Genomic DNA, 57,671 nt, shown 5'->3' on the forward strand with positions numbered 1-57,671 from the left:
TCAAAGGAGACCCGCATTGCTGAGCTAGATGAGCAAATGGCTGATCCGGAATTCTGGAATGATCAGCAGAAAGCTCAAACGGTCATCAATGAAGCAAATGGTTTAAAGGATTATGTCAATTCCTATAAAAAATTGAATGAATCCCATGAAGAACTGCAAATGACTCATGACCTTCTGAAAGAAGAGCCGGATCAAGATCTTCAGCTTGAGCTTGAAAAAGAGCTAAAGGCTTTAACGAAGGAGTTCAATGAGTTTGAGCTTCAGCTTCTTCTCAGTGAGCCGTATGATAAAAACAACGCAATTTTGGAGCTGCATCCGGGTGCGGGCGGCACTGAGTCACAGGATTGGGGCTCTATGCTTCTCAGAATGTACACCAGATGGGCTGAGCGCCGCGGCTTTAAAGTGGAAACGCTCGATTACCTTCCTGGTGATGAAGCCGGTATTAAGTCAGTCACATTACTGATTAAAGGGCACAACGCTTATGGATATATCAAGGCGGAAAAAGGCGTCCATCGTCTCGTGCGGATTTCTCCGTTTGATTCATCAGGCCGCCGCCACACTTCATTCGTATCTTGTGAAGTTATGCCTGAATTCAACGATGAGATCGATATTGATATCCGTACGGAGGATATTAAAGTTGATACGTACCGTGCAAGCGGAGCAGGCGGACAGCACGTCAACACGACAGACTCAGCTGTTCGGATTACCCACTTGCCGACAAACGTGGTTGTGACATGTCAAACAGAACGTTCACAAATTAAAAACCGTGAAAGAGCGATGAAAATGCTGAAGGCAAAGCTGTATCAGCGCAGAATTGAAGAACAGCAGGCCGAGCTGGACGAAATTCGCGGTGAGCAAAAAGAGATCGGCTGGGGAAGCCAAATCCGCTCTTACGTATTCCATCCGTATTCCATGGTAAAAGACCATCGGACCAATACAGAAATGGGTAATGTTCAAGCCGTAATGGACGGGGATATTGACGTATTTATTGACGCATACCTTCGTTCTAAACTTTCATAAGCAGGAAACACACCTGGTGTCTACAGGTGTGTTTTTTTATTGCCTGCATATCCTTGCTTTCACTGCTGCTTTAGCATATTACCACTGTGTTTGGGTGTTATTTACATCTTATCGGGGAAGGATTAAAATGCTATCGGAGAGCATAGGAAGAAACGGAGGAAGGTTGTAATGATGGATGTACGGAATAAAAGTTTTCGGGTTATAAGGGATTATGTATACATACTGATAGGGGCAGCAATTACAGCAGTGTCCTTTAATGTCTTTCTGCTTCCTAATAAAATAGCCGCAGGCGGTGTCAGCGGGATCAGTACCATTTTACAGTCATATGGTTTTGAAGCGGCCTATGTGCAGTGGATCATTAATATTCCCTTATTTATAGCCGGTATCATTTTGCTTGGCGGTAAATTTGGACTCAAGACACTCGCGGGTTCTGTCTTTTTGCCTCTTGTCGTGTTTTTGACGAGAGACATTCAGCCTGCTACACATCATGAGCTTCTGGCGGCGATTTTTGGCGGCGTCGGCATCGGGATTGGAATCGGCATTGTGTACTTAGGCAAAGGATCAACCGGGGGAACGGCATTAGCGGCTCAAATCATTCATAAGTACACAGGTCTCTCATTAGGGACCTGTCTCGCGATCATTGACGGTTTGATTGTTGTTACGGCGATGATCGTATTTAATATAGAGCAGGGACTGTATGCCATGCTTGGGGTGTATGTATCAAGCAAAACCATTGATGTCGTCCAAGTCGGCTTTAACCGCTCTAAAATGGCGCTTATCATTACAAAACAGGAACAGGCCGTGAAGGAAGCTGTTTTTAAAAAAATTGACAGAGGCGTTACGAAAATTTCTGCAGTCGGCGGATATACTGACGATGAACGGCCGATTTTAATGTGCGTGGTTGGCCAAACTGAATTCACGAAATTGAAACAAATCGTCAAACAGATTGATGAGACTGCTTTTGTGATTGTAGCAGATGCAAGCGAGGTGCTGGGCGAGGGTTTCAAACGCGCTTAAACGGGGTTATAATATGGAAGAGATCGTAAAGGAGTTGTGCTTCTCAACATGAAATCAAAACTATCGATACTAATGCTTGTATTTGCCATTTCTGCCCTGCTGGCTGCCTGCGGTTCTAACGATGCAAAAGAAGAGAAGACAGACAACGGCAGCAAAACAGAAGCCTCTGCGTCTGAAGGGGAAGAATTATATCAGCAGAGCTGTGTAGGCTGCCACGGCAAGGATTTAGAAGGTGTGTCAGGACCTAATCTCCAAGAGGTTGGGGGCAAATACGACGAAGAAAAAATTGAAAGCATTATTAAAAACGGACGGGGCAATATGCCGAAGGGGCTTGTAGATGATAAGGAAGCCGCTTCAATTGCCAAATGGCTGTCAGAGAAAAAGTAAGAGGAGAAAATCTTTGCCGCGATTCGGGCAAGGATTTTTTTATGCCGAAATCATGATGAATGAAAAGAAACTGTAATAGTATTATGTCTAAATTTGACGTATAATGAAGTGTGTTGAAAATCAAACTTTCAGATTTTTCATCTTTTTACAAATGAATGGGTCATAAACTGTCGAATGCTTTCGAAGAGTATGACCGTGCGACATAAAATGATATAAAAGATTAGGTGATTTCATGATAGAGATGAAAGAAGTATACAAAGCCTATCCGAACGGTGTAAAGGCGCTAAACGGGATTTCAGTTACCATTCATCCCGGAGAGTTTGTTTATGTTGTCGGACCGAGCGGAGCGGGTAAATCTACTTTTATTAAAATGATATACAGAGAAGAAAAGCCGACAAAAGGGCAAATTTTACTCAATCATAAAGATCTCGCATCGGTTAAAGAAAAAGAGATTCCTTTCGTGCGGCGTAAAATAGGTGTAGTCTTCCAGGACTTCAAGCTTCTCCCGAAACTTACTGTGTTTGAGAATGTGGCTTTTGCCCTTGAAGTAATTGGAGAACAGCCGTCTGTCATTAAAAAACGGGTGCTTGAAGTGCTTGATTTGGTGCAGCTGAAGCATAAAGCGAGACAATTCCCTGACCAGCTTTCAGGCGGGGAGCAGCAGCGTGTCTCTATAGCCAGATCAATTGTGAACAGCCCTGATGTTGTCATTGCAGATGAACCTACGGGAAACCTTGATCCGGATACGTCTTGGGAAGTCATGAAGACGCTGGAGGAGATTAATAACCGCGGAACAACAGTCGTAATGGCGACACATAATAAAGAAATCGTAAACACCATTAAGAAACGTGTCATTGCAATCGAAGATGGTATCATTGTGCGTGATGAGTCAAGAGGGGAGTATGGTTCTTATGATTAAAATTCTCGGGCGCCATTTGCGTGAGAGTTTTAAATCTCTCGGGAGAAACACATGGATGACGTTTGCATCCATTAGTGCAGTAACCGTTACGCTGATTTTAGTCGGCGTGTTTTTAGTGATTATGCTGAATTTGAATAACATGGCTACGAATGCTGAAAAAGAAGTCGAAATCAAGGTATTGGTTGATCTGACTGCAGATAAGAAGGCACAGGACAAGCTGCAGAACGAGATAAAAGACCTGAACGGCATTCAAAGCGTCACTTTTTCATCTAAAGAAAAAGAGCTTGACCAGTTAGTTGACAGTTTTGGAGACAGCGGAAAATCCCTGACGATGCAGGATCAGGAAAACCCGCTGAATGACGCGTTTGTCGTGAAAACGACCGATCCGCATGATACGCCAAATGTCGCGAAAAAGATAGAAAAAATGGATCATGTTTATAAAGTTACTTACGGAAAAGAAGAGGTCAGCCGTTTGTTTAAAGTGGTCGGCGTTTCCCGCAACATCGGAATCGCGTTAATTATCGGCTTATTGTTTACGGCGATGTTCTTAATTTCCAACACCATCAAAATTACGATTTTTGCAAGAAGAAAAGAAATTGAAATCATGAAGCTTGTTGGTGCGACGAACTGGTTTATCCGCTGGCCGTTTTTCCTTGAAGGATTGCTGCTCGGCGTATTCGGTTCAGTCATTCCGATCGCGCTTGTCTTGAGCACTTATCAATATGTTATCGGATGGGTCGTTCCGAAGGTTCAAGGATCATTTGTCTCTCTTCTTCCATATAATCCGTTTGTATTCCAAGTCTCGCTTGTATTAATTGCAATTGGCGCAGTGATTGGAGTATGGGGAAGCCTGACTTCCATCCGCAAGTTTTTGCGGGTATAAACATAAGAAAAGCCATCCCGATTGCGGGACGGCTTTTTTCTTTTGCCTTCTTTTTCTTCTATGATTACATGAAATCTCCATCCTTTACATATACTATCTCTAGGTTTTGCAAAGACAGTCTGGCATACAGGAGGAGTAAAGGATGAATCAAAAAATAATCGCTGTGATAGCGGCGGGGAGCATGCTGTTCGGAGGCGCCGGCGTATATGCGGGAATGAACCTGCTGGAAGCCGAAAAGCCGGAAGCCGCAGCTGTTGCCGCAACGGCTCAAGCTGACTCTGATCGGGCTGCAGCTATGGATAAAATTGAAAAAGCATATGAATTGATTTCGAATGAATATGTAGAAAAGGTTGATAGAGAAAAGCTGCTTGAAGGAGCCATTCAAGGGATGCTGTCTACATTAAACGATCCTTATTCCGTCTATATGGACAAGCAGACGGCAAAGCAATTTTCTGATTCTCTTGATTCCTCTTTCGAAGGCATCGGGGCTGAGGTTGGAGTGGAAGAAGGCAAAATCATTATTGTGTCGCCATTTAAACAATCTCCTGCGGAAAAAGCCGGGCTGAAGCCGAATGATGAAATCATCAGTATTGATGGAGAATCGATGGCGGGCAAGGATTTAAATGACGCTGTCTTAAAAATAAGAGGAAAGAAAGGTTCCAGCGTGTCAATAAAGATTCAGCGGCCCGGGACGAAGAAGCAATTGTCATTCCGCATTAAGAGAGCTGAAATTCCGCTTGAAACGGTGTTTGCTTCAGAGAAAAAAGTGCAGGGGCATTCTGTCGGGTATATCGCCATTTCTACTTTTTCTGAGCATACGGCGGAGGATTTTGCAAAAGCATTGGGCAAGCTTGAGAAAAAAGGAATTGAAGGCCTTGTGCTGGATGTTCGAGGAAACCCGGGAGGATATCTTCAAAGTGTTGAAGAGATTCTTAAGCATTTCATTACAAAGGATCAGCCGTACATTCAGATTGCTGAACGCAATGGAGATAGAAAACGTTATTTTTCAACATTGACCCATAAAAAAACATACCCTGTCAATGTCATCACAGATAAGGGGAGCGCCTCTGCTTCTGAAATTCTTGCAGGCGCATTAAAAGAAGCGGGGCATTATGATGTTGTAGGTGACACGTCGTTCGGAAAGGGAACTGTTCAACAAGCTGTACCGATGGGAGACGGCAGCAATATTAAATTGACGCTTTACAAGTGGCTGACGCCAAACGGGAATTGGATTCATAAGAAGGGTGTTAAGCCGACCATTGCGATAAAGCAGCCTGATTATTTCTCCGCAGGTCCATTGCAGCTAAAAGAGCCTCTTAAAGCTGATATGAACAATGAAGATGTGAAACATGCACAGGTTTTGCTGAAAGGACTCAGTTTTGATCCGGGTCGGGAAGACGGCTATTTCAGTAAAGAAATGAAAAAAGCGGTTTTGGCCTTTCAGGATCAAAACAAGCTCGCAAAAACGGGTGTGATTGACAATCGCACCGCGGAGAAAATAAATCATTTAATTGAAATGAAAAAATCAGATGAAAAAAATGATTTGCAGCTTCAAACGGCGCTTAAATCATTATTTGTCAATTAAAGGAGATGGTGTTCCATCTCCTGTTTCTTTGTGCTTAATGAATAAATAATCCATAAGTCACATAAAAATTGAGTTTTTGACAAGATATTAAAAAATTTTTCACAAATAAACATTTATAAAGGACCGAGATTACCCGATATCAATATATGAGAGAGACTTTCTAACGAGAAAATATGCATTTAAAATGAAACTTTTGCAAGTTGCCTAGTCTTTGTTTACTTCATACAATATAAGAAGGTTCTAAAAAGAACAGTAATCAGGTTTATGGCAGCTGAACTACAGGTATTTAAAAGAGAAACGTTAGCGAGAATGCTTGTTAGCACTCCAGTACTGCTGCTTATACTGGCCCGTGCTTATCTGTACAAAGAAAATGGGGGTTCACAATTGAAGAGGGCAAGTATTGTGCGTGAAAAAAAATATTATGAATTAGTGGAACAATTAAAAGACAGAACACAAGACGTAACATTTTCAGCTACAAAAGCACTAAGTCTTCTTATGCTGTTTAGCAGGTACCTAGTGAATTACACAAATGTTGAATCGGTCAATGACATTAATGAAGAATGTGCCAAGCATTATTTTAATTACTTAATGAAAAACCATAAACGATTAGGAATCAATCTGACAGATATAAAGAGGTCGATGCACCTGATCAGCGGGTTATTGGACGTTGATGTAAACCATTATTTAAAGGATTTTTCACTATCGAATGTCACGCTGTGGATGACGCAAGAGAGATAAACCCTCCTGAGGATATCCAAGCCATTTAATATTTGATAGAATATGAGTAATATGTTTGGCTTGAGGCGGTGAAAGATAGTGTCTGTTCAATGGGGATTTGAACTGTTAAAAAGTGCGGGCCTGTTCTTTTTGCACCCGCTATTCTGGTTTTTTGTCATTGTAAGTCTGGCTTTCGGATATGTGAGGATCAAACGTGAGCGAAAAACCTTTCATACAAGAATAGCAGACATTTATGATGAACTGAAATTTACATATACAAAAGGGTTAATTCCCGGTATCCTTTTGTCTATTGTTTTAGGGGTACTCGGAATTTCTATTCCTCTCGGTATGCTTGCGATTATTGCCGTTATGACTGCAGCGGCAGCGCTCACTCTTCGCGCAAACTGGATGTCTGCTGCATATATCGTCAGTGTGAGTATGCTGATAGGTTTTGGACTGCAAGTGAATCAGGCTGAACCTTTTCTGGATCGGTTTCCGCAAGGCTTTGCGGTCATGTGGCCGGCCCTGGCGGTGTTTTTGGGTTTATTGGTTATCGCTGAAGGAGCGGTTGCATATCGTTCTGCCCATGTGAAAACATCACCGGGATTGGTCGTCAGCAGCCGCGGTTTGCCGATCGGTCAGCAGCTTGCAAACCGTATATGGCTTTTACCGCTGTTTATTCTTGTACCTGGCAATGGATTAGAATCACACCTCAGCTGGTGGCCTGTGTTTTCTGTTCCCGGAGGGTCATTCCATTTTCTGTGGATACCTTACTTTGTCGGATTCGGCCAAAGGGTGCAGGGTTCCCTTCCTGAAACGAGTATAAGAATCACAGCGAAGCGAGTCTGTATACTCGGGCTTATTGTCTCCGCTCTCGGTGCAGCGAGTTTGCTGTGGACGCCGCTTGCGGGTGCAGCTGTCTGTGCGGCTGTATTAGGACGTATTTTTCTGTCCGTGAAGCAAAGGGTAAACGACAATGCAGCACCGTTTTATTTCTCCAAGCGTGATCAAGGCTTAATGGTGCTTGGCATTATACCAAATACACCGGCTGAAGATTTGGAATTAAAAATCGGAGAAATTATTACGAAAGTCAACGGCGTGCCCGTTAAGCACGTATCAGATTTTTATGAAGCGCTCCAGCGCAACCGTGCGTATGTGAAACTTGAAATTATCGGTCTGAACGGGGAGATTCGCTTTGATCAGCGTGCGTCTTATGAGGGAGAACATCATGAATTGGGCATTCTGTTCGTAAAGGATGACCGTGAAGATGAAGCAGCCGCTTTGCCTGGATCATAAAAAACAGCCCGGCACCACATATTTTGTGTGGCGCCGGGCTGTTTTGTTTTACGCTGAATTTTGTTCCATGCGTGCCGTTTCGTCAGATTTGATGCCTAACGAAACAAAAACACCAATGATGGATACCGCGAAGAGAATAATAAATAACGTGTGATACCCAGAAATCAGGCCAATTAAGGCTGACGAAATAATGCTTCCGAAATAACGGAAGGTCGAGAAAATGCCGGAAGCCACTCCGGACATCGTGGGCTCTACTGTGGCAAGGGATGACACCTGCATGCTGGTCAGTCCGACTCCGGATGCAAGCCCTCCGAGAATAAGAGAGATCATCAGGAAGAAAACGGAATGGGAGCTGCTCAAGAGCAAAAATAACAAATTGGCTCCGGCCATCATCGCAAATGAGAGAAATATGATTTTTTTCGCACCCCATTTATGATGGAGCTGAGCGCCTGCCCAATTGCTCGCCGACATAAATATCGAAAAGACGGAAAGCGCCATGCCGCTGTTAGACGTATTAAGCCCAAACTGGTTTGTCATGAATAACGGCATAATCAATAAGACGGCATACATCATTAGATTGCTTAACAAGACGGATAGATTGGCATTTGTAAAGGTTGAGCTTTTAAACAGCGCAAAATCAATGATTGGATGCTGTGTGCGTTTTTCCCGTCTGAAAAAAAGCGGGACAAAAAGCAGTATCAATATGCTGTATAATGCATAGCCCCATGAAGACTCATTTTTCGTCAGCAGGATAATCGAAACGATGCTGCCTGCCAGCAAGAGAGAGCCGATAATATCCAGCGGCGCCTCTGATTTGTTTTCTTTATATTGAGGAAACATGGTCAATGCTGTAAATAAAGCAATGGCGAGAAACGGGATGTTGACCCAAAAAATCGAATGCCAGCTGAAGCTGTCAATCAAAAGAGAGCCGATAAACGGCCCGAGAGCGGCGCCCAGACCCGCGCCGAGCCCGAAATAGCCAAATACTTTCGGAAGGCGTTTCTCTGATACAACGTGCCGGATAATGGCAATGCTGTTTGGCGTGAGCAGTGCCCCGCCGACAGCCTGCAAAGCCCGAAATACAATTAACAAAAACAGGCTCGGCGATAGAGCGCAGCCTAATGAAGCAATCAGAAACAGGCCGACGCCCCATAAATACATGGTTTTATTGCCGTACATGTCACCGAGTTTTCCGGCTATTGGCTGTGTGACGGCCATGACGATTAAATAAACGGTAACCACCCAAGTGATGCTTGCGATGGATTCGTTATACGTATGTGATATAGATGAAAGCGCGACTGCGATCATCGTTGAGTTAATGGGAACCAGGATGGCCCCCAATAAAAGTGAGACGATCAGCGCCCATTCTTTTTTTGAGCTCATTGGGATCCTCCTTTTGTTTTGCCAAGGAGCTAACGGGCAGTAATTCCTTTGACGAATACAGCTGTACTATGCTCCAGCATTTTTTCCTGGGGCATTGTAATCACTCTGTCTCCTAAATGAAGACGGTGTACAAAGTAACCGAAAATCATCGAAATAAATACATCGGCATGTTCCGATTCATCTCCTGTCTGGATAGCCCCTTTCTCACCCATGCTTGTGAGATAATCAACTAAAAGCTGTTTCATAGATTGGGGATATTCAGTCACATGGTTGATGACATCCTGAAACATGGCCGGTTCACGAAAGCTGATTTTAATTATATCTTTTCTTTGTTCAAGCTCTTCCAGCAGACAGGTTCCGATATGCAGCAGGTCTTTATACAAATCTCCCTCTGTTTGCTCAAAGATGCGATTTCGATTTGCAGAATGCTGAGAAAGCAGAGCCTCGACAAGCCCCTGTTTGTTTTTAAAATTCCTGAAAATCGTCGCTTCACTTACATTTGCTTTTTCTGCAATTTCTTTTGTCGTCGTTGCACGATATCCTTTTTTGACGAGCAGCTGCATGGCAGCGTCTAGGATTCTGCGGTTTGTCGGTCTCAATACATTTCACCTCACGAATATACTGGCAGGACAAGTATACACCTGCCCCGCTTGTATAATAAAGAGGGTGGGCGCATCAGGACCGGCTGACAACTGTGATTTTGCCGCTGTTTCCGTCTACAGTGACGATGTCTCCATCTCGAAGCCTTTCTGTCGCTGCACGTGTGCCGAGAACAGCCGGAATGCCGTATTCCCGTGCGATAATCGCTGCGTGAGACAAGATTCCTCCGGTGTCTGTAATAATGGCTTTGGCATCTTGAAACAGGCTGGTCCATAGCGGTGTCGTCATTTTGCAAACCAGGATGTCTCCAGGCGCGAATCGAGAAAACTCACTGGCATCCCGAATCAATTTAACCGGCCCTGTTGCGATACCGCTTGATGCTGCAATTCCGAAAATATCATTCTCCGTGTTTTTTTCATCTTCTATGACAGCACCGACAATTTCTTCAGCCGCTTTCAGCTGCGCTTTTGTCGGTGTACCGAGATAAGCAGGCGCCTGTGCCAGCTCATACTCATGAAAGATTTGTCTCCGTTTTTCAGCCTTCTCTTGAAGGGATACGGGATGAAGGAGCGCGTTTTCCACCTCGTCATCATATAAGAACCAAAGGTCTTCTCGATCTCGGATCACACCGCTTTTTGCCAGCAATTCTCCTACCTTCAGCAAAAAGACTCTTGCCTTGGCATCCAGCATAGCATCAATGTAAAAATGATGATCATCTTTAATATTGGACGAATTCAGCGTCCATTGATAATAACGTTCAAATTCTTTCTGCAAAGCGGAATCCTCAATGCTTTGCAAGAATTCATTGTACAACTTCTCACGTTTTTCAATGGTCTTCTTAAATTCGTTGTCAAAATGATAGCCATTGCGGACGTAGTTTTGAATATGAGTCAATGCGTAATATGGATTCTCTGCCCAAGTCTGTTCAATCAGATCGTGGCTTTTTACAGATCTCCATCCGTATTCCTGTAAAAATTCATTGATTTTTTGCAGGAAACGTCTGCCCTCGTCGATTTGTTCTAATTTCTTCTGCAGCTGTTGCGGCTCGGTATGCTCAAAAATGGCTGTCAGACTCGGATTTTCTCGTACTTCAACGGAGAATTGCCATAGGCCGCGGTCTGTTTCCAGCGATTTGTTCATGACTCCTGTCAGCATTTCATAAAAATGTGAGTTTTCAGCTTCACCCTGAATGTTTTGATACATTGCTTGCAGTTTGTTCGTCAACAGAATTTGCGGGAAAACGATATTGAAGTGTTCCTCATAGGCCGTGAGATAAAAGGCCTTCAGTTTTTTAAAGGCCTCCAGCGCACTTTCCGGAGTGTGTTCCGTTTGTGTGAGTTGGTCCAATGTCCGGTAAAACGGAAGGTACGTGTTATGAATGATGTCGTACATGCGCTCGGCCAATATCGGAAAAAGCTCTTCGGCACTGTCCTCAGGAGGCTGTTGTTGTCCGCCTTGATTTTTTGAATAAATATGTCCCCGGTAAACTTTTACTTCATCGACGATGACACCGATCGGGAACTGCTGCATACTTTTCTTTAAGCCGTATTCAAGTGCGGGCACAATAAAAGATGAAAATAGCGGACTGACCGGGCCTTCGATGTTGGACTCCATATTGAGCCAAAAATCATCCATATCCTCGCCGGTGATCATGAAGTTCCGTTCTTCCTCAGCCGCTTTTTTATCCTGTTCAATGGTGGTAATTGGCCGTGCCTGCAGAAGGTACAGTTTATGATTGGCGATGCCGAATTCTAAATCAACAGGATATCCGTATAGGGCTTCGGTTTTTTTGGTGATTTCAGCCAGCTCAATTACCTGTTCATCTGTAAGGCAAAAACGGCTGCGCATGTCTTCGCTCGTTTCTTTTTCGGCAATACCTTCTGCTGCGGACTCCATGTAGATCTCTTTTAAACCCATTTCTTTCTGAATCTCAAATGAAGCTTTATGAACGATATACGTGTCAGGAGTGACGCTTCCTGATACGACCGCTTCTCCCAGGCCGTAGCTGGCGCTGATTAATAACTCTCTATCATCATGGGTAACGGGATTTTGGCTGAAAATCACACCCGATATTTCTGAATTAATCAGGCCCTGCACCACAACACCCATTAACGGCTCTGCGATTTGATTGTTCATTTTCTTCTTATAGCGGCTGACCCTGCCTGAGAAAAAGGAGGCCCAGCATTCTTTCACCTTAGCCAGAAATTCTTCTTCTGTTTTTATATTTAAATAGGTTTCATATTGACCGGCGAATGAAGCGCCCTCTAAATCTTCTGAGGCTGATGATGAGCGGACGGCCACGGAACGATATGATTCTCTCAGCTCGTAAAAGGAGCTCGTCAGCTCGTTCTTTAGCTCATCTGAAAATGCTCCGGCAATAATGGCATTTTCGATATTTTCGCTTGAATCATGAAGCTGATTATCCTCCATAAAACGGGCGAGAGCGTTCGTTTGAATGATAAACCCATCTGGAACAGGAAGTCCGTGTTTGGTCAGTTTAATCAGATTCATGCCTTTTGCTCCAGCCAGCTGACTGGATTCTTCAGCTTGGCGAAATAACACAGAGTACATGTTTAAAACCCCTCTTTCCTTAGTATTTTTCTCTCTATCTTTTATTTTTGGGAGCCAATGTTCAAAAAAATGATAGTGAACACTATCACTCAATTGTAGGTTTATAGGAAAATGTTGTCAAACGCAAAAAGCCCTAAATAAAATGAATATTTAAGTTAGTTAGATGATCATGAAAAATAAAACTGAGCGGGTCTGTTTGCTTATTTTTTCGTATTCGCAAATCGTTTCACTGAGCTTTCAGATCGCTGTTGGTCAAGCTTCCTTCACTTAAACGAGACTTAATACCTACCTTCCTGTTGATTTGACAATCAGTACAGTTTCAGCTCTCATTCAGCCGCACTAAAGTCAATTTTTCTTTATATTTGATACCGTCTATTTTGCCTGCCGGTAATCTATTATTTTATTATGAACATTTCTTCTGTCCGGGTTGAATAGCTGGATTTGGGTCTTGCCAAAAAATCGGATGAGGCATCTGTCTATCTATAAGAAGAGAGTTTTGCGGCAGGGCACGATGATTGAATTGAACTGAAAAAGGGTATGGTGTAGAAAGAGGGAACCATTGCACGATTGTCCGATTCTTCATTTTTTACTATAATCAAATCAGATGAAGAATCCCTGAGGAGGGTTTTTGTGATTACAAAAGCCGTTTTTGCATTATTTTTCCCTTTTATGCTTGTCGTCCTATTTACGAGAGTGACCTTTAACCATTACGTGGCGATCGCTCTTACAGCTGCACTGCTGTTTGCTTCTTATTTAAAAGGCTATACAGAAACGTATTTTATTGTGGGATTAGATGTTGTCTCCCTTGTGGCCGGCGGACTTTACATGGCCAAAAAAGCTGCTGAGAAAAAAGAAGAATAAACCGGACATAATGAATATAAAGATGAATTCCTGCTTTTACGTTTTAAAAGCAGGTTTTTTATACATGAAAATAGCTGGAAATAAAAAACCACCGAACTTTAGTTCGTATTTTTGGTGATTTTGCTTTCCATTGTGTTACTATATCTATAGGAAGATTTCGTTAAAGAAACGGAGGCTTATTTGTGAAAGATCGCTTTGAGTTAGTCTCAAAATACCAGCCCCAGGGAGATCAGCCGAAAGCCATTGAAAAGCTTGTCAAAGGCATTCAGGAGGGCAAGAAGCATCAGACTCTGCTGGGTGCAACAGGAACGGGCAAAACATTTACGGTGTCCAATTTGATTAAAGAAGTCAATAAGCCGACACTCGTCATTGCCCATAACAAAACCCTTGCCGGACAGCTTTACAGCGAGTTTAAGGAATTTTTTCCGAACAATGCTGTCGAGTATTTTGTCAGCTACTATGATTATTATCAGCCGGAGGCGTATGTGCCTCAAACGGATACATTTATAGAGAAAGATGCCAGCATTAATGATGAAATTGATAAACTCAGACACTCCGCTACATCGTCTCTGTTTGAACGGAGAGATGTGATTATCATTGCGAGTGTGTCTTGTATTTACGGTCTCGGTTCGCCTGAAGAATACCGTGAAATGGTTGTGTCATTGCGTCCTGAAATGGAAATTGAGCGCAACGAGCTGCTTAGAAAGCTTGTTGACATTCAATATGCCCGCAACGACATTGATTTTCAGCGCGGTACGTTTCGTGTGCGCGGAGATGTAGTGGAAATTTTCCCGGCATCCCGTGATGAACACTGTGTAAGAGTCGAGTTTTTCGGAGATGAAATTGAACGGATTAGGGAAGTGGACGCCCTGACCGGAGAAATTTTAGGCGACCGTGAACATATCGCGATTTTCCCGGCATCCCACTTCGTTACGCGGGCCGAAAAAATGGAAAAAGCGATTCAAAATATCGAGAAGGAGCTTGAGGAGCAGCTGAAGGTCATGCATGAAAACGGCAAGCTTCTGGAAGCGCAGCGCTTAGAGCAGCGGACGAGATATGATCTTGAAATGATGCGGGAAATGGGATTCTGCTCCGGCATTGAGAATTATTCAAGACATTTGACGCTTCGCCCGCCGGGTTCAACGCCGTATACGCTTCTCGATTATTTTCCTGACGATTTTATGATTGTGGTGGATGAGTCGCACGTGACGATTCCTCAGGTGCGCGGCATGTTTAACGGAGACCAGGCGAGAAAGCAGGTGCTGGTGGATCACGGATTCCGTCTTCCGTCAGCGCTTGATAACCGCCCGCTCCGGTTTGAAGAATTTGAAAAGCATATGCACAATATCGTCTATGTGTCAGCCACACCAGGGCCGTATGAAATTGAACATACAGATGAAATGATAGAGCAGATCATCCGTCCGACAGGGCTTCTTGACCCGCTTATTGACGTGCGGCCGATTGAAGGCCAGATTGATGATTTAATCGGTGAAATTCACGCGAGAGTTGAACGGAATGAACGGGTGCTTGTAACGACTTTGACGAAGAAGATGTCAGAGGACCTAACCGATTATTTAAAAGAAATCGGCATCAAGGTTAATTATCTGCATTCAGAAATTAAGACGCTTGAACGGATCGAAATTATTCGTGATTTGCGTCTCGGCAAGCATGATGTGCTCATTGGCATCAACCTCCTGAGAGAGGGGCTTGATATTCCGGAAGTATCCCTGGTTGCGATTTTAGATGCGGATAAGGAAGGCTTCCTGCGTTCGGAGCGTTCGCTTATTCAGACGATCGGACGGGCGGCGAGGAACGCGGAAGGCCGTGTCATCATGTACGCCGATAAAATGACGAAGTCTATGGAAATTGCAATTAATGAAACGAAACGCCGGCGCGAGCAGCAGGAGCGGTTTAACGAAGAACACGGCATTACGCCGCAAACGATTAATAAAGAAATTCGTGACGTGATTCGTGCGACTGTGGCTGCTGAGGACAAAGCGGAGTATAAAACAAAAGCTGCGCCGAAGTTGTCGAAAATGACGAAGAAAGAGCGTCAGAAAGTCGTCGAACAAATGGAGCACGAAATGAAGGAAGCCGCCAAGGCGCTTGATTTTGAAAGAGCCGCGGAGCTTCGCGATTTACTTTTAGAGTTAAAAGCGGAAGGATGATGAAAGAATGGCTATGGATCGGATTGAGGTGAAGGGAGCAAGGGCGCACAACCTGAAAAATATTGATGTGACCATTCCGAGAGATCAGCTTGTCGTTGTCACGGGCCTGTCTGGTTCAGGGAAATCCTCCCTTGCCTTTGATACCATATATGCAGAAGGGCAGAGACGATATGTTGAGTCGTTATCCGCCTATGCCCGCCAGTTTTTAGGGCAAATGGATAAGCCTGATGTCGATGCGATTGAAGGGCTTTCTCCTGCCATCAGCATTGACCAGAAAACAACGAGTCGAAACCCGAGATCTACTGTCGGTACGGTAACGGAAATTTATGATTATCTGCGTCTTTTGTATGCGAGAGTAGGAAAGCCGCATTGCCCGGAGCACGGAATCGAAATCACGTCACAGACCATTGAGCAGATGGTGGACAGGATTTTGGAATATCCGGAGCGGACGAAGCTTCAGGTGCTGGCGCCGATTGTGTCCGGCAGAAAAGGCGCTCAAGTAAAAGCGCTTGAGCAGATCAGAAAACAAGGCTATGTCAGAGTCAGAATTGACGGCGAGATGGCCGAGCTCTCTGATGAGATCGAATTAGAAAAGAATAAAAAACATTCAATCGAGGTTGTCATTGACCGGATTGTGGTAAAAGAAGGCGTAGCAGCCCGTCTGTCGGATTCATTGGAGACAGCGCTTCGATTAGGTGAAGGGCGTGTCATGATTGATGTGATCGGTGAGGAAGAGCTGATGTTCAGTGAGCATCATGCCTGTCCGCATTGCGGATTTTCAATCGGTGAACTTGAGCCGCGGCTTTTTTCATTCAACAGCCCATTCGGAGCGTGTCCAACGTGTGACGGTCTAGGTATGAAGCTCGAAGTTGATGCAGATCTTGTCATTCCCAATCAAGATTTGTCGTTGAAAGAGAATGCAATTGCCCCTTGGACGCCGATCAGCTCACAATATTATCCGCAGCTTCTTGAAGCGGTCTGCACCCATTACGGCATTGATATGGATGTACCGGTAAAGGATCTGCCGAAGCATCAGCTGGATAAAGTCCTTTATGGAAGCGGAGATGACCTGATTTATTTCCGTTACGAAAATGATTTCGGGCAAATACGCGAAGGTGAAATCCAATTTGAAGGCGTATTGCGCAACATTGAAAGACGTTACAAGGAGACAGGCTCGGATTTCATCCGTGAGCAGATGGAGCAATATATGTCCCAAAAGGCTTGTCCGACTTGTAAAGGTTATCGGCTAAAGAAAGAGGCGCTTGCGGTACTGGTCGACGGACGTCACATCGGAAAAATTACCGAGCTGTCTGTCGGAAATGCCCTTGATTTCTTCAAAGACCTTACGCTTTCTGAAAAGGATATGAAGATTGCCGATCTGATTTTGCGGGAAATTGTGGAGCGTTTAAGCTTTCTGGACAAAGTCGGACTTGATTATCTGACACTGAGCCGGGCAGCGGGAACATTGTCCGGGGGAGAGGCGCAGCGGATCAGGCTGGCAACTCAAATCGGTTCGCGGTTATCCGGTGTGCTTTATATTTTAGATGAGCCATCAATTGGTCTGCACCAGCGTGATAACGACCGTTTAATCAGCGCGCTGAAAAACATGAGAGACCTGGGGAACACACTGATCGTCGTAGAACATGATGAGGATACGATGATGGCAGCCGATTATTTAATTGATATCGGCCCGGGTGCCGGCATCCACGGAGGACAAGTTATTTCCGCGGGAACTCCGGAAGAAGTCATGGCAGATCAAGATTCGTTAACAGGCAGTTACTTATCAGGGAAGAAATTTATCCCGCTGCCTCCCGAAAGAAGAAAACCGGACGGCCGCTATATTGAGATTAAAGGCGCTTCAGAAAACAATCTGAAAAAGGCAAATGCCAAGTTTCCGCTAGGGACGTTTACAGCGGTTACGGGTGTATCAGGATCGGGAAAAAGCACCCTCGTCAATGAAATACTTCACAAGGCATTAGCGCAAAAGCTTCATAAAGCAAAAGCGAAGCCAGGCAGCCATAAAGAAATCAAAGGCCTCGAACATTTAGACAAAGTCATTGATATTGATCAGGCGCCGATCGGAAGAACGCCGCGGTCAAATCCTGCGACATACACCGGTGTTTTTGATGATATTCGCGATGTATTCGCACAGACAAATGAAGCGAAAGTCCGCGGCTATAAAAAAGGCCGTTTCAGTTTTAATGTGAAGGGCGGACGATGTGAAGCCTGCCGTGGAGACGGGATTATAAAAATTGAAATGCATTTCCTTCCTGACGTATACGTGCCATGTGAAGTGTGCCACGGCAAACGCTACAACCGGGAAACACTTGAAGTGACATACAAAGGAAAAAGCATTTCTGATGTGCTTGATATGACGGTCGAAGATGCTCTTTCTTTTTTTGAAAATATCCCGAAAATTAAGCGCAAGCTCCAAACCCTGTACGATGTTGGTCTTGGTTATATTACGCTCGGCCAGCCGGCGACTACCTTGTCAGGCGGTGAAGCGCAGCGGGTGAAACTTGCATCTGAACTGCATAAACGCTCAACCGGCCGCACGCTGTACATTTTAGATGAACCGACAACAGGTTTGCATGTCGACGATATCGCCAGACTTCTTGTCGTGCTTCAGCGTTTGGTTGATAATGGGGATACAGTGCTTGTCATTGAGCATAATCTTGATATCATCAAGACGTCTGATTATATTGTTGATCTGGGGCCCGAAGGCGGAGCCGGAGGCGGCACCATTGTCGCGTCGGGAACACCGGAGGAAATCACTGAAGTGGAAGAGTCGTATACAGGGCGTTATTTGAAGCCTGTTATGGATCGTGACAAGAAGCGCATGAAGTCACTCTTGGAAGCGAAAGAAACTGCAACATCTTAAAACCCTCTTTTCAGAGGGTTTTCACTTTTCTTTGCAGTATTTATTAAAACGTCTTCTTATACAGCTGCCGGCTCACATTCATTAAATCTTGAACAATATGAGTGCTGCTGCTGTCCAGGAGAACTTTTATATATTGAATGTCATGAGAGATGGGAAGAGGCCCGTGAATCTGTTCAAGCTCGGCTAACATTTCACGGTTCATTCTTTTTTGTTCATGAATCAGTTTTAAAACGGATTCTTGTGTTACTGTATAGTCACTGGGATCTTTCTCCATTGCTTGTCCAGCCTCCTTGATTGCCGTAAGCTTTTTACATATTGTAATCGGTACGGCTGAAAGATTCTACTTCTAAAACTTTTTAAAATCCAATTTCCGTAAATGGAAGCATGTCTAATGGATGATTTTGAAACCTCTGGAGGTTTTATACGTATATCTATCTAAGTAAAACGTCCTGACTTATTGTCACGGATGATTAACGATGGGAGTGGAATAAATTGAACCGTAACCAAGCCATAATTGCATCACTTTGTTATTTCAGCGTCTTTATCGCGCCGGTCATTGTGCCGATTGTCGCTTATTTTGTTGTTGATGAGAAAGAGACAAAACATCACGCGATACGTTCTCTGCTTTCTCACATTGTTCCTTTTGCCGGCTGGCTGGTTTTATTTATCGCTTTTCTTGGCGGGGCTATTGCCATAGATGGGGACAGTGTGATGCCTGTATTTGTGATGATTGGCGGTGCAATCGTATATTTCTTAGTTGTGATTGGCATTATGATTTGGAACGTCATTCAGGGCATTAAGGTGCTGCGTGCAGCATAAGTAGATCATAGGGAGGAGATCGAATGAAGCAGGAAAAGGAAAGAATCCTCAAGCTTGTGGAGGAAGGGAAGCTGACGGCACAGGAAGCATTAACGCTGATTGAAAAGCTCGACAGCGACTATAAGGAAAAAGAAGAAAAAATCACGGCTCTGTCAGTTAACGTTCATGAAGAGGATGAGCCATTTACAGCGGCCAAAAAAGAGGGCAGCAAGCCGTCTTTAGGGGCGAAGCTGTTCGATTGGATTGATTCTGCTGTGAAAAAGGTCAAAGAAGTTGATCTTGATTTGAACTTCGGTCACTCGTTTGACGTACAGCATATTTTTCAATTTAAGGATAATGATTTTTCCAGTGTAGAGCTTCAGATCGCAAACGGCAGCGTAAATATTGTTCCGTGGGAAGACGAGGATATCAGAGCGGAATGCCAGGCGAAGGTATATCGCACTGACAGCCAAGAAGCAGCAAGAGACGCTTTTCTTCAGCATATTGAATGTGAAATCAAAGGAAATAAGTTTTTTATCCGTACAGAAAAGAAAACGATGAAAACCAATGTCACATTGTATATTCCTCAGAAGGAGTATGATAAGATTCGGGTGAAGCTGTTTAACGGACCGATCAGAGGGGAACATTTACATGTAAAAGAGTTCTCGGCGAAAACGACAAATGGCGTGCTGTCGTTCTCGAATTTGACGGCTGAAAAAGCTTCGGCAGAAACGGCGAACGGCCAAATTAAGCTAGCCAATCACAATTGCGGCACGATAGAAGCGGAAACCATTAACGGGCTGATTGATCTGCGCGGAAAAAGCGAATCCATTGATGTTCAAAGCTTTAACGGAAATATCGCGATTACTGTAACAGAATCAGACTGCCGCTCGATTTACACAAAAACGACGACTGGAAATGTGGAGCTGTCGATTCCGGATGATCTTGCGGTGAAGGCTGAACTGAAAAGCAATCTCGGCTCGCTGTCCCACGAATTAATAGATGTTGACATGCTGAAAGAAAAAAATGATACCATTCAAAAAGAAATGATGTTCACTTCTAATCAAGCACATGATCAAAACATCGCCGTTTTCTCCGAATCATTAACTGGCGCCATCAAATTAAAGTATACACAGAGGTGATCGAATGAATAGATTATATCGTTCAGAAAAAAACAGGAAAATGGCCGGCGTCATCGGCGGCCTGGCGGAGTATTTCAACTGGGATGCGTCACTCCTCAGAGTGATAACCGTCATTTTAGCCGTTATGACAAGCGTTATTCCTGTTCTGCTCATATATATCATTTGGATTTTTATTGTTCCGTCAGAAAGGGATATGAAGTAACATGGTCAAATGGGCAGTCAGCATTTTAGTAAATGCTTTATTATTAATCGTCATTGACGGTTACATTGATTCCATTCATATCAGCAGCATCGGGGCAGCGATTATTGCCAGCCTCATTTTATCAATCTTAAACGTGCTGATTAAACCGCTCTTGATTATCTTTACGCTGCCTGTCACAGTTGTGACGCTGGGTCTCTTTTTGTTTGTGATTAATGCCATCACCTTGATGATGACAGCGTCCATTATGGGTGACAGTTTTCAAATTGACGGCTTCGGATCAGCCATCTTGGCATCTGTTGTCCTGTCGGTGTTCCATTTGCTGATTCAAAAAGGCATTTTAGAACCGCTTCGAAAAAAATAAAAGCTGCCATACAAATGGCAGCTTTTTTACATAAGATGTTTTTCTTGTTTGATGTCATGTTTCGCCTGATGCATATACGGCAGAAGGCAAAAGCTCAATATGGCAAATGCGATACCCAAAAGGCCAAAGGACATGACAGACGGCATCCGTGTCAACAGATAAGCTGATATCATCGGGCCGGCCGCCATACCTGTATATCTGACAAAGTTAAAGATTCCGATCGCGCTCCCCCTGTTGTGTTCAAACTCATTGGTGATCATCGTGGAATACAGGGGAGGAATAACCCCCATCGAGACACCGAACAGCGCCAATGTGAGAGCCATAAGAATGATCGAGACGGAATGGGTAAAAGCAAATAAAATGATGCTGACCGCTGCAATTGAATTGCTGTAGACAAACAATGTACTTAAAGGAACTTTTGCCTGTATGTTTTTAAACAGAAAGGTACCAGCGATTGTGCTTAACGCCAGAGGCAAATATAACAGTCCCGCTATCTGTACATCCATATGATAATGTTCCGTCAGCAATATCGGAAGATAGACAATAACCGCAAAATAAATGAAAAAGAGAAAAAAGCTTAAGGTCAGAATGACATTTCCAGCTCTGTTTGTGAAAATGGATTTATAATGAGCAAGCAAACTGCTTGATTTTGCATCTTGCTTTGATCCGCTATGAGAATCCTTAGGGAAGAAAATGCTGTTTGTTGCTAATAAAATAACAGAGATCACCGTCAGCATCCAAAAGATCCCTTCGTGTCCGTAAGCCCCGCCGAGAAATCCCCCGAGGACAGGAGCAATAGCCGGGGCGGCCGAAAGCTGCATTTGATACGTACCCATGGCATTTCCGCGATCATTGCCTGTAAATAGCTGGCCGATTGTGGTGGCTGCAATGAGAGGGAGTGCTGCGGAACCGGCTGCCTGTACGATTCTAAAAATAAGAAACAAAGTAAAATCAGTGGTGACGGCACACACGAAACTGGCTGCCGCCGTTGCCAGTATTCCGGCAAGCAAGACATAACGCGCGCCTTTAAAATCGATGATGGCGCCCAAAATAATTTGCATAATGGCTGTCACAATCATAAAAACTGAAATTGTCAGGTTTACGAGGGTTACAGAGACATGGAAAGATTCTTTAATAATCGGGATGATGGGTGAATACATATTTTGGCTTAAAGAAGCAAAAAATGCGCTGAAACAAACAATATACAAGATCAGCATTGCTTTTGATTTCGTTTGAGCCATAAAACAACCCCCTTTTTTACTTTACAGGTTTCTCTGAAGTATCATCTGTTTGCTCAGCTTCAAGTCTGGAGGTAAGCTGTTCTAAAAATTTCAATACAGCATTCTGTTCATCTTGTGAGAATGAATCAAGGAATTGGTAAAATGCCAGCTCCTTTTTTTTGTGCAGTTTTTCATGCAAATCAAAAATCTGTCTGCCTTTACGGGTTAATTTGAAATAGACTTCTTTTTTGTTATCAGTCAGCTGATAGCGATTGATAAATTCTTCTTTGATCAGTTTTGTGCTGATTTTCGTTACGTTCGCTTTTGATAAGTTCATTTTTTTGGCAATTCCCGTATTATTAATCGGTTCATGTTGGCCAATACAGTCAATGACATGGATGCTAGTCATGTTTTTGGGAACATCAATCACATCTTCTTCTGCGGCCTCCTTAAAGAACTGCTGAAGTGAAGTATTCGCTTTTTGTTCATTAAGATGCAGAAGCCGAACGTATATGTCGTATATCAGCTGTTTTGTCAGACCGGACATAGGCTACCTTCTTTCTTTGAATGAATGGTTTACCAGGAAATAATAAAAATTGTTTATCGGTGAACGATTTGATTTTATCTGTACTTGTTTTTGTTGTCAATTGCTGGTGCTTAAGGAAGCTGAAAAATGACCAGTAAAATAGTGTAAAAACCATGGCATTTACACTTATTTTCAATTTTTTAGGGCTGATGATATTGACACATGGCAGAATAAGGGATGGAATGACCGATGTTTACTGATAAACATTAATTATGATAATCGTCTATGAAACGAAAAAAGGTTATTGCTGAAAATGATCCGTTGAAGCTTTAAGTGCTGTCTATCAATAATCCATCTCATTTTAAGAGGTAAATGAGATGGAAGCTGTACCGTGCTTATCTCTTTTTAATGCGAACTCTTGTACCGCTTGAAATCATTCATTATGAATGCTGTTATTCATCAATCTGCCTCTCTGATTTTATCGTTAACCGGTTTAACTTCAAGAGGCCGATGTCTTTTTGTTCTTTTTGCACAAAAATTAACTCATAAGCTTCCCTGTTCAGACGCAAAATACGTAAAAGGGAGGTGTCGTGATGAGAAAATACACAGTCATCGCTTCTTTATTATTGTCTTTTCTGTTTGTTCAGTCTGGCGGCCATCATGAAGCGAGGGCTTTGCCCGTCATAAAGCAGGAACCGTTCCAAACGCCTCATTACATACCCTTGCTTGAAAACCCTCCTCAAATTGAAGTGAAGGCTGAAATGAAGGGCAATCTGATTATTCAGGCGCACGTGCGTGACAGTGAGTATCAATCGTTTTCTGCCTTTTTGTTTTATAAACAAAGCAATGAACTGGGCTATAAAATGGTGCCGATGGACCCAACCCCTGGAGCTATCCGCCAGTTTTTGGCGCAAATTCCGAAGAGGTCAATCTGGAATAGCGAGCTCGAGTATTACATTGTGTTCTCGAATGGAAAGCAGCAGGTGGAGTCAGAAACGAAGACACTGAAGCTGGATGGATTTCAGGCTGATCTCGCCCATATCCCGGAGCTGCTGATCACCGAGCTTGCGGTTGATACAAAAAATACCGGGCGTACAGACGGTTATGAATTTATTGAGGTATATAATACAACCGACAGAACAATTGATTTTAAAGATTATCACATCCGATATCGCTATCCGAAGGAAGGGCCGGACTCCGATTTGATTTGGAGACCTGATCAGCGGGTCGTCATTCCTTCTGGCGAAACCTGTGTATTTTGGCTCAAGCCTGCCGGACATCCTGAGTTGACAGCGGATGATTTTAACCGGCACTATCAGACACATTTGAGAGAAGGGGAAAATCTGTTGGTGCTGGAAGGAACAGAGGGCATGGCGAATACCCGGCCGCGTGCGGTTGCGATATCGACGAATACAGGGAAGGATATTTCAGTTGCGCACTACAGAAAGCATGCGCTGCGCCGCCTGTCGTCTGTGCTTTATAAATATCCTCTCGATGGAACAGCGGAACTGCTCAACATTTCAATAGCAGAAAAAAATCCGTCGCCAGGCTCGGTTTTACAGGCGCAGGTTCCAGAGCAAAAACGAAAAATGATGCTTGATAAAGAAAAGCCGGTTATAGAAGATTTAACAGACCGCAAGCCTGTCCGTCCGGCTGAAAGCATTGAACTGCGGGCTGACATACGTGACCGCAGTTTAGTTAAAACGGCCGCCTTTTATTATCGGACAGATGAAAACAAACCGTTCAAACGCATTTTCGCTGAAAAAGACCGCAACGATCATTTGTACCATTATATTGTCTACTCACCTGAGCTGATCGGGAAGGATCAGCTTGAGTATTACGTCGTAGCCGGTGACGGGATTAATGAAGCGAAGACGCCTGTCAAAATGATTGATATTAAGCAAACAAGCAAGTCGCACGGTTTGCGGATGAATATAGAAAACAGAGATACACTTTCGGGGACACAGTTTCTCAAAGCGACTACGGATGGGCGGACTGACAGCATTAAGTTGTGGATTGACGGAAAAAAACAACTGACAGAGCCCGCCATGGAAAAAGAAGTATATTTTGCGTTCGATACCCGAAAAACGAACCTTTACTTTAAAAATGCTGTAACGATGGACGGCAAGGTGCTAAAAGTCTTCGATGATACGACAAATAAATACCGCACCTATTCTGTCCCTCTGCCGGAGACGCTGCTTCAAAAAGGGAAGCAGCTGCAGCGTATCACGATACGATCGGGTTCAAAGGTATCTCCGTTTGATACGGCTGAAAACCGTGATGACTTTTTAGTCAAAAATGCCCGATTGATATTATCGGATGGAACGGTGATCAGGGATGAGCGTATTTCTCCCGAGAAGGAGCTTTTTATTGGGGATAATCAGCGCTCAAATAAAAGCTGGCCGTTTCAATTTCATTTGCCTGACGGACTGTTTACGTCACAGCTGCTGAAGTGGGATACAGAGAAGCTGACTGAAGGAGCCCATCATATTGCAGTAAGCGACGGGAATGAAAACCTGAGTTTTGTAGTGCGGGTTGATAATTCAGGGCCGCACATCGAACCGAATGTGACGGACGGACAGACGTATAAAGGAAATCTGGTTCTGCAGGCAGATATGTTTGATAAATGGAGCAAAATAGAGGAAACAGAGGCATTTTTAGATGGTGACAGCATTACGCTCCCATATCATACGTCAACTTCTGAGCTGTCTCCGGGCAAACACACGCTGAAAGTCTCAGCAACAGATTTGGCTGGCAATAAAACGGTTATTGAGCGGACATTTAAGACAGAGCGGGAGCATCCGGACCAGCCGGAAATCGTAAATAGCGATGCCGATACGCACAAAGCCAAGCTTTCGGTGCGGGTGAAGGATCCGACGAATGATGCGATGGATGTGTCTTTTTACAGAGGCTTTCAATATACCGCGCAAAACAGAAATAATGTGAAAATTTTTAAGCATGCGTCACTGACTGAACCTCCGAAGAGCTTTGTCCCGGAAAGCGAGACGCCGTTTACCAATGAAGAAATGAATCGGGTGTCAGGAGCTGACGGAAAAACAGTGTCAACTGAAGAGAAGGAGCTTTTTCCTTATCACCGTTTTGAAGTGACGGTTGACCCGTCCATTGATGAGAATGATTTAGCTGAAGCCGTTTGGAGAGGAAGCTCTCTGCCGGGGAGGAAAGTGACAATGTACGCTTGGAATTACCGGACAAGCCAGTGGCAGCCGATTGACAGCTTCGTTGCCAAAGATGACAAACAGTTCACGCTAAAGGCGTCTGTCATCGCTTCCGATTATGTACGGAAATCTAAGGTGAATATCATTGTTCAGGACGAAATTCCTCCTGCGAAGGATATGTATACCTTTGTCTGGATGTCAGACACGCAATATTATGCAAAAAGCTATCCGCATATTTTTGATAAGCAGACTGCATGGATCAAAAATACCCAAAGGAAGCTGAATACGAAATACGTGTTTCATACAGGGGATATTGTAGATGATTCCGCGGATATCAGACAGTGGAGAAACGCTGATCAATCAATGCGTGTCCTGGACAACAGCGGAATTCCTTACGGCGTGCTGGCCGGAAACCACGATGTCGGTCATAAGGACGGCTCCTACAGGGCATTTGGCAAATACTTTGGCAGCCACCGTTTCGATAAGAGACTGTATTATGGCGAATCGTACAAAAATAACCGCGGGCATTATGACCTCATATCAAGCAGCGGCAATGATTATATCATGCTGTACATGGGCTGGGGCATCACGGACGAAGACATCGCATGGATGAATCAAGTGCTGAAGAAGCACCCTGACAGGACAGCTGTCTTAGCTTTTCATGAATATTTACTCGTAAGCGGAAACAGAAGCCCGATCGGCGAGAAAATTTTCAAGAAAGTTGTCAAGCCGAACCCGAATGTCGTGATGGTGTTAAGCGGACATTATCACAGCGCGATGAGAAAAACAGATGAGCTGGATGATGACGGAGACGGAAAACCGGATCGTCTCGTACATCAAATGCTTGCTGATTATCAGGGCGGGCCCGAGGGCGGCCAGGGATATTTGCGTTTGATGCAGTTTGACCAGGCAAACAATGTGGTGCATGTATCCACATACTCTCCGTATTTGGATGATAAAAACTTTTATGATACAGATAGTTACGGCAACAAGGATGAGTTTACGCTGGAGCTTGATCTGAAGCCAAGAATGAAAAGAGTAGAAACCGATTATTTTGAATGCAATGTCTATACAAACGAACAGCTCGGAAAACGCGAGAAAGTGAAAAGCGGGGAAACCGCCGAATTCCTTTGGGAGAATCTAGAGCCGAGTTCTGTTTATTATTGGTACACCATTGTGGAAGACAGCTTTAACGGAAAAACGAAATCACCGATCTGGAAGTTCAAGACGAAAAAAGAAACCTATCGTCCAGCGCCAGACCAGTTTGATTTTCGCCGTGTCTCCAATCCTTAAAAAGGGGTTGGAGATTTTTTTATGACAGCCGATCCATGTAGTGAACAAAAGTATAACGGTCGCCCCTGTATACAGATTTTACATGCTCAAAAGCAGTCCCGTTCTGCAAATACGTTGTTCGTTTAATCAACAGGACTGGCGCCCCCTCTTGGATGCCGAGCATGCTTGCTTCATCCTGTGTTGCGGCGCTCGGTTCAAGCTCTTGTTTGGCGCGGGAAATCGGCGTGCTGTTGTACCTTTCGATATGCTCGTAAATCGACGACTTGAAATGAGACTGATTTAATTCACCTGCCAGCTCAAATGGGATGTGTGAGGCTTCGATCGCCATAGGAATATCATTCGCCAGCCGAACCCGTGTGATTTTGTGGATGCGGGACGGGTGCCCGCACCCTAGTATGGCGGCCAGCTCCTCAGTCGAATCGATAAGCTGATAATCGATGAGCCTGCTGCTCGGCCTCATACCGCGGCTTTTCATATCTTCGGTAAAGCTTGTAAGCCCTTGGAGCGCTTGCTCCATTTTTAACTTGCTGACAAAGGTGCCCCGGCCTTTCTGGCGATAGAGAAAACCTTCATTGACCAAATTAGAAAGCGCTTGGCGCACTGTCATCCGGCTGATCCCGAATTGCTCGGCATATTCCCGCTCGGAAGGAAGCGGCATATCCGGCTTCAGCTCTCCGCTCTTTATTTGGGCTTTTAATTGCTCCATAATCTGATAATAAATCGGGATAGGAGATTGTTTATCGATATTCATAGCGAAAATCCTTTCAATGCCTGAATCCCGCGGCTTCTTGATCAATCAAAACCGAAACGTTAGGATGCAGATGCAAAGCAGACGCAGGGAATTCCTCGTTGACTTGTCCGTCCAGCAGCCGTTTGGCAGCTTCGGCTTTGCTTGTGCCGGAGATAAGCAGAAGAATCTGCTTGCTTGAGAGAATCGTTTGAATCCCCATTGTAACGGCTTTTTTTGGCACACTGTCAATGGAGGGAAAATATCTGGCATTGGCCTGACGGGTTTGTTCATTTAATGCCACGACATGTGTGCGGGACTGGAATGATGTACCTGGTTCATTAAAGCCGATATGCCCGTTCCGGCCGATGCCGAGAAGCTGAATGTCCGCTCCGCCAAGTGATTCAATCAATTGTTCGTAGCGTTTGCACTCGGCTTCCAGGTCACCTGCGTTTCCATCAGGAATAAAATGCCGGCTCGGTTGACTGTCGATATGCTGAAAGAAACGGTCATTCATATAGCAGTGATAGCTGTTTGGGTCATCACCGGAAAGCCCGGCGTATTCATCTAAATTAATCGTGGTGATGTTTTGAAAAGAAAGATTCTCTGTTTGGTGCAGGCGGATCAGCTCGCGGTACGTGCCTTCCGGTGTCCCGCCTGTCGCTAAACCGAGAACGGCATCAGGCTTTTCCCTGACTGTTTCAGCCACAATGCCGGCAGCTTTTTGGCTTAATGCCTCATACGATTGACATTCGATTACTTTCATATATGATCAGCCTCCTTGGATTTAAATGCAATGTTTCCGCGGCAAACGGTGAGAAGCACCTCACATTCACTGCTGACAATTACAAGATCCGCATCTTTTCCCTCTGTTATACTGCCTTTTCGGTCAAAGATGCCAAGCTGTTTGGCCGCGTTTGCTGAAGTTATATTTGCTATATCCGTCCAAGAGCAATTCGTAAACGCGCGCATATGCCGGGCGCTTTCATTCATTTTTAAAATCGAACCGGCAAGCGTCCCGTCCGAAAGAAGAGCTGTTTTTCCCTTTACTGTCACACTCTGTCCGCCGAACTCGTAGACTCCGTCTTTCAGACCTTTCGCCCGCATCGAATCGGTGATCAAGATAAGCTTGCTGCTGCCTTTTGCTAAAAAAGCAAGCTTTGCCGCTAACGGATGGGAGTGGATACCGTCAGCAATAAGCTCTGTGACATAACCCTCATGGGCAAGGGCTGTTCCGATCACTCCGGGTTCACGATGATGAAACGGGCTCATCGCATTGTATAAGTGAGTCATATGGCTGGCGCCTGCTTCAAAGGCTTCCAAAAGTAATGCGGAGTCTGCATCCGTGTGTCCCATTGACGCGATAATCGACTCATCCTTTAAATAACGGATCAGCTCAAATTGCTGGTCCTCCTCCGGCGCAAGCGTGACGATTTTGATCAGTCCGCCTGCCTCCTGCTGCCACTTCTTGAAAAGTGCAAGATCTGAGGGCCTGATCCATTCCTTTGGCTGCGCTCCGGCCCTTTTAGGTGAAACAAAGGGACCCTCCAAATGAATTCCGATCAATTCCGCACCTAAGGAAGAGGATTCCTCCGCAGACTTCCAATCTCTCGCATTTTCGAGAGCTTGAGAAATTTGGCCGTGCTCCTGTGTGATGGTTGTCGCTAAAAAACTCGTTGTGCCTTCCTCAGGCAGTCTTGAGGACATGGCATCGAGCGCGGAGAAGCTCGCATCCATTGTATCTGCGCCATAGCCGCCGTGAATATGGATATCAATCATTCCCGGAAGCAATACGGCATCCTTTGGGCCTTGAATTTCCTTTGAGTACTGCTCTTTTGGCCGTTCTGTTGAGACAGCGCTGATTTTTCCGTCCTTGACTCCAACATAGCCGTTTTTGATCACTTCATTTTCTGTCACGATACTGATTCCGCTGAGAAGAAGACTATCTGCCATAAATGATCCGCCTTTCTGGAATATGAATACGTTTATTTTACTCTTTTTCAGACTAGTGATCTAGACCAGCTGACACGTTTGCCAGTCTTTTATAAAATCTGTTTTAGGTTCAAGCCCGAAAGTGATAAAATGAAATTATTGTTGAGCAAGCTCGGGTTATCCCGGAACAGGAGGAACATATCGTGGCAAAGGTTCGGACAAAAGATGTAATGGAACAGTTTCATTTGGAATTAATCAGCGGTGAAGAAGGTATTAACCGCCCGATTACGATGAGCGATTTATCAAGACCAGGCATTGAAATTGCCGGATATTTTACATATTACCCCAGGGAGCGCGTACAGCTTCTGGGGAAAACAGAGCTCTCTTTCTTTGAACAGCTGCCGGAAGAGGATAAAAAGCAGCGAATGGACTCTCTATGCACGGATGTAACACCAGCTATTATTCTGTCTAGAGATATGCCTATCCCGCAGGAGCTCATTGACGCTTCCGAGAAAAACGGCGTGCCTGTCCTCAGATCGCCTTTGAAAACGACAAGACTGTCAAGCCGATTGACCAACTTCCTAGAAAGCAGACTTGCGCCAACCACAGCCATTCACGGTGTGCTTGTCGATATATATGGAGTAGGGGTGCTGATCACAGGGAAAAGCGGCGTCGGAAAAAGTGAAACCGCGTTGGAGCTTGTGAAAAGAGGCCACCGCCTTGTTGCTGATGATTGTGTTGAAATTCGGCAGGAGGATCAGGATACCCTTGTCGGAAACGCCCCTGAGCTCATTGAGCATCTGCTTGAAATTAGAGGGCTTGGCATTATTAACGTCATGACGCTGTTTGGTGCCGGTGCGGTCAGAAGCAATAAACGAATTACAATTGTGATGAATCTTGAACTCTGGGAGCAGGGCAAGCAATACGACCGTCTTGGACTCGAAGAAGAAACAATGAAAATCATTGATACAGAAATTACAAAACTCACGATCCCTGTCCGTCCGGGACGAAATCTCGCGGTCATTATTGAAGTGGCTGCTATGAACTTCAGATTGAAGCGGATGGGCTTAAACGCCGCTGAGCAATTTACCAACAAGCTGGCGGATGTCATTGAAGACGGTGAACAAGACGAATAGGAGTTGGCAATAAATGAATGAAGCGATAGAACCACTCAATCCGATAGCGTTTCAGCTGGGGCCGTTAGCCGTCCATTGGTACGGAATCATTATCGGCCTCGGTGCTTTGCTGGGGCTTTGGATTGCCATGAGAGAAAGTGAGAAACGAGGACTGCAGAAAGATATTTTTATCGATCTCGTCCTTTTTGCGATCCCAATCGCGATTATTTGCGCACGGATTTATTACGTTGCATTTGAATGGGATTATTATGCCGAACATCCGGGGGAAATCATAAAAATCTGGAAGGGCGGCATCGCGATTCACGGCGGCTTAATCGGTGCCATTTTGACAGGCTATGTCTTTTCGAGAGTGAAAAACATTTCTTTCTGGAAGCTTGCGGATATCGCGGCGCCAAGCATTTTGCTCGGTCAGGCGATCGGCCGCTGGGGAAACTTTGTCAATCAAGAGGCACACGGGGAGGCGGTCAGCAGAGCCTTTTTAGAAAACCTGCACCTGCCTGAGTTTATCATCAATCAAATGTACATCAACGGCCAATATTATCATCCTACTTTTTTATATGAATCACTATGGAGCTTTGTCGGCGTTATTATACTGCTTCTTTTGCGCAGAGCGAATTTGCGGAGAGGCGAGCTGTTTTTAACCTATATCATTTGGTATTCAATCGGAAGGCTCTTTATTGAAGGAATGCGGACTGACAGCTTAATGCTGACGAGTTCGCTTCGCATCGCTCAGGTGATCTCAATCGTATTGATTGTTTTGGCTGTAGCAGCCATCATCTTCAGACGCGTCAAGGGGTACTCGGCGAAGCGTTACGCAGAGTAGACGGTAACAAAGGGGGATGAGGGATGAAGAAGATTTTTCTGGCCGGTCTTGCGGCAGGTCTTCAAACAACATGGACACTCGGCAAAGTCATTTTTCCGGTAACGCTGGTGGTCACTTTGCTTCAGCATACGCCTGTCATGGATTGGCTGGTACGGCTGATTACACCGGTGATGGGCCTGTTCGGGCTTTCCGGTGAAGCGGCGATCCCGCTTGTTCTTGGGAATATGCTGAATCTGTACGCGGGGATTGCCGGGATATTGACACTGGATTTATCCGTGAAGGAAGTTTTTATCTTAGCGGTGATGCTTTCATTCTGTCATAACTTGATTATCGAATCGACAGTCGCAGCAAAGGTCGGGATCAGGATTGGCATCATATTGGCAGTGCGCATTGGTTTGGCAGCTGTTTCTGCAATCGTCATCAATCTCATCTGGCATGGCGGGCAGGAAACAGCGCAGTACGGTTTTATCGCTGCAAGGGGTGATGCGCCTGACGGCTGGCTGGCGATGCTGGCCGAGGCTTTAATGAAAGCCGGTCTTGGCGTTTTGCAGCTGGCGGCAATTGTGATCCCGCTGATGATCATCATTCAATTTATGCGAGACTTAGGCTGGCTGCACACGTTTTCGAAGTGGCTGTCTCCGTTTACGCAGATGCTCGGCATGAATAAAAATACCTCGATGACAATGGTGGCCGGCTTGACAATCGGTCTGGCCTACGGAGCGGGTGTCATGATTAAAGCAGTCGAAGATGACGGCGTTGGCAGGCGCGACATGACACTGGCCTTTATTTTTCTCGTTGCCTGCCATGCCGTCGTTGAAGACACACTTGTCTTTATTCCGCTTGGCATTCCAGTTTGGCCGCTTCTGCTGATCCGGGTCACTACGGCTGTGCTGCTGACGATGGCTATATCGTATACGTGGAAAAAATGGAAACCCTCAGCGGTTGGAAAGGAAGCAGTATGACTGATAAACAAGTTACGACAATTCTGTTTGATTTAGACGGAACCCTTATTAATACGAATGAATTAATTATCGCGTCATTTTTGCATACGCTGGAGCATTATTACCCGAGCCGCTATAAACGTGAAGATGTGCTTGCGTTTATCGGCCCGTCTCTTTTTGAAACGTTTTCTTCAATGGATGCTGAGAAAACTGAAGATATGATCAGCATGTACAGAACATACAATCACCAGATGCATGACACACTTGTCACCGAATATGAAACGGTTTATGAAACGCTGGATGAACTAAAAAAAGCAGGCTTTACATTAGGAATTGTGACAACAAAATTAAGAGATACTGTCAATATGGGCCTTAAGCTGACGGGAATCGGCGAATTTTTCGAAACCGTTGTTACACTTGATGACGTCACGATGGCAAAACCTGATCCCGAGCCTGTTCTGCTGGCGCTGAAACAGCTGGGAAGCGAGCCTGCGGAAGCCATCATGGTCGGCGACAACTATCATGATATTCTGGCGGGTAAAAACGCCGGCACAAAAACAGCCGGGGTCGCTTGGACGATTAAAGGCCCGGAAGCGCTGGCGAAACATGAGCCTGACTATATGCTTGAGAAAATGAGTGATCTATTACAAATCGTTGGAGTGAAGTAATCTGTGAGAAAAACAGACCGGCATCCGGTATCAGGTGCTAACTCACTGTGGCATGTCTATCAAACGGTGCCTTTTTTGAAGGTAGTGAAGAATTTCATGATCATTCAAATCGCGAGATACACACCGTTTATAGGGATGAAAAACTGGCTGTACCGTACATTTTTGCGGATGAAGGTCGGAAAGCAGACATCCTTTGCCCTCATGGTGATGCCCGATATTATGTTTCCGGAAAAGATCTCAGTCGGAACGAATTCAATCATCGGATACAATACGACCATTTTGGCCCATGAGTATTTAATTCAGGAGTATCGAACCGGTAAAGTCCTGATCGGAGACGAAGTGATGATCGGAGCCAACACGACCATTCTGCCAGGCGTAGAAATAGGGGATGGCGCAGTCGTGTCCGCCGGAACGCTTGTCCATAAGGATGTGCCAGCCGGAGCATTTGTCGGCGGAAATCCGATGAAAATCATATACACAAGGGAAGAAATGCAGGAAAGAATAAAAAGCCCGCTGAATAAATAGCGCGGGCTTTTTTTTGTATATTAAAATTGGGTATTGTTTTTTTCCGTTACGTGCTGGACGCCGATCCATTTCTTGCCGACGTTGGAGTATCTTGTGTTCGTCATGGTGACAGTGCTCGTTTTACTGTCCGTACGGAAAATCGCTTCCTTCATGTTTGTGATGGTGCATCTGTCGATAATGACATCGGTATGGAAGGTCGACCCGCCCAGCTGTCTAATAAACTTTCCGCCGTTATCCGCAGTGAAGTTTTTCACTGTAAACGTGCTGGCTTTATTGATTTGAAAGATTTTATCAGAAGCTTTTTGAGCAGAACCGCCGTCAATGGTTACTTTTCCTTCCTTCTTCACAGTTAACGCGTCCTCACCGACATCTTCCCACGTCACATTCTGAATGTTAACGTTTCCATAAGTGTGCACGCCATCAGCAGCAGGAGCTCCGAGCACTACATTTTTCAGAGTTGCTCCGTCTTCCACACGAAAAACAGGCTTTTGGTTTTCGGATTGGCTTCCGTCACCCAATTCTTTTCCTGCTACAAACCGCTGTCCCTTCCCGTCATATGTTGTATTTTTTGGCACGATAATTGTTTCATGAACCACTTTGTCAGCTGCAAAAGCAGTTGATGTCTGAAACTGGCTGAAGCCCATAACCAAACTGAACATAAATAGGATAGACACGATTTTTTTCAATGATAAAATCCTCCCCGGATATCTTTAGTTTTGTAAGAGAAGCGTCAGCATCTTGCACCGGCTTCTCTCACATAGATCGGGGCAAGGCTGAATCTGTTTTAATCATAAAAATAGCCAGCTTGAAAGTAAAGACAAATTTGGATGGGAAATGGAAAATGCGTCATTGTTACCTGATTTAAACATCAAGCATGAGTATTGGCGTATTTGCTCAGGAGAGAGCATAAGAAAAGCTTGTGAAAGCGGGCAGCTTTACTTTTGAACGACGATGGCTTGGCTGCCCATTTGTACCCACGCTTTTTCGAAGCTGGTCCGGTCTGTTTTTCTGTTTTTATAGCCATAAGGGTCATTCACATACACGTAATTTTCATCATAACCCGTGACGGCGACACTGTGTTCGCTGTACGTGATATCGATCGTTCCGTTTGGCGTTTTCCATGTCTGCATGTTGTCAACCGGCGTAAAGTTGGCTGTCGTGATAACCCAAACCGGGTTGCCTTTCTCAAGCTGCTCATAAACAGCAGAGATGCTTTTTCCTGTCAGATCAGAAACGCTGTCCCCCGCATAGGTTTTAGCGAGCTGATAGATCGGGCCGTGATAGACACCTAGCCCCGGGCCGTTCGCCATATCACCGACAAATCCGTCATTCGGATCACCTTTTAATCCGCTGCTGTATGTCAAAGGCACTGTTGCGATCTGGTTTGCCAGTGTATTCTTTGTCACGTTGTATCCCGCATAGTGCAGCACCATCGCAAGGCTCGTCACCTCACAGCCATTATAGAGCTTTGGGGCATCCATCTGATTGAAAAGCGTGACGTCCATCGGCTCAGCGCTTCCTTTCAGTTTCTTCTCTTTGTTTGCTGCTTCAGATTCATTCTTCGTTGCACCTAAATCAATTTTGAAAAACGAAATATCTATATCTTTTGCATATATTTTGATGCCGAAGAAAATGACAGCAGAAAGTATGATCAGTACACATAACGTTCGCAGTGTTTTCATCTTTAACTCCTTGTTCTCTATTTGATTTGTATTATAGCATGCCAAACATCAAGAATTTGAGATATGACCTACCTTTCATCATTTATTCATGACTTTTTCATATTTAGGAGGAGGATTTCTGAACGAAAAAGATTCGTGCGAAAGTTAAGCATTGATTTCCATTCTTTCATCTGCTAACATATTATCATATTAGCGAACTAAAGGATTCGGAATTTTCCTTCAAACAATTACGGAGGTGCTCGGGTTGATGTTTATGTTTGAAAAACCGCACGGCATGAGAGATACACTGCCCGGTTTATATGAAACGAAAAAAAAGGTGAGGCAATCGTTAACCGATATGATAGATAAATGGGGCTATCAATTTATGGAAACACCGACGCTGGAGTTTTACGATACGGTTGGTGTGCAGTCAGCAATTGAAGAGCAGCAACTGTTTAAGCTTCTGGATCAGGATGGAAAGACACTGGTGCTTCGCCCGGATATGACAGGGCCGATCGCAAGGGTGGCGGCATCAAAGCTGCTGAAACATGATCATCCCCTCAGAGTCGGCTATGCGGCAAATGTGTTCAGAGCCCAGGAACGCGAGGGCGGACGTCCTGCCGAGTTTGAGCAGGTTGGAGTGGAATTGATCGGTGATGGCACGACAAGTGCGGACGCAGAGGTCATTGCCTTAGTAGTCGGTGCGTTAAAAAATGCCGGCTTGACTTCATTTAAAATTGCAATCGGCCACGCGGGCATTGCAGATGCCCTGTTTGTCGAGGTGCTCGGGAATGTTGAACGAGCGGACGTACTGCGGAGGTTTTTATATGAAAAGAATTATGTCGGCTACAGAGAGCACGTCAAATCTCTTCCGCTTTCCTCCATTGATAAAAACAGATTGCTTGAGCTTCTCGAATTGCGAGGGAGCATAGAAGTATGCAGACGTGCTGAAGAAATCGTCGATTCAGCGCAAGGTAAAAGTGTGGTTGATGAACTGAAGGCGCTGTGGGAGATTCTTGAGGACTACGGATGTACGGAAAATGTCCGTCTTGATCTGAATATGGTCAGCCATATGAGCTACTACACTGGGATTTTATTTGAAGTGTACGCGAATCATGTCGGCTTTGTGATTGGCAGCGGCGGCCGTTATAACAAGCTTCTGGGACATTTTAATTCACCGGCGCCGGCGACGGGTTTTGGGCTTCGGATTGACCGGATGATTGAAGCGCTCCATATGAAAGACGAACCTTGTGAAATGGATGCTGTCATTTTCAGCAAAGAACAGCGGGTGCAGGCCATCGCTTTTGCAAATGAAGAGCGTTTGAAAGGTAAAAAAGTTGTTCTTCAGGATTTACTGGGGATTGAAAATATTGATCAGATGACAAAATCATTTGCGAATGTCACCTATTTTATCGGTGCCAGAAAGGAAGAGCAAAATGGGTAAGTTACTCACAATGGCAATGCCGAAGGGGCGAATATTTGAAGAAGCAGCAGGGCTGCTGCGGCAGGCGGGATACAAGCTGCCGGAAGAGTTTGAGGATTCCAGAAAGCTGATCATCGACGTGCCGGAGGAAAATCTCCGCTTCATTTTAGCAAAGCCGATGGATGTCACCACATATGTGGAGCACGGCGTGGCAGACGTCGGAATTGCGGGGAAGGATGTCATGCTGGAGGAAGAACGCGATGTATATGAGGTACTGGATTTGAAAATCAGCAAATGCCATCTGGCGGTTGCCGGACTTCCAGATACAGACTGGAGCGGCGTCGCGCCGAGAATCGCCACAAAGTATCCGAATGTGGCTTCCAGTTATTTTAGGGAGCAGGGAGAGCAAGTCGAGATTATTAAACTGAACGGCTCTATCGAGTTGGCACCTCTTATCGGGCTTGCGGACAGAATAGTCGACATTGTATCAACGGGACAGACGCTCAAAGAAAACGGACTCGTTGAAACAGAGCATATTTGTGATATTACCTCCCGCTTTATCGTCAACCCAGTAAGCTATCGCATGAAGGATGATGTCATCGACGAAATGGCATCCCGTTTATCTCTTGTTGTGGAAGGAGAAACGGCAAAATGAAAATCAAAACGATCAGCGGCGCGGATCGGCTTTCGCTCAAGCGGTCAATTGATGCCGGAACGGAAGAACAAAGAAAAGCGGTCCGATCCATTATTGAACATGTAAAAGCAAACGGTGATCAGGCCGTTCGTGACTACACGGCCAAGTTTGACGGCATCAAGCTTGACAGCGCATTGGTCACAACAGAAGAAATTGAAGAAGCATACAGCTTGCTGGATCCCCAGCTGCTGCAGGTGATCAGGCAAGCGATCAAAAACATTACTGAATATCACGAAAGGCAGCTTCAGTCTTCCTGGTTTTATCACAGAAAGGATGGCACAATGCTGGGACAGAAAGTGACTGCACTTGACTCTGCCGGCGTTTATGTGCCGGGCGGAACTGCCGCATATCCGTCATCTGTTTTGATGAATGTCATTCCGGCGCTTACAGCGGGCGTGGAAAGAATTGTTCTTGTCACACCTCCGGGAAAAGACGGACGGCTGTCTCCGGGAGTCTTAGCTGCCGCTGCCGAGCTGGGCATTAAAGATATATACAAAATGGGAGGGGCTCAGGCAATTGCGGCGCTGGCGTACGGAACAGAAACCATTGAGCCGGTGGATAAAATCACAGGCCCGGGAAATATTTATGTCGCGCTTGCCAAACGAGAGGTGTTCGGTGATGTCGATATTGATATGATTGCCGGACCGAGTGAAATCGTCGTGCTGGCTGATGAAACAGCTATCCCGCGGGAAATTGCCGCTGACCTGCTGTCACAGGCGGAACACGACATGCTCAGCTCATGTGTGCTTGTCACAGATTCCATGCCGCTGGCTGAGGCCGTTTCAGCCGAGGTGAACGAGCAGCTTAAAACCTTGCCGCGCAGAGATATTGCGGAAGCTTCAGTGAGAGATTATGGATCTATTTATGTGGCTGAAACGATAGATGAAGCGGTCAATACAGTCAATACGCTCGCCCCGGAGCATTTAGAAATCATCACACGGTCTCCCGAAGCTTTGCTTGGCAATATCAAGCACGCAGGTGCGATTTTCTTAGGCCGATACAGCCCTGAACCGGTCGGAGATTATTTTGCCGGACCGAACCATGTGCTCCCGACAAATGGAACGGCCAGATTTTCAAGCCCATTAAACGTCACGGATTTTCAAAAGAAATCGAGCATTATTTCATACAGCCAATCAGCCTTTGAAGAACATGCGGATAGCATTGCGGCTTTTGCCAGACTGGAAGGATTAGAAGCGCATGCGAGATCAATCGAAGCGAGAGAACGGAGGAATTCAAAATGAGAAAAGCGGAGCGCGCCAGAAAAACAAACGAAACAGATATTGAGCTGGCATTCGCAATAGACGGCGAGGGACAAGCGGATATCAAAACAGACGTGCCATTTATGACACACATGCTGGATTTATTCACGAAACACGGACAATTTGATCTTTCCATTAACGCGAAAGGCGATGTCGATATTGATGATCACCATACAACTGAAGATATCGGCATTTGCTTAGGGCAGGCTTTGCTTGAAGCACTAGGCGATAAAAAAGGAATTAAACGCTACGGCTCGGCGTTTGTGCCGATGGATGAGGCGCTTGCTCAGGTGGTGATTGATTTAAGCAATCGGCCGCACTTAGAAATGCGTGCTGACTTTCCGGCAGCGAAAGTCGGAACTTTCGATACTGAGCTTGTACATGAATTTTTATGGAAGCTGGCGCTTGAAGCACGGATGAACTTGCACGTGATCGTTCATTACGGCACAAATACGCACCATATGATAGAAGCTGTTTTTAAAGCATTAGGACGCGCGCTTGATGAAGCGACAACGATTGACCCGCGTGTCAAAGGGATTCCGTCAACGAAAGGGATGCTGTAAATGATCGGTGTGATAGATTACGGAATGGGCAATTTATACAGCGTCTCAAAGGCGCTGGAGCGTGTCGGCGTGCCGTACTTTGTTTCTGGCATGCCAGAGGAGCTGAGGAAAGCAGATGCTTTCATTTTGCCGGGAGTCGGGTCATTTGGGGATGCGATGGACAATTTGCGCAACGCCAAACTCGATCAATTCATTCACGATATGGTATCAGAGGGGAGACTGCTTCTTGGGATCTGCCTTGGCATGCAGCTATTGTTTGATGAGAGCGAAGAGCATGGAACCGCTGCAGGCCTCGGTTTGTTAAAGGGAAAAGCAGTCAGGCTGAAGCCGGAAGATCAGGAGGGAAACAAGCTAAAGGTTCCGCATATGGGATGGAACCGCCTTTCCTTTCATAACGAATCTCCGCTGCTGGCAGGAGTGGAGGAAGGCTACGCTTATTTTGTCCATTCCTATTATATTGACGGAGTGGATGACGGCGCGCTTTTGGCAAGCGCCGAGTACGGTGTGCGGGTGCCTGCGGTTGTCGGAAAAGAGAATGTCTTTGGCGCCCAGTTTCACCCGGAAAAAAGCAGCACGGTCGGAATGTCTATCTTAATCCAATTCACAAAAATGGCAGCAGAACAGAAGGTGAAAAAATGAGTGATTTTACATTATACCCGGCCATTGATATGAGAAACGGCAAATGTGTACGCCTCGTTCAAGGTGATTACAGCAAGGAAACCGTATACGGTGATTCACCGTTCGATATGGCCTCGTTATTTGCAAGTGAGGGGGCTGAATGGATTCATCTAGTTGATCTTGACGGCGCGAAGGAAGGAAAAAAAGTAAATGACCGTCATGTCATCGAAATTGTACAAAAGCTCAATCTGAAAGTCGAAATCGGCGGCGGCATTCGTTCGGAAAGCGACGTCTACGATTACTTATCGGCAGGAGTCGATCGCGTGATCCTGGGAAGCTCTGCTGTTTCTGATCCGCCGTTTGTAAAAAAAATGCTGAAAGAGTATGGCGAAAGGATAGCCATCGGGCTGGACGCAAGAAACGGCTTTGTTTCAACAGAAGGGTGGCTGGAAACATCAAGTCTTAAGGCGGCTGAACTCGGCAAAGAGCTCGCCAACGAAGGCGCAGAAGTTTTTATTTTTACTGATATCGCGACAGACGGGATGCTGTCAGGCCCCAATCTCGAAAGCACAGTGGAACTCGCAAAGGAAACCGGAAAATCTGTCATCGCCTCTGGCGGAGTCAGCTCCGTTGCGGACCTTGAAGCTCTTGCCCGTTATCATGCGAATGGGGTTTCTGGAGCGATTATCGGAAAAGCACTGTATACCAACCAGTTTACACTTGGCGAGGCGCTTGAAAGGATGAAGGGGAAATGATAACAAAACGGATTATCCTATGTCTTGATGTGAAAGAAGGGCGCGTTGTCAAAGGGATTCAATTTCTTGAGCTGAAGGATGCCGGCGACCCTGTCGAGCTGGCGGAAGTATACGATCAGGAAGGCGCAGATGAACTGGTGTTTCTTGATATTTCTGCCTCGCATGAAGGCCGCAAAACGATGGTTGACGTCGTAGAGCAGGTTGCTGCAAAGCTTGCGATTCCGTTTACAGTCGGAGGCGGCATCAATCAGCTTAGCGATATGAAAACGATTCTGCGTGCCGGCGCGGACAAAGTTTCTGTAAACACGGCAGCTGTTCTCCGTCCCGAGCTGATTACCGAAGGCGCGGCGTTTTTCGGCTCTCAATGTATCGTACTCGCCATAGACGCCAAGTACGACGAAGAGTCTGACACGTATAAGGTTTACACGCATGGCGGCAGAAAGAAAACGGACTGGGAAGTTACAGCATGGGCGAAGGAAGCTGTCAAACGCGGAGCCGGAGAAATCCTCCTGACCAGCATGGACTCAGATGGGGAGAAAAAGGGTTTTGACCACAGGCTGACAAAGCTCGTGTCAGAAGGTGTTCCGGTTCCTGTCATCGCCTCAGGGGGAGCAGGAAACGCGCAGCATATGCTCGAGGCTTTTACAAAAGGGGAAGCGGACGCCGCGCTGGCTGCCTCCATTTTTCATTATAAAGAAACATCAATTAAAGAAGTGAAATCATATTTGAAAGAGCACGGGGTGAATGTGAGATGAAACAGGCAGATGAACTGCGTTTTAACGAAGACGGATTAATCCCTGCCATCGTCCAGGACGCGGCAAGCAAAGAAGTGCTGACACTTGCATATATGAACAGGGAATCGTACGAAAAAACACTGGAAACGAAAGAAACGTGGTTTTACAGCCGCTCGCGGCAAGAGCTATGGCACAAGGGAGAAACATCGGGGAATACGCAAGCCGTCAAGGGCATCCGATATGACTGCGACCAAGATGCACTGGTCGTGCTTGTAGAGCCGTCCGGTCCGGCATGCCACACAGGCAGCTACAGCTGTTTTACAAAGGAACAGACAGAAGAACAAACTTCCGGCCGATTTGACATCTTAAGCGAGCTGGAGCGCGTCATCGCAGAACGCCAAGCGGAAATGCCTGAAGGAGCTTACACCACTTACCTTTTCGATGAAGGCGTCGATAAGATTTTGAAAAAAGTCGGTGAAGAAGCATCAGAAGTCATCATCGCCGCCAAAAACCGTGACCACGAGGAACTGAAATGGGAAGCGGCAGACCTGCTGTATCATCTCCTTGTCCTGCTCAGAGAACAAGCATTACCGCTGGATGATGTGCTGGAAGTGCTGAGAAAACGCCATTCTGAATAGTAAATGGAAAGAGCCTATGGATAACGGCTCTTTTTTTATTGTAAGAAAAATGTAATGGGTATTTAGTAATGCAATAGGTGTTTCACATTCCGAATGGATAAAAGAAGGTCAAAACCAAGTCTGATTTCCTATTTATCCAAATTCCGCCATGATGTAACATGGAAAAGGATAATATAATCACCCCTGAAACCGGGTCAATAGTATTACTTTTGAAAAATAGAATGATCTCACAAAACCCTTGGAGGTTCGTAATGAAAAAAATTATCTTTATTTGCTTCAGCTTATTACTTGCCCTGACAGGAGGATGTAGTATGAACGACAACGAAAAAAACAGCAAAAACAATGAAAATAAAACAGAAGCCGTAAAACCAAAAGACATGGATCCAAAAGACCTGCCGCAAGTTCCCGCGTTTCAGGATGAGAAAACGAGAGAGTACATGGTGTCAACGAAGGAAGAGGAGCCTGGGTATTATTTGCTTGAGTCTAAGCTGAAGGGGTTTAGGATGTTGTTTCCGGCGGATGGGGAATACGTACCTGATATGTCCAGTACAGGAGACAATGAAGAAACAATAGTATTTGATAGTTTTAATAAAAAAACTAACATTCAATATGATGGTCAACTGGATTATCATCAAGACAAAAGTTTTGCAAATGACAAGGATACAATGCTTGACATCGTAAGCGGAAGAAACGGTTATAAAGGAAAATACGGAGAAAGAGAGCTATCTGATAAAATTGTATATTCTGCTCAAAAGAAAAGTGTTTTTGATGACGTAGACGGAAAGAACAATTATTCTTATAGATTTTTTGGCTATGTTAAATCTACCAAAAAGGATTATCTAGGAATAGAATATTCCTTTAGATTTGCTTGTTATAAAGATGAAGAACCTTGTTCATTAAAAGAAGAAGAAGCCAGACAAAAAGTTCAAAAAATAATAGACTCCATTACCTTTTTAAAAGTTAAAAAGGAGAAATAGAATGGAAAACAAAAATATATTTGAAAATGAAAATGTGAAACTCCGTTTAATTAACTTAGAATACGATTATAAAGAAAAATTTGCTTCTGATAATGAGCATGAAACAAAGAAGGCTAAAGCCGATTTTGAAGCTGAGGTCCGAAGAATTTATAAAGAAGAAACACACCAAGAGCTTCCAAAAAACGTGGAAATATATACATCAAATGAACTTATTAAAAAAAAATCAAAAGTAGATACATCAATAAGAGAGTCCGGATATGATGGTACAGCTATTTATATTAAGGATGACAAACAACACATTAATCAGCTTCATATTATTTCAGAGGGTAGTGCTGATAACGAGGACTGGTCATATAATTTTTTTGGTCTCTTTTTAGGGATAGATGACAGCCAGTATCAAGCGACAAAAGAGTTTACAAGAAATGCAAAAAAAGAAACAAAGGATTCTAATGATTTAAAGACCTTTGCTATGGGTCACTCACTGGCTAATAATAATCAGGTGATGGTTCAATTAATTGATGGGGAATTTGATGAAGTTTATGGAGTTAACGGAGCTCAAATAAGTGTTGATCACCTATTAGCAACTGATTTGAATTTGAGAGATAAGATAATGCATAAATTTCATATTAGACGCTTAAAAGATATTAATGATATCCCATCAGAAAAGCTAAAAATAGAAATCCAAAAATATTATGAAGACAAAGGCGTCACAGCAAACATCACCCAACGCATATCAAAAGATGACCCGCTGTACGGAGTCAGCGGCAAGGCGGATTTCATTACATTCGGCGATGTGAAGATGGCGGATACGAACACAAGTGTGAAAGGCATCAGAAACATTATGGATGGGATTCCTGATGAAGACGTAAGGTCGATGCAGGAATACCTTCAAAAATATAAGGACGACTATGAAAAAGACGGCTTAAACGGTTTTGTAAAGGCAGCCAGCGGAATAGACATAGAATTGATAGAAAAAGTAAAGCATACAGACGGCGTTTTAGCGAAAGCAAGTGTTGTTTATGAAAATTTTGATGATGTTAAGCAAATGTATGGCCGAATTAAAGAGCAGCTGCCAGCCTTTTTAGGTTTTCTTCACACCCTGTTGGGAAACAGCGGGCCTATTGTAGATCAGCTTGCTGAAAATGGTTATATTGATGATACACAGAAAAAAGTCATAAAAAAAGAGTTATCTAATCTTAATGCGAGTATGAAAGGTATAGAATTACAATACGATGATTTCATTGATCATCTAAAGCATGGCCAATTCACGCAAGCTCTAAATGATGTTGGTAAAATTGTGGAGTATGTAAAATCAATGATTTCTTCTTTTGAAACACTCGACACAGAAACAAAAGACGCATTAAAACTCATCGTCGACGGCCACAGCATCGTTCAAATGCTGAACGCATTATCAAAGGAAAAAGGCTTTAGCTATAAAGGCTCCGATATTTATTTTACAGGGAAGGGCGGCTCGGGAGAAACGATTAAAGTCAATATCTCTTCCGCTGTCAGAATCTATCAAAACGGCATGAAGATTGTTGAAGATATGGAAGATGCGATTTCCGCGTACCAAAAGGTATTCCGTCAGGAAATCGATGATGAGTTTATAGACAAAAAACAGGCAATCATCACGTCGATTCAACATATGGAAGAAAACCCTTCGCAATATGCCTTCGATCTTCAATTCCGGCTTGCGGCCGGTTTCAGTCACACATTCGATAAATTAGAGAAAATATCAGTTCATGAATCGTTCCATACAGGTGCTCTCCCTGCTAATGACGGAATTGTTGCAGAACTAAAAAAACAGACATCGGAAAAAAAGAATTTTATCAAAAATATCCGCGAGAGCATCGAAAAGCTATTTGAAAAAGAAGAAATGATCTCACAGCTATTCGATTTTCAGCCTTAGGAGGAATAGACAGAGTGACTTCCTTATTTTCAGAAAGTGAAACAGAAGTTGTATCAACCACCTATATGTTTCTAACCCATGACGAAATGAAGGGGAAAGCAAGCAGTCTCAATAAACCCATCAACGACATTCTCAGCCTGACTAAAAAATTTGAGTCTGCATTAAAAGAAGAAATCAAAGGGCAAAAAGGAATGATTGTCAAAAAAATAAAAGAAGAGCTTGAATCGAAAAGCGAAAAGCAGAAAACTGCACTTCAAACGATAAAAGAAGAGCATACTGCAAAGGTTGACCGGTTCAAGATGATCATTGAAGACCTGAGACAGCAAGAGGTTACCTTAACGTATCGAAAAAAGAAGCCTGAAAAGGATCTATAATATGAAACGTCTCCTATTCGAGTCATGAATAGGGGATTTTTATTTTCAGTGTACAAGAAAAATATACTGAAAAAGTCTCTCTCCATTGTTATGATTTAGAAAGAGTAAAAATAATCCTATTATATTCCGTTCAACCTTGCTGACCGCGTAAAGGGATTGAAACAGGAGGAAAAATACTATGTCAACACAGCAACCTAAAAGAAAATTCAAAGCCTTTTTTGCATTAGTGAAACAGACAAACCCATCCTATGGAAAGCTCGCTTTTGCGCTGATTCTCAGTATTGTGACAACACTGGTCAGCCTGCTGATTCCTTTATTAACGAAACAGCTTGTCGACGGTTTTTCCATGTCAGCACTGTCCGGCACGCAAATCGGGCTGATCGCGCTCGTATTTCTTATTCAAGCCGCTTTAAGCGCCTACGCTACATACGCGCTAAACTATAGCGGGCAAAAAATCATCTCTGGATTAAGGGATTTATTATGGAAGAAATTAATAAAGCTTCCTGTATCTTATTTCGATACTAACGCTTCCGGTGAAACTGTCAGCCGGGTCACGAATGATACGATGGTGGTAAAAGAGCTGATCACCAGCCACATCAGCGGATTTATAACAGGCATCATTTCGGTCATTGGATCACTCACCATCTTATTCATTATGAACTGGAAGCTGACGCTGCTTGTTTTAGTTGTTGTTCCATTAGCTGCGCTGATTTTAGTGCCGATCGGCCAGAAGATGTTCTCCATTTCTCGGGAAACTCAAGATGAAACCGCACGTTTTACAGGGTTGCTCAATCAAATACTTCCGGAAATCAGGCTTGTGAAGGCTTCAAATGCAGAGGAAGTCGAATACAAACGAGGAAAGCTGGGGATTTCTTCATTATTCCAGCTGGGGGTTCGTGAAGCGAAGGTGCAATCGCTTGTCGGGCCGCTTATTTCTCTCGTATTAATGGCCGCACTCGTGGCTGTTATTGGATACGGCGGTATGCAGGTGTCATCAGGCGAATTGACTGCCGGAGCACTCGTTGCTTTTATTTTATATTTGTTTCAAATCATTATGCCGATGGGCCAGATTACAACGTTCTTCACACAGCTGCAAAAATCAATCGGTGCAACGGAACGGATGATTGAGATTTTGGCAGAGGAAGAGGAAGATACCGTCACAGGTAACCAAATTGACAACGCGCATCTGCCTATCCGGCTTGATCAAGTGTCCTTTGGCTATAAGCCTGGGCAGATGATCTTGAAGGATATCAGCGCCGTGATTGAAGCGGGAAAAGTAACAGCAATTGTTGGGCCGAGCGGCGGCGGGAAAACCACGCTGTTTAAGCTGCTTGAACGTTTCTATTCTCCGACTGAAGGGACCATTCGGCTGGGAGACGAGCCGGTGGATACGTATTCGCTCGAATCGTGGCGTCACCATATCGGCTACGTGTCACAGGAAAGTCCTTTAATGTCGGGAACGATCAGAGACAATATTTGTTATGGGCTGGAACGTGATGTAACGGATGCCGAAGTCGAAAAAGCTGCAGAGATGGCATACGCGCTCAATTTTATTAAGGAACTGCCGAATCAGCTTGATACAGAGGTGGGAGAACGCGGTATTATGCTGTCAGGCGGACAGAGGCAAAGAATCGCGATTGCGAGAGCGCTTCTTCGAGATCCGAGCATTCTTATGCTGGATGAAGCCACTTCAAGCCTCGACAGCCAATCTGAAAAATCAGTGCAGCAGGCACTTGAGGTGCTGATGGAAGGCCGTACAACAATTGTCATCGCTCACCGCTTATCGACTGTTGTAGATGCTGATCAGCTATTATTTGTTGAAAAAGGGGAAATTACGGGACGCGGCACGCACCATGAATTAATGGCTTCCCATGACCTTTACAGAGATTTTGCTGAGCAGCAGCTTAAAATGAATGCAGATTTAGAAAACAAAGCCGGGTAAATTCTGGTCGATTCAGCCAGTAAAAAAAAGAGGAGGGATTTTCCCAATCCTTCCTTTTGAACTATTGAGGGGCTTACGATTTATGGTATACTACTGACGGTAATATTGTATAAAACGGAGGGTAGTTGTGGGAAAACACACTTCTGAACATAAAAATCACGCACAAATTGTCCAGTTGCTTCAAGATGGACATTATTTCTTTCATAAAGGTTTGAAAGCGTATAAAGAACGCAATCTGAAGCGGGCAAGCAAACTGATCCAGCGCGCGGTTCATTTGGAGCCGAAGGATTCAGAGATGCTTTCGCAGCTTGCGGTCATTTATTCTGAGATGGGGCAATACCAGGAATCAAACGATTTGCTTGATTATATTTTGGCGAATCTGGAGACGGAAATGCCGGAATGCCATTATTTTAAAGCAAATAACTTTGCCCATCTGGGACTCTTTCAGGAAGCCTATAAAGAAGCTGCCGCTTATTCAGACGCTGATCCGGACGGTGAATTTTCCGAAGAGAATGATAGTCTGCTTGAACTGCTTGATTTAGGAGACGGCGGGCCTGAGGATTCTTTATATGATCAGGATGAATTGCTCATCAAACAGGACCGGGCGAAGTCTTTGCTTGAAAGCGGTCAGCTTGCTGAAGCCGTTGCGGCCCTTGAGGAAATCACACACGAATATCCTGAGCTTTGGTCCGCTTATAATAATCTCGCCCTTGCCCACTTTTATTCCGGCAATGTTGTGAAAGCAAAACAAACGGCTTATCAAGTGCTGAATCATAATGAAGGAAATCTTCACGCGTTATGTAATCTTCTCGTTTTCTACTATTATGAAAGAGAAGATGAAAAGGTGGCAGAGCTGAGTGATCAGCTTTCAAATGTATATCCGATGTTATTTGAACAGCGCTATAAACTGGGTGCCACTCTGTCGCTTGTCGCCCGATATGATATCGGGTACAAATGGCTCAGATCACTATATAAAAGCGGTTTTGAAGGAGACGACACATTCTACTACTGGCTCTCGTGCTCTGCTTACTTTACGGGCCATAAAGAATTTGCCGAAACGGTATGGAGAAAAGTCGAGTCGCAATATCCAGGAGCAGACCGTCCGGCTCCGTGGATTGAGCGGCGGGAAGTACTTCCTTCGTCAGTAGAACAGCGATTGGCGGCCTATTATATCAGCAGCACCAAGGGTGAAACGGAGCATCTTGAAGCCGTGATACGCTCGAAGCGCATCACCGCTCCTTTTGAAAACCATTTTGTTAAGCTGCTCTTGAACGGAGATTCCGCAGCAGCAGATGTGTCACAGGATGCGCTTTTCGCTTATCAAACGGTTAAATTGCTGGAAGAAGCAGAACAAGATGAGATGAAAACAGAAGTCATGAGCTGTTGGGTATTCCATGTGATACAGCAAATCCGCGCAGCGGGGCCGCTGAAAAATGAGAGAGGCTGGGCAGCGGCAATCTCTTATATTTGGAAAGAAGCTCACGGCGAAAAGGTTAATAAAAAAGATATATCTGATAAATTTTGTATTTCGCCAAGCACGTTAATCAAATATATTAAACAAATTGATGCAATTTTAGAATCTTAATAACAAAAAGAGGCTGTATTTAAACAGCCTCTTTTTGTTATTTTCTATTTATTTTGTGTAAAGATGGAGTCTGTAATCCAAAATACTAAAGAACTGATTAATGTAGTGAAAATAACCTCTTGGATATCTCTTGTAGAACTGAAAAATGTTAATAGTACATTTATCAAGATTGATACCAAAAAGTAAATAGATAGGTATTTAGGATTTAATTTTTTCGGTTTAGTGTTCAGTATAACTTGTACAGGAAGAGCAAAAACAGCATAGAAAATTAAGAAAAATAAAAAATAGACTTCAAAATAAGAAAAAGAAACACCATTTTTCAAAAATAAAAATATAGATACAAAGATATCAAGAACTATTGAGCTAGTAATCAAAGTAAGAATTAACCTGATTATGAAACTAAATGAAAATAATAAATTTTTATTCCTCATATGTAAATCTCCACCTTAGTAATTGTTGCCAATACGTATAGTACTATGTTAATATATTATCCGTTATAAATCAATAATCAACTGGAGGTTTCACATGAAAAAGTTTCTAGGTTTATTACTTTTATTTTTAATGATTTCATTTTCAAAGAGTGCAATTGCAGCTTCGAATCAAGATGTCATTATTAATAAAGATAATAGTATTGCTAACATAACAGTGCAAGAAAAAGGGGACTATTTTAAGGTTTATGATGAAAAAAACAAATTAATTTATAATGGTTCTTCTAATAAATTGAAGGTTAATATCAGTGAAAATATTCAAAAGTATAAAATAGGTGTTTATAACAAAAAAAAATTATCAAAAGTAATTGCGATTAAAATTGATAATAGTTCTAAAATTCAACAAGAAAAACCAAAAGCTCAGTCGGAAGGGTTTACAATTTTAAGCAAAAATAGTGATCTTGAAAATAAAAAATTGGAATACAATAAGGATATTAATGAATATCCCGAACAGAAAAGCGTTGACAAATCGATAGAACAAAACGGTTTGCAAGTTCAATCTAGTTCTGATGGGGTCTCTCTGTCTTGGAATAAAATCACAGGAAGCAATAATGTTTATAAAATATATAAAAATGAGAAGCTTATTAAAGTAACTAAAAATTTAAACTATCGTGATACAAATGTTAAAACTGGAAAAAGATATACATATACGGTAGAAACAAAAGTTCCACTTGGCAAGACATCAATTAATAAAGTCAATAAAAAATTAAAAAAACAAAAGATTGATAAGAAAAAATTAAGTATGGATGAAAAAGATAATTTATATAATATAAGTGCAGTTTTATCCAGCATTGTTGATGTGCCAGAAGTTTCAGAAGAGTCATTAAAAACTCAAAATCAACTTGTTGAAACTAGTAACGTAAAATCTCAAAAAGGATCGTCTAGTTTAGTAAAAGCGCAAAGCACATATTCTAAAACAGATGCGTTTAGTATTATTTATAATACTTTTATTCCTTATAAAACTGTAGCAGATCCCAATTTTATTAAAGGGGGCTATTTAAAAGGCGACAATAGAGGCTTTAATAGAGATGCTTCAAGTAGTCGTACTCATTCTATGGTTAATTTGCAATTTCAAAACCCAACATCAATACGGTTAGCTGAAAAGAAAATAGGAAAATCGTATAGATGTTCAGATAAGAATTGCAATAAAGTTCTTGAAAGCAATGTAGCCTCAAACAAGGGAATTTTTATCGATGTCGGCGCTGCTTCAAGTAAAAAACTCTCTTTCACTTTTTATCATACTGCAAAAATTCCTTTTGGAACAGGAGTTCCAGGAGTTTCTTATCCGTCAATTGATTCTCGTTGGACTTTAACAATGACAAATTCTTCACTTGTAATTAGTGGGCAACATGACAAAGCACCGAATCATGAGATTTATTTAGTATCCATGGCAGGTAAGGCTCAAACTCTTTATAGATTTTCTGTTTCAGGAACAGGTTCTTTTAAATACCTAGTAGATGTATTTCCTAAACAATCATTTAAAAAGACCTTCTAATTAGATAAAACCCCGAGTCAATTCAAACTCGGGGTTTTATTATTTAAATCATCTCATCTAACTAATCAAATCTATGTTGGTTTACCAAGATCCCAAGTTTATTAGATAAAATGACAAAAAAACAAGTGCATGAAATGTGTTTGAAACACAAATGTAATAAAATTTATCGCTAATTTGTCGAAACTTGATGGTATAATGATTCTCGTACATAAGGAATTAGTGTTTTTTACATATGATGTGAAATAAACGCTATACACCCAGATTAAGAGATGCACAGAATAATTAACCATAAACAATCATCATTCCTCGTAGAGTATGAGGAACGAAACTTGATGTTCAAAATACAATTCCAAATGAGAACAGGTTCACAGTAAAAGGGAGGATATAAAAAGTGAGAAAGAGTTTATTGACACTTGGTTTGGCTTCCGTCATCGGGACAAGCAGTTTTTTGATCCCATTTACAAGTAAAACTGCATCGGCGGAAACATTAGATGAAAAGAAACAAAAAATCGAAAGCAAGCAATCTGAGGTTGCTTCCAGCATTGAAGCGAAGGAAAAAGAATTAACTGAGCTTCAGGGAAATCAATCAAAGATTGAAAAAGAACTGAAAGACATTAACGCGAAGGCGCTCGATACAAGCAACAAAATTGAAGATAAAAAAGAAGAAAACGATAAAACAAAAGAAGAAATCAAAAAACTGAAAAAAGAAATTAAAGAGACTGAAGCCCGCATCGAAAAACGCAATGAAATCCTGAAAAAACGTGTTCGTTCTTTACAGGAAAGCGGCGGATCTCAAGGGTATATAGATGTCCTTTTAGGATCAACGAGCTTTGGTGACTTTATCTCACGTGCAACTGCGGTTTCATCTATTGTGGATGCAGACAAAGATTTAATCAAGCAGCAAGAGCAGGATAAAGCGAAGCTTGAAGATTCGGAAGCGGATTTGAATGACAAGCTGAAAGAAGTTCAAGCTGCACTGGCTAAATTAGAAACAATGCAAAAAGACCTTGATAAACAGCTTGATGAAAAAGACAAGCTTTTCGACGAAGCAAAAGAAAGCCAGAAGAAAACGGCTAAAGCGATTTCTGAATTAAAATCAGAAGCGTCTGACCTTGCAAACCAAAAAGCAGATACTGAAGAAGAACAAGCGCGTATCAAAAAACAACAAGAAGCTGCGGCTGCCCTGATCAAAAAGCAGGAAGAAGCACAAAAAGCATCTGATGAAACACAAACAGATGACAGCCAAACGGCTACAACTGAAACAGCAAAAGCAAGCTCATCTGATGATGATTCTTCAGACAACTCTTCTAAAGGTTCATCTAACAGTTCGTCTAACGGCTCATCTTCTAAGAAGAGCAGCAGCTCAAGCAATAACTCAGGCGGCACTGTCATCAGCAACTCAGGCGGAATTGAAGGCGCGATCAGCGTTGGTTCAAGCATTGTCGGACAATCCCCGTACAAGTTTGGCGGCGGACGCTCTCAGTCTGATATCAACAACCGTATTTTTGACTGCTCATCATTCGTTCGCTGGGCTTACGCTTCTGCAGGTGTCAACCTTGGACCTGTTAGTGGAACCACTACTGACACATTGATCAATAAAGGAAGAGCTGTAAGCGCGTCAGAAATGAAACGCGGAGACCTAGTCTTCTTTGATACTTACAAGAAGAATGGACACGTTGGTATTTATTTAGGAAACGGTACTTTCCTAAATGACAATACATCTCATGGTGTGTCAATTGATTCTATGAGTAACCCTTACTGGAAAAAATACTTCAATGGCAACGTAAGACGTGTTGTTCAATAATAAATAAGACAAGGGCCTTCTATGGACAGAAGGCTCTTTCTTTATTAATATACATACCCTTTTGAAATACATTTAATCGCGTTTCGAAAAAAATGAGCAAAAAAATGGCGTATCCCCATGAGATTTTATAGGATATGGGTAAGGAATACGTTTGATGGGGATTCTTATCATATAAGGAAGAGCCCAACTCGAAAAGACGTTTTAAGGAGTGAATGAGTGTGTCAGAAGAAAAAATATATGACGTGATTATTATCGGCGCGGGTCCCGCTGGGATGACGGCCGCTGTATACACATCTAGAGCAAACTTATCGACATTAATGATTGAAAGAGGAATTCCGGGCGGCCAAATGGCAAACACGGAAGATGTGGAGAACTATCCTGGTTTCGAAAGCATCCTCGGACCTGAGCTTTCCAACAAAATGTTTGAACACGCGAAGAAATTCGGCGCGGAATACGCTTATGGCGATATTAAAGAAATTGTGGACGGCAAAGAGTACAAAGTTGTGAAAGCCGGTTCAAAAGAATATAAAGCACGTGCTGTTATCATCGCCGCAGGTGCAGAGTATAAAAAAATCGGCGTGCCTGGCGAAAAAGAATTGGGCGGCCGCGGTGTTTCGTATTGTGCAGTATGTGACGGCGCTTTCTTTAAAGGCAAAGAGCTGGTTGTTATCGGCGGAGGAGACTCAGCGGTTGAAGAAGGCGTGTACTTAACACGTTTCGCTTCAAAAGTAACGATTGTACACAGACGTGACAAACTCCGTGCGCAAAGCATTCTCCAAGCGAGAGCGTTTGATAATGAAAAAGTAGATTTCTTATGGAATAAAACCGTGAAGGAAATTCATGAGGAAAACGGCAAAGTCGGCAAAGTGACGCTTGTGGATACGGTAACTGGTGAAGAAAGTGAATTCACAACAGACGGCGTATTCATTTATATCGGTATGCTTCCTCTGTCTAAACCGTTTGAAAACCTTGGCATCACAAATGAAGAAGGCTACATCGAAACTAATGACCGAATGGAAACAAAGGTTGAAGGGATTTTCGCAGCCGGAGACATTCGCGAAAAATCATTGCGCCAAATCGTAACGGCTACAGGAGACGGAAGTATTGCGGCACAAAGCGTACAGCATTATGTCGAAGAGCTCCAGGAAACGCTGAAAACCTTAAAATAAAAAGGGCTGTCATACGAGTTTCACATAACGTTACTGGGTTTTAATTCCGCTGTAACAGTTGTGTAAAACTTATCGGTTATGATTAATAAAGTAATTGACCCCCTTTTTATAATGAATACACTTTTGGCACGGATTCTCCAGTTATCCGTGTCCTTTTTTTGTCCAAAAATAAAAGACAATTTCCTTTCACAATAAAATCATCTGAACGCGGGAAAGAATATGCTGTAAAATAGAAGAAAAGATTGTCAATGTCTCTTCATTGTGAGAGGCATCTTGAAACGGTATAATAAAGAGACGATGACAGGACGAGAAGGTTAGGTGACGTACTTGCAAAGAGTGACAAATTGTGTTCTCAAGGCGGATGACAAAGTTCTTCTTCTTCAAAAGCCAAGACGCGGCTGGTGGGTCGCGCCGGGAGGCAAGATGGAGAGCGGAGAATCAGTCAGGGATTCCGTCATCAGAGAATTCAGAGAAGAGACTGGTATCTATATCATAAATCCCCAGCTAAAAGGCGTTTTTACCTTTATTATTAAAGACGGTGACCACATTGTGTCTGAGTGGATGATGTTTACGTTTGTTGCTGATTCCTATACGGGAGAAAATGTGTCTGAATCAGAAGAAGGCATTTTGCAGTGGCACAATGTGAAGGATATTCAAAACCTGCCTATGGCCCCGGGAGACGGCCATATCCTCGACTTTATGATGAAGGGACAAGGGCTGCTGCACGGCACATTTACGTATACACCGGAGTTTGAGCTGCTCAGTTATCGTTTAGATCCGCAGCACATCAAATAGAAAGACAAGTCAGGGGGGAGAAAGATGAGTGTTAGTGAATCACATGATATTCAGCTTGTCATTATTACCGGTATGTCGGGAGCGGGAAAAACCGTTGCGATTCAAAGCTTTGAGGATCTCGGCTATTTCTGCGTCGATAATCTGCCGCCTTCATTGCTTCCGAAGTTTTTAGAGCTGATGAAGGAATCAAATTCGAAAATGAGCAAGGTCGCGCTTGTTATGGATTTGCGCGGCCGTGAATTTTTTGACCGGCTGATTGAGGCGCTGGATGAAATGGCGGAAAATCCGTGGATTACACCGCGAATTTTATTTTTAGACGCGAAGGATTCGATTCTCGTGACAAGATATAAAGAAACGAGACGTTCGCATCCGCTGGCAGTGACTGGTCTTCCGCTCGAAGGCATCGCGCTGGAACGTGAGCTGCTTGAGGAATTAAAAGGCCGCTCTCAAATGATTTATGATACATCAGACATGAAGCCGCGCGATCTGCGCGAGAAAATTGTAAAGCATTTTGCGACAAACCAAGGAGAGACATTTACGGTTAATGTCATGTCATTTGGTTTTAAATACGGTATTCCGATTGATGCCGATCTCGTCTTTGATGTCAGATTTTTGCCGAATCCATATTATATCGAAAGCATGAGGCCGCTGACCGGAAAAGATGAAGAGGTATCCTCTTACGTCATGAAGTGGAATGAAACACAAAAGTTCAATGAAAAATTAATCGATTTACTCAGCTTCATGCTGCCGTCCTACAAAAGAGAAGGAAAGAGCCAGCTCGTCATTGCGATCGGCTGCACAGGGGGCCAGCACCGCTCTGTGACACTTGCCGAGTATTTAGCTGACTATTTCAAAAAGGATTACTATACTCATGTTACTCACCGGGACATTGAAAAGAGAAGCCGGAAATAAGATGGGACAAAAACCGAAAATCGCAATCTTTGGCGGCGGCACAGGCCTTTCTGTATTGCTTCGGGGCTTAAAGCATAAACCCGTTGATATTACGGCGATTGTCACAGTTGCTGATGACGGAGGTAGCTCGGGGCGGCTGCGGAACGAACTGCAAATCCCGCCACCAGGAGACATCAGAAATGTACTTGCCGCTTTATCCGATGTGGAGCCGCTAGTTGAAGATCTCTTTCAGCACCGTTTTAATAAAGGGAACGACTTAACGGGTCATTCACTCGGAAATTTAATTTTGGCAGCGATGACGAATATAACCGGTGATTTTTTTCACGCTGTCACAGAAATGAGCAAGGTGCTGAATGTAAGAGGAAAGGTGTTGCCGGCAGCCAATGCCAGTGTTGTTCTGCATGCCGAAATGGAGGACGGCCGCGTGGTCTCAGGCGAGTCCACTATTCCGGAGTACGGCCAGCGTATTAAGCGCGTTTTTCTGACGCCTGAAAACATTGATCCGCTGCCGGAAACGATAGACGTGATCAGGGAAGCGGATCTGATTATTATCGGACCGGGAAGCCTTTATACCAGTATTCTTCCTAATTTGCTCGTCCCAAAAATTGGAGAAGAAGTGATCAAGGCGCCGGCGAAAAAAGTGTATATCTGCAACGTGATGACACAGCCCGGAGAAACGCTGCATTATACCGCTGCCGATCATGTGAAAGCGCTCAATCAGCATATGGGCTGCGGCTTTATCGATACCATACTTGTTAACAGTGAAGACATTCCTGACGAAATAAAACGTAAGTACGCAGTAGAATCGGCGCGTCCTGTTGATTTTGATATCGAAGAGCTGAAAGCGATGGGTCTTGAAGTTATCAGAGATCAAATCGTAACACATAAAAATGGCGTAATTCGTCACGATACACATAAAGTGGCTTCTCTTCTTGTCGATTTACTGAAAGAATGAAGCCTTGAAATGAGGTGGCTATATGTCATTTGCATCGGAAACAAAAAAAGAATTAACGAACCTGGAAGTGAAGGACTGCTGCATTAAGGCAGAGCTGTCTGCACTTATCCGAATGAATGGATCTTTATCATTTGCTAACCGCCATCTCGTACTTGATGTTCAAACTGAAAATGCAGCGATTGCCCGCCGCATCTATACATTGCTGAAAAGACAATATGATGTGTCGGTTGAGCTGCTGGTCAGAAAGAAAATGCGGCTGAAAAAGAATAACGTCTATATTGTGCGTTTTTCAGAGAATGCAAAGTTCATCTTAGAGGATTTAAAAATACTCGGCGAGAATTTTGTGTTTGAGCGAAATATTTCAAAAGAGCTTGTCAAAAAGAGATGCTGCAAGCGTTCTTACATGAGAGGGGCATTTTTGGCGGGAGGTTCAGTCAATAACCCGGAAACCTCCTCGTATCATTTAGAAATTTTTTCTCTCTATAAAGAGCATAACGATTCATTATGCGACCTGTTAAATGAGTTTCATTTAAACAGCAAAACGCTCGAACGGAAAAAAGGCTATATCACTTACTTAAAAGAGGCAGAAAAGATTACTGAATTTCTGAACGTAATCGGCGCACATAATTCGCTGCTGCGTTTTGAGGATGTCAGAATCGTCAGAGACATGAGAAATTCGGTTAATCGCCTTGTCAATTGTGAAACAGCCAACTTAAACAAAACCATCGGGGCTTCGCTCAGACAGGTAGAAAATATTAAATACATCGATGAAAGAATCGGCTTGGAGGCGCTTCCTGAAAAACTTCGGGAAATCGCGCAGCTGCGGATTGATTACCAGGAAGTGACGCTGAAAGAGCTGGGGGAAATGGTAGCGAGCGGAAAAATCAGCAAATCAGGGATCAATCACAGGCTGAGAAAACTTGACGAAATCGCAGAACAGCTGCGGACAGGGCAAACCGTCACTTTAAAATAACCGTAAAGAAAAGGGGAGATCTTATGGTTCAGCAGAAAGTGGAAGTTCGATTAAAGACAGGACTGCAGGCGCGTCCTGCTGCTTTGTTTGTACAAGAAGCAAACCGGTTTACGTCAGATGTGTTTCTTGAGAAGGATGGGAAAAAAGTAAATGCGAAAAGCATCATGGGACTGATGAGCCTTGCAGTAAG

The 57,671-nt window shown here is 43.8% G+C and carries 54 protein-coding genes (2 of these 54 only partly in view); 42 read left to right on the forward strand and 12 right to left on the reverse strand.

Going from position 1 to position 57,671, the window contains the following annotated elements; translation table 11 throughout:
- The 8 genes from prfB to minJ all read left to right on the forward strand — a co-directional run.
- The gene (gene prfB, locus ACQVGS_RS03310) for a peptide chain release factor 2 (protein ID WP_099043490.1) occupies positions 1–1,020 on the forward strand (it extends 82 nt beyond the left edge of the window). Within the gene, positions 1–1,020 belong to an annotated coding region that runs on past the window's edge; the region does not span the whole gene.
- A gap of 171 nt (positions 1,021–1,191) precedes the next feature.
- Complete coding sequence (locus ACQVGS_RS03315) at positions 1,192–2,037, forward strand: YitT family protein (RefSeq protein WP_069487008.1); 846 nt, start codon at positions 1,192–1,194, stop codon at positions 2,035–2,037.
- Between the two features lie 48 nt (positions 2,038–2,085).
- A complete protein-coding gene (cccB, locus tag ACQVGS_RS03320; protein WP_024123008.1) occupies positions 2,086–2,424 on the forward strand; it encodes a cytochrome c551 in 339 nt (112 codons plus the stop codon).
- Between the two features lie 232 nt (positions 2,425–2,656).
- On the forward strand, positions 2,657–3,343 hold the full coding sequence (ftsE, locus tag ACQVGS_RS03325) for a cell division ATP-binding protein FtsE (protein WP_010332047.1): 687 nt from the start codon (positions 2,657–2,659) through the stop codon (positions 3,341–3,343).
- Complete coding sequence (gene ftsX / locus ACQVGS_RS03330; protein WP_106019938.1) at positions 3,336–4,226, forward strand: permease-like cell division protein FtsX; 891 nt, start codon at positions 3,336–3,338, stop codon at positions 4,224–4,226. Before ftsE ends, ftsX begins: the two co-directional genes overlap by 8 nt.
- A 142-nt stretch (positions 4,227–4,368) precedes the next feature.
- Positions 4,369–5,811, forward strand: a complete 1,443-nt coding sequence (gene ctpB, locus ACQVGS_RS03335) for a carboxy-terminal processing protease CtpB (protein WP_101864698.1) — start codon at positions 4,369–4,371, stop codon at positions 5,809–5,811.
- A gap of 384 nt (positions 5,812–6,195) precedes the next feature.
- Positions 6,196–6,549 carry a swarming motility protein SwrAA gene (gene swrA / locus ACQVGS_RS03340; RefSeq protein WP_015251121.1) on the forward strand — a complete coding sequence of 118 codons (354 nt, stop codon included), beginning with the start codon at positions 6,196–6,198 and terminating at the stop codon, positions 6,547–6,549.
- A 78-nt stretch (positions 6,550–6,627) separates the two neighbouring features.
- Positions 6,628–7,824 carry a cell division topological determinant MinJ gene (minJ, locus tag ACQVGS_RS03345; RefSeq protein WP_101859875.1) on the forward strand — a complete coding sequence of 399 codons (1,197 nt, stop codon included), beginning with the start codon at positions 6,628–6,630 and terminating at the stop codon, positions 7,822–7,824.
- Positions 7,825–7,872: 48 nt separating this feature from the next.
- Here the strand turns inward: minJ and ACQVGS_RS03350 are convergent, their stop codons facing one another.
- The 3 genes from ACQVGS_RS03350 to ACQVGS_RS03360 all read right to left on the reverse strand — a co-directional run bounded on the left by ACQVGS_RS03350 (position 7,873) and on the right by ACQVGS_RS03360 (position 12,378).
- Positions 7,873–9,207, reverse strand: coding sequence for an MFS transporter (locus ACQVGS_RS03350; protein WP_106019631.1), 1,335 nt, complete (start codon positions 9,205–9,207; stop codon positions 7,873–7,875).
- Between the two features lie 29 nt (positions 9,208–9,236).
- On the reverse strand, positions 9,237–9,806 hold the full coding sequence (locus tag ACQVGS_RS03355) for a TetR/AcrR family transcriptional regulator (RefSeq protein ID WP_024123004.1): 570 nt from the start codon (positions 9,804–9,806) through the stop codon (positions 9,237–9,239).
- Positions 9,807–9,882: 76 nt separating this feature from the next.
- Positions 9,883–12,378, reverse strand: coding sequence for a PEP/pyruvate-binding domain-containing protein (locus ACQVGS_RS03360; protein ID WP_127696439.1), 2,496 nt, complete (start codon positions 12,376–12,378; stop codon positions 9,883–9,885).
- Positions 12,379–13,008: 630 nt separating this feature from the next.
- On the opposite strand from ACQVGS_RS03360, the gene ACQVGS_RS03365 reads away from it, so the two are divergent.
- From ACQVGS_RS03365 to uvrA, 3 genes are all read left to right on the forward strand, one after another.
- The gene (locus ACQVGS_RS03365; protein ID WP_003228053.1) at positions 13,009–13,239 is read left to right on the forward strand and encodes a CsbA family protein; all 231 of its coding nucleotides are present in this window, start codon (positions 13,009–13,011) and stop codon (positions 13,237–13,239) included.
- Positions 13,240–13,421: 182 nt separating this feature from the next.
- A complete protein-coding gene (gene uvrB, locus ACQVGS_RS03370) occupies positions 13,422–15,407 on the forward strand; it encodes an excinuclease ABC subunit UvrB (RefSeq protein WP_010332039.1) in 1,986 nt (661 codons plus the stop codon).
- 7 nt (positions 15,408–15,414) lie between these two features.
- Positions 15,415–18,288: an excinuclease ABC subunit UvrA gene (gene uvrA / locus ACQVGS_RS03375; RefSeq protein ID WP_491830955.1), complete on the forward strand. Its 2,874-nt coding sequence runs from the start codon at positions 15,415–15,417 to the stop codon at positions 18,286–18,288.
- Between the two features lie 43 nt (positions 18,289–18,331).
- Here uvrA and ACQVGS_RS03380 read toward each other — a convergent pair whose 3' ends face one another.
- Positions 18,332–18,562 (reverse strand): hypothetical protein, encoded by a 231-nt coding sequence (locus ACQVGS_RS03380; protein WP_024123000.1) that lies wholly within the window; start codon positions 18,560–18,562, stop codon positions 18,332–18,334.
- A 218-nt stretch (positions 18,563–18,780) separates the two neighbouring features.
- On the opposite strand from ACQVGS_RS03380, the gene ACQVGS_RS03385 reads away from it, so the two are divergent.
- From ACQVGS_RS03385 to ACQVGS_RS03400, 4 genes are read left to right on the forward strand one after another with little or no spacing between them, the layout of a single operon-like run.
- Complete coding sequence (locus ACQVGS_RS03385; RefSeq protein WP_188323338.1) at positions 18,781–19,107, forward strand: hypothetical protein; 327 nt, start codon at positions 18,781–18,783, stop codon at positions 19,105–19,107.
- A 23-nt stretch (positions 19,108–19,130) separates the two neighbouring features.
- Complete coding sequence (locus tag ACQVGS_RS03390; RefSeq protein WP_024122998.1) at positions 19,131–20,228, forward strand: DUF4097 family beta strand repeat-containing protein; 1,098 nt, start codon at positions 19,131–19,133, stop codon at positions 20,226–20,228.
- A 4-nt stretch (positions 20,229–20,232) separates the two neighbouring features.
- On the forward strand, positions 20,233–20,430 hold the full coding sequence (locus ACQVGS_RS03395; RefSeq protein ID WP_024122997.1) for a PspC domain-containing protein: 198 nt from the start codon (positions 20,233–20,235) through the stop codon (positions 20,428–20,430).
- 1 nt (position 20,431) lies between these two features.
- Positions 20,432–20,791, forward strand: a complete 360-nt coding sequence (locus ACQVGS_RS03400) for a phage holin family protein (protein ID WP_010332033.1) — start codon at positions 20,432–20,434, stop codon at positions 20,789–20,791.
- 26 nt (positions 20,792–20,817) lie between these two features.
- Here ACQVGS_RS03400 and ACQVGS_RS03405 read toward each other — a convergent pair whose 3' ends face one another.
- Both ACQVGS_RS03405 and ACQVGS_RS03410 read right to left on the reverse strand, forming a co-directional pair.
- A complete protein-coding gene (locus ACQVGS_RS03405; protein WP_127696440.1) occupies positions 20,818–22,032 on the reverse strand; it encodes an MFS transporter in 1,215 nt (404 codons plus the stop codon).
- A gap of 16 nt (positions 22,033–22,048) precedes the next feature.
- The gene (locus ACQVGS_RS03410) at positions 22,049–22,558 is read right to left on the reverse strand and encodes a MarR family transcriptional regulator (protein WP_316961113.1); all 510 of its coding nucleotides are present in this window, start codon (positions 22,556–22,558) and stop codon (positions 22,049–22,051) included.
- Positions 22,559–23,130: 572 nt separating this feature from the next.
- On the opposite strand from ACQVGS_RS03410, the gene ACQVGS_RS03415 reads away from it, so the two are divergent.
- Positions 23,131–27,006, forward strand: coding sequence for a lamin tail domain-containing metallophosphoesterase family protein (locus ACQVGS_RS03415; RefSeq protein WP_400153188.1), 3,876 nt, complete (start codon positions 23,131–23,133; stop codon positions 27,004–27,006).
- 19 nt (positions 27,007–27,025) lie between these two features.
- Here the strand turns inward: ACQVGS_RS03415 and ACQVGS_RS03420 are convergent, their stop codons facing one another.
- Genes ACQVGS_RS03420 through nagA form a run of 3 tightly spaced genes read right to left on the reverse strand, consistent with a single transcriptional unit; the run spans position 27,026 to position 29,686 of the window.
- Positions 27,026–27,757 (reverse strand): GntR family transcriptional regulator, encoded by a 732-nt coding sequence (locus ACQVGS_RS03420; protein ID WP_101859884.1) that lies wholly within the window; start codon positions 27,755–27,757, stop codon positions 27,026–27,028.
- A gap of 13 nt (positions 27,758–27,770) precedes the next feature.
- Positions 27,771–28,499, reverse strand: coding sequence for a glucosamine-6-phosphate deaminase (nagB, locus tag ACQVGS_RS03425; protein WP_103671272.1), 729 nt, complete (start codon positions 28,497–28,499; stop codon positions 27,771–27,773).
- On the reverse strand, positions 28,496–29,686 hold the full coding sequence (gene nagA / locus ACQVGS_RS03430) for an N-acetylglucosamine-6-phosphate deacetylase (RefSeq protein WP_255002050.1): 1,191 nt from the start codon (positions 29,684–29,686) through the stop codon (positions 28,496–28,498). Before nagA ends, nagB begins: the two co-directional genes overlap by 4 nt.
- A gap of 182 nt (positions 29,687–29,868) precedes the next feature.
- On the opposite strand from nagA, the gene hprK reads away from it, so the two are divergent.
- The 5 genes from hprK to ACQVGS_RS03455 are packed head-to-tail and all read left to right on the forward strand — an operon-like array spanning position 29,869 to position 33,758.
- Positions 29,869–30,801 (forward strand): HPr(Ser) kinase/phosphatase, encoded by a 933-nt coding sequence (hprK, locus tag ACQVGS_RS03435; protein ID WP_010332023.1) that lies wholly within the window; start codon positions 29,869–29,871, stop codon positions 30,799–30,801.
- Between the two features lie 13 nt (positions 30,802–30,814).
- Positions 30,815–31,624 carry a prolipoprotein diacylglyceryl transferase gene (gene lgt / locus ACQVGS_RS03440; RefSeq protein WP_044159380.1) on the forward strand — a complete coding sequence of 270 codons (810 nt, stop codon included), beginning with the start codon at positions 30,815–30,817 and terminating at the stop codon, positions 31,622–31,624.
- 23 nt (positions 31,625–31,647) lie between these two features.
- Positions 31,648–32,586 carry a nucleoside recognition domain-containing protein gene (locus tag ACQVGS_RS03445; protein ID WP_095712934.1) on the forward strand — a complete coding sequence of 313 codons (939 nt, stop codon included), beginning with the start codon at positions 31,648–31,650 and terminating at the stop codon, positions 32,584–32,586.
- The gene (gene ppaX, locus ACQVGS_RS03450; RefSeq protein WP_024122986.1) at positions 32,583–33,233 is read left to right on the forward strand and encodes a pyrophosphatase PpaX; all 651 of its coding nucleotides are present in this window, start codon (positions 32,583–32,585) and stop codon (positions 33,231–33,233) included. Before ACQVGS_RS03445 ends, ppaX begins: the two co-directional genes overlap by 4 nt.
- A gap of 3 nt (positions 33,234–33,236) precedes the next feature.
- Positions 33,237–33,758 (forward strand): acyltransferase, encoded by a 522-nt coding sequence (locus ACQVGS_RS03455; protein ID WP_095712936.1) that lies wholly within the window; start codon positions 33,237–33,239, stop codon positions 33,756–33,758.
- Positions 33,759–33,778: 20 nt separating this feature from the next.
- Here the strand turns inward: ACQVGS_RS03455 and pelC are convergent, their stop codons facing one another.
- Together pelC and ACQVGS_RS03465 are read right to left on the reverse strand one after the other, a co-directional pair.
- Positions 33,779–34,444 (reverse strand): pectate/pectin lyase PelC, encoded by a 666-nt coding sequence (gene pelC, locus ACQVGS_RS03460; protein ID WP_010332018.1) that lies wholly within the window; start codon positions 34,442–34,444, stop codon positions 33,779–33,781.
- A 249-nt stretch (positions 34,445–34,693) separates the two neighbouring features.
- A complete protein-coding gene (locus ACQVGS_RS03465) occupies positions 34,694–35,440 on the reverse strand; it encodes a C39 family peptidase (protein WP_010332017.1) in 747 nt (248 codons plus the stop codon).
- Positions 35,441–35,687: 247 nt separating this feature from the next.
- Between ACQVGS_RS03465 and ACQVGS_RS03470 the strand changes: the two genes are divergently transcribed.
- The 13 genes from ACQVGS_RS03470 to ACQVGS_RS03530 all read left to right on the forward strand — a co-directional run bounded on the left by ACQVGS_RS03470 (position 35,688) and on the right by ACQVGS_RS03530 (position 48,890).
- Positions 35,688–36,863, forward strand: coding sequence for an ATP phosphoribosyltransferase regulatory subunit (locus tag ACQVGS_RS03470; protein WP_316961112.1), 1,176 nt, complete (start codon positions 35,688–35,690; stop codon positions 36,861–36,863).
- Positions 36,856–37,497: an ATP phosphoribosyltransferase gene (gene hisG / locus ACQVGS_RS03475; protein WP_024122983.1), complete on the forward strand. Its 642-nt coding sequence runs from the start codon at positions 36,856–36,858 to the stop codon at positions 37,495–37,497. The genes ACQVGS_RS03470 and hisG overlap by 8 nt, the downstream gene beginning before the upstream one ends.
- Entirely contained in the window at positions 37,494–38,777 is a 1,284-nt protein-coding gene (gene hisD / locus ACQVGS_RS03480; RefSeq protein ID WP_105953991.1) for a histidinol dehydrogenase, read from the forward strand. The genes hisG and hisD overlap by 4 nt, the downstream gene beginning before the upstream one ends.
- A complete protein-coding gene (gene hisB, locus ACQVGS_RS03485) occupies positions 38,774–39,358 on the forward strand; it encodes an imidazoleglycerol-phosphate dehydratase HisB (protein ID WP_106019624.1) in 585 nt (194 codons plus the stop codon). The genes hisD and hisB overlap by 4 nt, the downstream gene beginning before the upstream one ends.
- Positions 39,359–39,997, forward strand: a complete 639-nt coding sequence (gene hisH / locus ACQVGS_RS03490; RefSeq protein ID WP_151174542.1) for an imidazole glycerol phosphate synthase subunit HisH — start codon at positions 39,359–39,361, stop codon at positions 39,995–39,997. It begins immediately after the preceding gene.
- A complete protein-coding gene (hisA, locus tag ACQVGS_RS03495; RefSeq protein ID WP_106019622.1) occupies positions 39,994–40,731 on the forward strand; it encodes a 1-(5-phosphoribosyl)-5-[(5-phosphoribosylamino)methylideneamino]imidazole-4-carboxamide isomerase in 738 nt (245 codons plus the stop codon). Before hisH ends, hisA begins: the two co-directional genes overlap by 4 nt.
- Entirely contained in the window at positions 40,728–41,486 is a 759-nt protein-coding gene (gene hisF, locus ACQVGS_RS03500; RefSeq protein ID WP_491830967.1) for an imidazole glycerol phosphate synthase subunit HisF, read from the forward strand. The genes hisA and hisF overlap by 4 nt, the downstream gene beginning before the upstream one ends.
- A complete protein-coding gene (gene hisIE / locus ACQVGS_RS03505) occupies positions 41,483–42,103 on the forward strand; it encodes a bifunctional phosphoribosyl-AMP cyclohydrolase/phosphoribosyl-ATP diphosphatase HisIE (RefSeq protein ID WP_105953987.1) in 621 nt (206 codons plus the stop codon). The genes hisF and hisIE overlap by 4 nt, the downstream gene beginning before the upstream one ends.
- A 251-nt stretch (positions 42,104–42,354) precedes the next feature.
- Positions 42,355–43,080 (forward strand): lipoprotein YvcA, encoded by a 726-nt coding sequence (gene yvcA, locus ACQVGS_RS03510; protein WP_151174541.1) that lies wholly within the window; start codon positions 42,355–42,357, stop codon positions 43,078–43,080.
- Between the two features lies 1 nt (position 43,081).
- Positions 43,082–44,989, forward strand: a complete 1,908-nt coding sequence (locus tag ACQVGS_RS03515) for a DUF6792 domain-containing protein (RefSeq protein ID WP_151174540.1) — start codon at positions 43,082–43,084, stop codon at positions 44,987–44,989.
- Between the two features lie 14 nt (positions 44,990–45,003).
- Positions 45,004–45,363, forward strand: coding sequence for a hypothetical protein (locus tag ACQVGS_RS03520; protein ID WP_106019618.1), 360 nt, complete (start codon positions 45,004–45,006; stop codon positions 45,361–45,363).
- 178 nt (positions 45,364–45,541) lie between these two features.
- A complete protein-coding gene (locus tag ACQVGS_RS03525; protein ID WP_400153196.1) occupies positions 45,542–47,305 on the forward strand; it encodes an ABC transporter ATP-binding protein in 1,764 nt (587 codons plus the stop codon).
- Positions 47,306–47,432: 127 nt separating this feature from the next.
- Positions 47,433–48,890 carry a tetratricopeptide repeat protein gene (locus ACQVGS_RS03530; protein WP_198098057.1) on the forward strand — a complete coding sequence of 486 codons (1,458 nt, stop codon included), beginning with the start codon at positions 47,433–47,435 and terminating at the stop codon, positions 48,888–48,890.
- Positions 48,891–48,934: 44 nt separating this feature from the next.
- Here ACQVGS_RS03530 and ACQVGS_RS03535 read toward each other — a convergent pair whose 3' ends face one another.
- On the reverse strand, positions 48,935–49,321 hold the full coding sequence (locus ACQVGS_RS03535; RefSeq protein ID WP_198098056.1) for a UPF0715 family protein: 387 nt from the start codon (positions 49,319–49,321) through the stop codon (positions 48,935–48,937).
- 94 nt (positions 49,322–49,415) lie between these two features.
- On the opposite strand from ACQVGS_RS03535, the gene ACQVGS_RS03540 reads away from it, so the two are divergent.
- From ACQVGS_RS03540 to ACQVGS_RS03575, 8 genes are all read left to right on the forward strand, one after another.
- Complete coding sequence (locus tag ACQVGS_RS03540; protein ID WP_198098055.1) at positions 49,416–50,873, forward strand: hypothetical protein; 1,458 nt, start codon at positions 49,416–49,418, stop codon at positions 50,871–50,873.
- 391 nt (positions 50,874–51,264) lie between these two features.
- Entirely contained in the window at positions 51,265–52,677 is a 1,413-nt protein-coding gene (gene cwlO, locus ACQVGS_RS03545) for a peptidoglycan DL-endopeptidase CwlO (protein ID WP_198098054.1), read from the forward strand.
- A gap of 218 nt (positions 52,678–52,895) precedes the next feature.
- Positions 52,896–53,846: a thioredoxin-disulfide reductase gene (trxB, locus tag ACQVGS_RS03550; protein WP_024122970.1), complete on the forward strand. Its 951-nt coding sequence runs from the start codon at positions 52,896–52,898 to the stop codon at positions 53,844–53,846.
- Positions 53,847–54,164: 318 nt separating this feature from the next.
- Entirely contained in the window at positions 54,165–54,641 is a 477-nt protein-coding gene (locus ACQVGS_RS03555) for an 8-oxo-dGTP diphosphatase (RefSeq protein ID WP_081638370.1), read from the forward strand.
- A 24-nt stretch (positions 54,642–54,665) separates the two neighbouring features.
- On the forward strand, positions 54,666–55,553 hold the full coding sequence (gene rapZ / locus ACQVGS_RS03560; RefSeq protein ID WP_059334990.1) for an RNase adapter RapZ: 888 nt from the start codon (positions 54,666–54,668) through the stop codon (positions 55,551–55,553).
- Between the two features lies 1 nt (position 55,554).
- Complete coding sequence (gene mgfK / locus ACQVGS_RS03565; RefSeq protein WP_326128047.1) at positions 55,555–56,508, forward strand: gluconeogenesis morphogenetic factor; 954 nt, start codon at positions 55,555–55,557, stop codon at positions 56,506–56,508.
- A gap of 22 nt (positions 56,509–56,530) precedes the next feature.
- Positions 56,531–57,481 carry a DNA-binding protein WhiA gene (gene whiA, locus ACQVGS_RS03570; protein ID WP_024122966.1) on the forward strand — a complete coding sequence of 317 codons (951 nt, stop codon included), beginning with the start codon at positions 56,531–56,533 and terminating at the stop codon, positions 57,479–57,481.
- Between the two features lie 23 nt (positions 57,482–57,504).
- A protein-coding gene (locus ACQVGS_RS03575; RefSeq protein ID WP_024122965.1) for an HPr family phosphocarrier protein crosses the window boundary here: on the forward strand, positions 57,505–57,671 show its 5' portion. 91 nt of this gene lie beyond the right edge of the window; 167 of the gene's 258 nt are visible here — the first part of the coding sequence; it begins with the start codon at positions 57,505–57,507; the stop codon falls past the right edge of the window.

This window comes from Bacillus sp. SD127 (assembly GCF_058566445.1).

Coding starts and splice junctions, on each gene's coding strand:
- ACQVGS_RS03420 (WP_101859884.1), bottom strand. CDS start 27,757: ATGAATATCGATAAACAATCTCCTATCCCGATTTATTATCAGATTATG.
- ctpB (WP_101864698.1), top strand. CDS start 4,369: ATGAATCAAAAAATAATCGCTGTGATAGCGGCGGGGAGCATGCTGTTC.
- rapZ (WP_059334990.1), top strand. CDS start 54,666: ATGAGTGTTAGTGAATCACATGATATTCAGCTTGTCATTATTACCGGT.
- ACQVGS_RS03540 (WP_198098055.1), top strand. CDS start 49,416: ATGAAAAAGTTTCTAGGTTTATTACTTTTATTTTTAATGATTTCATTT.
- ACQVGS_RS03395 (WP_024122997.1), top strand. CDS start 20,233: ATGAATAGATTATATCGTTCAGAAAAAAACAGGAAAATGGCCGGCGTC.
- cccB (WP_024123008.1), top strand. CDS start 2,086: ATGAAATCAAAACTATCGATACTAATGCTTGTATTTGCCATTTCTGCC.
- ppaX (WP_024122986.1), top strand. CDS start 32,583: ATGACTGATAAACAAGTTACGACAATTCTGTTTGATTTAGACGGAACC.
- ACQVGS_RS03350 (WP_106019631.1), bottom strand. CDS start 9,207: ATGAGCTCAAAAAAAGAATGGGCGCTGATCGTCTCACTTTTATTGGGG.
- hisIE (WP_105953987.1), top strand. CDS start 41,483: ATGAAACAGGCAGATGAACTGCGTTTTAACGAAGACGGATTAATCCCT.
- ftsX (WP_106019938.1), top strand. CDS start 3,336: ATGATTAAAATTCTCGGGCGCCATTTGCGTGAGAGTTTTAAATCTCTC.
- nagA (WP_255002050.1), bottom strand. CDS start 29,686: ATGGCAGATAGTCTTCTTCTCAGCGGAATCAGTATCGTGACAGAAAAT.
- ACQVGS_RS03405 (WP_127696440.1), bottom strand. CDS start 22,032: ATGGCTCAAACGAAATCAAAAGCAATGCTGATCTTGTATATTGTTTGT.
- ACQVGS_RS03535 (WP_198098056.1), bottom strand. CDS start 49,321: ATGAGGAATAAAAATTTATTATTTTCATTTAGTTTCATAATCAGGTTA.
- hisF (WP_491830967.1), top strand. CDS start 40,728: ATGATAACAAAACGGATTATCCTATGTCTTGATGTGAAAGAAGGGCGC.
- ACQVGS_RS03390 (WP_024122998.1), top strand. CDS start 19,131: ATGAAGCAGGAAAAGGAAAGAATCCTCAAGCTTGTGGAGGAAGGGAAG.
- hisG (WP_024122983.1), top strand. CDS start 36,856: ATGGGTAAGTTACTCACAATGGCAATGCCGAAGGGGCGAATATTTGAA.
- lgt (WP_044159380.1), top strand. CDS start 30,815: ATGAATGAAGCGATAGAACCACTCAATCCGATAGCGTTTCAGCTGGGG.
- ACQVGS_RS03380 (WP_024123000.1), bottom strand. CDS start 18,562: ATGGAGAAAGATCCCAGTGACTATACAGTAACACAAGAATCCGTTTTA.
- ACQVGS_RS03315 (WP_069487008.1), top strand. CDS start 1,192: ATGGATGTACGGAATAAAAGTTTTCGGGTTATAAGGGATTATGTATAC.
- nagB (WP_103671272.1), bottom strand. CDS start 28,499: ATGAAAGTAATCGAATGTCAATCGTATGAGGCATTAAGCCAAAAAGCT.
- hisB (WP_106019624.1), top strand. CDS start 38,774: ATGAGAAAAGCGGAGCGCGCCAGAAAAACAAACGAAACAGATATTGAG.
- ACQVGS_RS03465 (WP_010332017.1), bottom strand. CDS start 35,440: ATGAAAACACTGCGAACGTTATGTGTACTGATCATACTTTCTGCTGTC.
- ACQVGS_RS03415 (WP_400153188.1), top strand. CDS start 23,131: ATGAGAAAATACACAGTCATCGCTTCTTTATTATTGTCTTTTCTGTTT.
- ACQVGS_RS03525 (WP_400153196.1), top strand. CDS start 45,542: ATGTCAACACAGCAACCTAAAAGAAAATTCAAAGCCTTTTTTGCATTA.
- hisH (WP_151174542.1), top strand. CDS start 39,359: ATGATCGGTGTGATAGATTACGGAATGGGCAATTTATACAGCGTCTCA.
- ftsE (WP_010332047.1), top strand. CDS start 2,657: ATGATAGAGATGAAAGAAGTATACAAAGCCTATCCGAACGGTGTAAAG.
- ACQVGS_RS03445 (WP_095712934.1), top strand. CDS start 31,648: ATGAAGAAGATTTTTCTGGCCGGTCTTGCGGCAGGTCTTCAAACAACA.
- whiA (WP_024122966.1), top strand. CDS start 56,531: ATGTCATTTGCATCGGAAACAAAAAAAGAATTAACGAACCTGGAAGTG.
- yvcA (WP_151174541.1), top strand. CDS start 42,355: ATGAAAAAAATTATCTTTATTTGCTTCAGCTTATTACTTGCCCTGACA.
- ACQVGS_RS03470 (WP_316961112.1), top strand. CDS start 35,688: ATGTTTATGTTTGAAAAACCGCACGGCATGAGAGATACACTGCCCGGT.
- ACQVGS_RS03360 (WP_127696439.1), bottom strand. CDS start 12,378: ATGTACTCTGTGTTATTTCGCCAAGCTGAAGAATCCAGTCAGCTGGCT.
- mgfK (WP_326128047.1), top strand. CDS start 55,555: ATGGGACAAAAACCGAAAATCGCAATCTTTGGCGGCGGCACAGGCCTT.
- ACQVGS_RS03410 (WP_316961113.1), bottom strand. CDS start 22,558: ATGTCCGGTCTGACAAAACAGCTGATATACGACATATACGTTCGGCTT.
- uvrA (WP_491830955.1), top strand. CDS start 15,415: ATGGCTATGGATCGGATTGAGGTGAAGGGAGCAAGGGCGCACAACCTG.
- hisD (WP_105953991.1), top strand. CDS start 37,494: ATGAAAATCAAAACGATCAGCGGCGCGGATCGGCTTTCGCTCAAGCGG.
- ACQVGS_RS03515 (WP_151174540.1), top strand. CDS start 43,082: ATGGAAAACAAAAATATATTTGAAAATGAAAATGTGAAACTCCGTTTA.
- ACQVGS_RS03400 (WP_010332033.1), top strand. CDS start 20,432: ATGGTCAAATGGGCAGTCAGCATTTTAGTAAATGCTTTATTATTAATC.
- hisA (WP_106019622.1), top strand. CDS start 39,994: ATGAGTGATTTTACATTATACCCGGCCATTGATATGAGAAACGGCAAA.